The organism is Parabacteroides chongii (genome assembly GCF_029581355.1).
Lineage (GTDB): Bacteria > Bacteroidota > Bacteroidia > Bacteroidales > Tannerellaceae > Parabacteroides > Parabacteroides chongii.
The window spans coordinates 606,535-664,205 of the sequence record NZ_CP120849.1 but is presented as its reverse complement, the minus strand read 5'-3'; the positions used below and the strand labels follow the sequence as shown (position 1 = coordinate 664,205).

Here is a 57,671-nt window from a genome sequence, read left to right as displayed (position 1 = left end):
AACCCGTCTGACGGACCTGATCCGTATTATCCGGAAATGTTCATCGCCAATGCCGAAGATTATGTGAAACGTATCCGCAGCCATGCGTCTATCGGTATCTATTGCGGACGTAACGAAGGCTTCCCGCCCGAGCAGCTCGATAAGGCTTTACGCCGGATCGTCAAGGAAGAACACGGGGATATCCATTATATTTCCAGCTCTGCCGATGAGGTGGTGAGTGGTCACGGCCCGTACCGTATGCTTCCGGCGAAGGAGTATTTCACGCTGAAGACCGGCAACGACAAGTTCCATAGCGAACGCGGTATGCCGAACGTACTGACCTATGAAAGTATGCTCCGTACCTTCTCTCCGGAAGGTATCTGGCCGCAGGACAACCAGTGGGGTATGCACGACTATACCCGCGAAGGTGCACAGGGTGCCACTTCTTTCAACGAGATCATCGCGAAAGGATACGGCGAACCGCAGAGTGCCAAAGAATTTTCCGAACTCGCCCAGTGGGTGAACTACGACGGTCACCGCAGCTTGTTCGAATCCAGAAGTCAGAACCGTAAAGGTCTGTTGATGTGGATGAGCCACTCTTGCTGGCCTTCCATGGTATGGCAAACATACGATTATTATTTCGAACCGACAGCTGCCTACTTCGCCATCAAGAAGGCTTCCGAACCGCTGCATATCCAGTGGAATCCGGCTACCGACGAAGTGGAAGTGGTCAATTACAGTGCCGGTGCGCATAAAGGTCTGACGGCAAAAGTACAGGTGTTGAATATGGATGCTTCCGTAGCCTGGGAAAAAGAAGTGACGATCGACAGCAACGAAGATACGACTAACAAATGTATTCAGCTGGAATTTCCGTCCAACCTATCGAAGGTTCACTTTATCAAGATGGCTTTGACGGAGAATGGCAAGGTCGTTTCGGATAACTTCTATCACAGAAGCCTGGAAGAGAACAATTATCAGGAGTTGCGTACGCTTCCGGCGGTGGCTCTGAAGTCGGATGTATCCACCGGCAAAGAAGCTGACGGCACATGGAACGGTACGGTAGTCATTGAGAATACAACTTCTACTCCGGCTTTGATGATCCGTGTCAATGTCGTTGGAGAGAAAGACGGCGAGCAGTTCTTGCCGATGTTCTATTCCGATAATTACTTTGCCCTGCTTCCGGGAGAAAAGAAGGAAGTGAGCTTCCGTTGGAAAGACGAAGATACTCGCGGCAATGCGCCGAAGGTGGTTGTTTCGGGATATAATGTAAATTAGTTGACAGTTGACAGTTGACAGATGACAGTTATTCCGGCTTTCAGCCGATTTATTAACCAAGTGCGAAGCCAAACTGTCACTTGTCAACTGTCAACTGTCAACTGAAATTTTATCTGCCGTATAGGTGTTTTGCCGAAGGAACGAATATGACATTCAGTTCGGGATCGGGCATATCCGGATCTAACGGGAACATCGGGCGAATGATATTCTTATACGGAAGTTTCTGGAAATCCTGGTCCACTCCTCCGCGCGTCAGAGCCATCACCCAGTCCGCTTTCATATTGTACCATTGGTTGACCAGGTATCCCTGTTTTACCATGACGATATCCATTTCACGGGGATCTATTCCGGTGCCCTCCAGGTTAGGCGTAGGGGAAGAGGTTCCCACAACTACATAAATGCTTCCTGTCTTGATAATGGCAATATTGTTGCGTCTTCTGTAAGGAGCATTGTCGGTTGCCTGCGTCTCATCCTGTGCAGGACTGACATATACGACCGTACCCGATAGTTTTACAGGCGGTTCGTAGGAGTTGTCCGTCATAGCGCCTACATATCCTTCGGCCTGACCTCCGATACCGGCTTTCCGTGCGGCTTCGACCATCTCGTCTCCCGGAATGGAACAATAAAGCAGGCTTTTTCCGTTGGGCGACTGAAGTTCCGGACGTTTCAACACCCGTGCCAATGTCCATGTAACCTCACCTGATCCGCCACCGCCGGGATTGTCTCCCATGTCGCTGATAAAGAAAGGTTTCTTGTCACTGACTATAGCCACGTCCAGACATTTTTCGAGCGAATATCCGGGAGCTTCCAGCGTAAACTGGCGGCGTACATCCCAGAATTTCTGTGCCAGTTTCTTAGCTCCGGCTTCCACCTGTGCCTTGTTGTCGCCGTATACCATCACTACACCTTGATTGCGGCGGTCGTCTCCCCATACATAACCGATCCAGATACCGGCATCGATCACACCCGGCATGGCTTCCACTTCGGGTACCAGGGCATAGAGCGATTTGGCAGGTTCGGCACGCGTGCTCGACCATTCTCCGGAAACTAATACGGGAACAGCTACCCAGGCTTTATATGCCGGACGTCCTTTGCCGGAAGCCAGGCGGTCGAGCAGATTGACTACGCCACGGCGATGCGATTCGCGGGAATCGTCATGGGGAGCCTTGCGGTAGGTCGTGATCAGGTCCGAGTTGAGGGCTACCAGCCAGGAAGCATTGCCGTGGAGGTCCATCGTTGTCGTAACAAGGACATCGTTTCCGATAAGGCTGCGTACTTTTTCCATAAACTCGCCTTCCGGGTCGGCAACACCTTCCACGCTACAGGCTCCGTGATTGTAAAACCAGAAAGCATCGTAAGGCATGTTTGCCTTTATGATTTCGAGTGCTTCGTTGACAAAGGCTTCGTATGATTCACGTGTAACGGGACCTCTGCCACCGCCCCTGCCCATCAGGGAGGGAAGCCATGTCGCGGCTTGTCCCATAGCGGAATCCGGGCTCAGATAATCCGGCAAGGTAAGCGGTCTCCCGACCAGCGGTTGCCTGTTTGGCATAAATACACTGTTCTCGATTTGTATACCGGCAATGCCGATACGTGGTTTTTTTTGCTGTGCAGCGGCATCGTTGGCAAATGACACTACGAACAGGCAAAGACTCAGGAAAAGGAAAACTTTCTTCATGGTGCGTTTATATTTAAATAGTATGACAAAATGCAAGATATGTGTTTTTACTGAAAACTGGCTTAAACTTAGTGGAAATATATGAGAAACCACTCAATGTCGGGGGTAAATTATTACCTTGAAGGTTCGAATGCGAATATAACTCCTTTGATAATCGGATTACAAATAATACCTTTGTAACCAAGAAGCAAAAAGATAAAAAATATGGCTGATCAAAAAGTAGTGATTAGTAAGGATCTGAAAGCCGACTTGCAGGAGTTCCTTACTTCATTGAATTACGATAAATTGTTTGTTCTTACCGATACGAATACACAGGAAAAGTGTTATCCGCTGGTGCAGGATGTACCGGCATTAAAGGATGCTCCGGTGATAACGGTCGATGCAGGTGATACGCATAAAGGACTGGAAGCCTTGTCTGCTATCTGGATGCGTCTTTCCAATGAAGGAGCTTCCCGCAATTCTCTGCTGGTAAACCTGGGAGGAGGAATGATCACGGATATGGGCGGTTTTGCCGGGGCAACATTCAAGCGCGGGCTGAAGACGGTTAATATCCCGACAACGCTGATGGCTTCAGTGGATGCTGCCGTAGGTGGAAAAACGGGTATTAACTTCAATGGCCTGAAGAACGAGATCGGTTCTTTCTATCCGCCCGAATGTGTGTTTATCGACTGTGAGTTCCTGCGTACGCTGGACCGTAACAACCTCTTGTCCGGTTATGCGGAGATGATCAAACATGCACTGATCAGTTCGATGGATACCTATGCGACGGTGATGCTGTTCGATCTCGACCAGAAGATGGATTATGCTTTCCTGAATAAGATGGTGGCGCAGTCTGTTGCCGTGAAGGAACGTATCGTGGCAGAAGACCCGAAAGAACATGGTATCCGTAAGGCTTTGAACTTCGGTCATACCATCGGGCATGCTTACGAAAGTCTTTCTTTTAAAAAGAACCGTCCGTTGTTGCACGGACATGCGGTAGCTGCCGGTATCATCAGTGAATTGTATCTTTCTCATAAGCTCTGCGGTTTTCCGTCAAGCAATCTGAGCCAGGTCATTCAATATATCAAGGAGTATTACCCTCCTTTCGTCTTCGACTGTAAAGACTACGAGACTTTGTACGAGCTGATGACTCATGACAAGAAGAACGAGGGGGGTATCATCAATTTTACCCTGCTTTCGAAAATCGGTGAAGTTCAGATAAATCAGCAGGTGACAAAGGAAAAAATACTGGAGTCATTAGATTTTTACCGCGAAAGTTTTGGCGTATAAAGGAAAAATCTTACCTTTGCAGCCGTAAAACAAAACGGGGTGTAGCTCAGCCCGGTTAGAGTACGCGTCTGGGGGGCGTGTGGTCGGAAGTTCGAATCTTCTCACCCCGACATTGCTGAGCAAAAGGAGTTAAACGATAAGTTTAGCTCCTTTTTTTGTGCCCGTTCCTTGAAAATACTTATCTTTGGAAAAATACGAGAGAGTTATGAAAAAAGTTTATCTGTTATCCGCATTCTTGTTGGCATGTTGTCTTTCCTGTTCAAAAGATGATGGTTTGGACCCGGAGCCTCCTGTTGTTGTTCCCGAACCGGAGCCCGATCCTGAACCGATTGTCTGGAAAAATTATATATCTTACCTGGATATAGTGAAAGATAGTGTTTGGGCGGATGGGAAAGGTGAAACTTTTCTGGTGAAGAACTCTTCTTTTTCGGCTTATGTAATAAAAGATTCTTACCGGCTGAAGGACGGTATCTATCCGGGGTTGGTGGTCGATGTCAATCCGGACAGAATTCCTACATTGAAACCTGTTCCGGATGTGGAATATAATCCGATAACTTTTGGCAGCTGGCCTTTTGTTGGTGCTGTTACTACAGAGCATCCTGCCGAGTCGATGTGTACTGAAATGAAAGAAAAAGTGTTGGCAAGTAGCGGCCAGATAAATTCGTTTAGTAGCTCTTCAGGGCGCGATTATCATTCAGCAAAGGAATTATATATGCTGTTTGCCGCTGAAGGAATCAGGATGGATAGTATCATGAACGGTCGGAAATATTCAACCCTGGAGATGAAAGAAAAGCACGGGGTACTTTATAACTTTAAATATACGGCATTTACTATCGATATGGATTTGCCTCAGAATGGGCAACTGCTGAAAAAAGATCCGGAGGATTATACGTCCCTGAAATACGTCAACTCGATAAGTTATGGGGTTATAGGATGTATGACGATCGAGTCGGATAGTACATGTAGTTCCATCAAAGCGCTGGTAAACAAGGTGAAGGATGGGGAAGAACTGACGGAAGCCGAAAAGACACTTGTCAGGAACTTACATGTGCGTACGGCTCTCTTTAATGCGGGAGGTGGTAACGGTACTTTCTCGGATGAAATAGGTCCTGTTTTGCAGGCAACCCAGGGGATGATCAGGGAATTTTTTCATCCCGGAGACCTTAGACCGCATATCGGAATGCTCGATATCCATTTTGCAAATTATAATGATCATGGTGTGGATGATGTTATATTGCGTATAGACGCTCCTGTCTCTTCAAAAGAGTAAGGTTTCGGTATAAGTAATTGGAATGGTTTTATTTACCATAGCGGCAGTCGGTCCAGGATCTGTATTTTCATCTCTGCCTCTGAACTGGCACCGACAAAGCCCAGTCCGCCAACCACATTCTGTGGGACGATGACCGGTTCCATGAACGTATCGTTGTAGTTTTCTGAATCCAGGCAGTTCATAGCACGCATATAGCGGTAGTCCGCTTTGGTAATACTGAGGATATGGACGATGGCATCTGTTTGGATACGGACGGCTTCATATTGGTGGTTGAAGTCGAAGAAGCGAGCGTAGACATTCAAGGTATAGGAACCATTCTCGAAACGGCTGTCGGTGAATATGTTGCGTACATTTTGTACGGTCATGTCCAGGATGCCGAACTCTTCGTCGTCGGCAGTAGTCATGTGGCCATCGGTCAGTACGATGTCTTCTTGGTTGATGATATCTGTTTGCCTTCTGTCGAAAGGGGGGAATGTGTCTCTGATACCGGTCTTTATATCTGCTGTATAGGACTTTTCTTCGATTGCCAGCTGGTAATAGTTCTTTTCGCCGGGCAGGTCATCGAACGTGATCCTGTATCGCATACATTCTGTCATATAATATCCTACTTTTATTTGCGTGCGCAACGTGTCTATCCGGATGATCTTTTCGATAGGTCGGGGGATTTCCACTTCTGCCCATGCGTTATACTGGCCGTCTTCGGCTGTTGCCTCCAGGCGTACGCGGTCGCCGGGATGGAAAACGGTTTGTAGGCGGCATACTTTCATACTGTCTCCATTTGAACTCCATAGCGTTATTTTGGATTCAGCCACTTCCTTTTTTTCGTTGTTGACATAGACCGTGACGGAGCCATTGCTTACCAACGTCATATTCTCACTGTCGATTATATATAGCTGCACTTCGTTTTCCTCTTTCTCTGCTTCCAGGATGGCATTCATCAGTAATTGTGGTTTCTGGTACTTGTCGTTGAACGGTATTTCGTTCTCGCAAGCGGAGAAGAGCGTGATGCCGAGTATGAATACGATGAATAAATGCTTTTTCATATCCGATGTCTTTTAAAATTTGAATGTATAGGTTACTGCCGGGATACAAGGCAACAGGGTTTGCTTGATCAGTTTTGTGTTGCGGGTCCATTTGGTCTGCATGATGCCATGTTCGTCCATGTAGTCCTGTCCGATAAGTTCTTCTTCTTTATAGACCAGGTTGGGGGTCATGGCATTGTAAGCGTTATAGACCGACAGGCTCCAGGTTTGTGTGCCCCGGCGTAGTTTCTTGTGGAAATTGATACTTAGGTTTAGCCGGTGGCTGACCGGTAAACGGAAATTGTTTCGATGGGCGATATAGTCTATCATGTTTGCCTGCCAGATTGAGGAGAGTATGCCGGTTCGCTGGTCGGCAATGGTAGCGGTCCCGCCGGTGTTGAATATCCAGGTAGCCCCGACATCGATCCGGTCGTTGAACTGGTGGTTCAGGCAGAGATTGATGTTGTGGTGACGGTCGTATTTATAAGGGAAACGTTCGCCGTTGTTGATGCTGCCGTCTTTGAACCGGCGGTCGCTTTTGGCGATGGTATAGGCCAGCCAGCCGGTCGTTTTCCCCATGGTTTTCTGTGCCATTATTTCTAATCCGAAAGAGCGTCCGCGACCCATTTCGACCTTCTCTTGCCAGCCTCCTGAGGTGCCGAAAAAAGAGGCACCGTCCTGATACTCCAATACGTTGTGCATATCCTTATAATATCCTTCGAGTGAGAACTCCCAGCCTTTTACTCCGGTATAATAGCTTCCTGCCGCATATTGATAAGAGCGCATCGGGCGGATCTGTTTGGTTACAGGTACCCACAAATCGGTCGGTAATGAAATAGGCGAGGAGCTCAGTAAATGTACGTACTGCTCCATTTGGGTGAACGAGCCTTTTATCGCCCAATCATCGGTGAGACGGTAACGGGCTGACAGGCGGGGTTGGGCGGAGAGATACCCTTTTCCTTGCGTATAGAACAGGGAGAGATGCACGCCTGCATTGAAACTTAATTTATTGCCGATATTGAAATTGTCTTCTGCATATAACGAGCATTCGTGACCGTGAAGATAACTGTTTGAAGAATCGTTGTAGACAGTATCCTGTGCTGTCGATCCGTTTTCGGCTTCCTTGACACGGGAAGTCGTGACCTCCGGACGGAATGTATGATAGAGGTAAGCTCCGCCGAATTTGATATGGTGGTTCGGTGCCGGCGTATAATCGTAGTCTGTCTGGAAACTGACATCATGTATGCCGGAGCGATAATCGGAGTTATATACATAGGATTCGTTATGGTCGGGTTTCGTTTCTTCGTGTTCATTCTTGCCGGTGACTTCTCTTTTGTAACTGTCTGCCATCGACATCTGGTAATGGTTGTAAGCTACGGTCGTATTGCTGAACAGTTTGTTGTTGAATACATAGTTCCAGCGTCCGGCAGCGATCGTATTGCCCCAGTTGAAATTGATATCGCTGTTGTAGAAATACATGCGCGGACCGCCGTCATATCCGTCGTATTCCTTGTCCTGCTTGTAATCGTAGTGGTCTTTTCCTTTGTAGAAACTCAGGAATAAACGGCTGCGATCAGAGAACTTGTGGTTCACTTTGGCATTGATGTCGTAAAAGTAATAATTGTATTTCTTATCGTCCGGCAGGAACGGGCGGGCTATCAGGTCCAGATACGTGCGCCGTCCTGTCAGGCAGAAAGATGTTTTATCTTTCTGTATCGGTCCTTCCATATGCAGTTTGCTGGTCAGCAGGCCGACACTGACTGTTCCGTGATAGTTCTGCATATCGCCGTCGTTGGTGCGGATGTCAACGATGGATGATAGCCGTCCCCCGTAACGTGCCGGGAAAGATCCTTTGAAGAGAGTGACTTTCTTCATGGCTTCCGGTGTGAAGATAGAGAATACACCCAGCAGATGGTCGGCATTATAAATAGGAATGCCATCCAGCAGGATCAGATTTTGGTCGGGACCGCCACCGCGCACATATAAGCCGCTGAATCCTTCTATGCCAGCCTGTACTCCGGGCATTAACTGGATGGTTTTCAATAGATCGGCCTCTCCCAGGATTGCCGGGGTATTGCGTATCTGCTTCATCGGTATGTCTATTGCTCCCATGCCAGTGGAATGGATACCGGCTTCCCTTTTTTCTGACAGGACGACTACCTCCTCCAGTTGATTGTTCGTCTGTAAGCGGATATTCAGTAATGTATCTTTCTCCAGTCGGAACCGGCATGTCTGCTGTTCGTATCCGAGATAAGAGAAAGAGAGTTCCGTTGCCCCTGCCGGTAGTGTGATGCTGTAAAATCCGAAAGGATTGGTGGAGGTTCCTGTCCCCTGGTGTCGTTCGAATATGTTGGTACCGATCAGTGTCTCGGAAGAAATGCCGTCCGTAACGTAACCGCTGATCGTGTATTTTAGATTGGCAGGTGTTTCCCGTTCCTGTAGCAGAATATGTTTTCCTGTCACTTTGAAAGTGACTGCTTCGTTTTCGAATGCTTTCCGGAGGATCTCGCTGACGCTTTTCCGGGACATGTTCAATGTGACAGGCTTTTTAAGATGTATATTCTCCCCATAGATAATGGAAAAGCCGGTAGAGGCTTCCAACTGCTTTACGAATGTATTTAAAGAAGCATTCTGAATGCTAAAGTTAAGCCGTTCTTCTTTGGTTTGCGCATGGAGAGAGCTACTTCCCAGCGTTATCCACAGCAAAAGTAGAAGGCTGATGCGGGAGAAAAAGCTATTCGTGAAATGGTTCATAACTTAGTTAAGTTTACTACTGATAATGATCGTATCGTTTGTCTTTGTGTAATTAAAATGGGCAGCCCCTTTTAATAGGCTAAGTATTTCTTCCAGGCTCTCGCCATTAGTGAAGTTCGCCCGTATGCGGAAACTTCTGAGAGCCGGGTCGGTGATCTCTATTTTCAGATTGAATGCGTGCGACAGCTGTCGGGTAATTTCTTGCAAAGGCAGATAGTCGAATTGGAAATGGCCGTTGCGCCAGGTGATTTCGTTGTCACTTTCCTGGTTTACTTCATGAGCTAAACATTGTTTTGCCCGGTCGTAAACGGCACTTTCATTGGGAGAAAGGATAAGTTGCTTGTTTTCGCCCGGAATACTGACTTCAACGGAACCTTCGAGCAAGGTCGTTTTTATCTCCGGATCGCTGGGATAGGCTTCTATATTAAACCGGGTGCCCAGTACCTCTACGTCGATGGCTTCTGCTTTGACGATAAACGGATGTCTTTTATCTTTCTCCACATCGAAATACGCCTCACCGGTCAGTTGTACTTCCCTCTTATCCCCCCTGAAACGGGTAGGAAAGCGAAGTGTGGAATAACGGTTCAGCGTGACCACGGACTGGTCGGGGAGTGTGATCTCCTGTATTTCCGCTAATGTTGAAATCGTTTGCATGGTTGTGGACTGTATATGGTCGTATGTGTACCAGCCTGCTATACCTATAAGCAGGGAGGCTGCCACACTTCCGGCTATCCGGAGAAACTTTCTCCTGCCCGTTACCGGGAAAAGGCGTTTTTCCAGTATTCTCCAACTGTTTCGGGCTGAGAAACGTCCTCTCGGCGATCGGGTGGAAGCAACCAGTTGATCCAGTACTTTGTCAATATCTTTGTTTGCAGATGTCATTCTTTCTTTATTTGATGATCGGTTTCACAAATAAAGACAGGGGAAGGTCGCAAAACTCACTATGCTTGTTTGGTGAAAAGAAGTTAATGTTCTGAATTGTCTTCGTCAGTATTCAAATAACGCGATAGCATATCCCGCAGTCGGGTAACCGCCTTTTGTAATTGTGCATCTACGGTATTGGTGCTGATCTTCAATTCCCCGGCTACCTGGGCGTAGCTCTGTTTTTCTTCCCGTATCCGGATAAATATTTCCCGGCATTTTTCCGGCAAACGGTCCAAAGCCTTGACGTAATGAGCGAAAAGTTCTTCAGAAATAAGGGTTTCCTCCGGTGAATATTCCTGGTCGGGTGGGGTTTCGGATATTTCTTCTGTTATGTTTCTGCGGCGTTGTTCTTTTTCCAGATAGTTCAGGGAGGCATTTTTTACTGTGACAAAGAAGTAATCTTCGAGGTTGGCAATGGTGTGCAGGGATTCCCGTCTTTCCCAAATTTTCATGAACACGTCAAGTACGACTTCCTGGGCCCACTCTTCTGTTTTCAAATAATAGTAAGCGATACGGAAAAAGCGGTCAAAGCACAAATCGTAGAACTTTCTCAGGGCTGTCTGAGAATCTTCTTCCTGCATTTGTCGTAAATATTTTCTGATCTCTTGCTCTGTCATGCAATTTTTACTCTGCTCCGTGGTTGCAAAGATACTTTTTAATCAATAAGTATACCCGACTGTGATAAAAAAAGGACTTATTTTGAAATAAGTCCTTTTCTATTTATTATTTATTCATCTTTTCCAATAAAAGAGAGGCACATTTGAAATGTACGATTGTTCGTGGTGTAAGCTGGATTACATCGCCGTTTCTGGGATTTCTTGCCGGACGGCTTGTTTGCAGACGCGGTTTGAATGATCCGAATCCGGGGATGAAAACACGATCACCGGCTTTTGTCTTTTCTGCGACCATTTCGGTAAAAGCATCAAGTATAGTTGTTATATCCTTTTTGCTTATAGCTGTTTTTTCTGCTAATTCATTAATTAATTGACTTCTGTTCATAGCTTTATTTTATTAGTTATTAGATGTTTGTTCTATTTGTTTTGTTTCGATCATGCTCTTTCTGTACTCTAAGGGAGACATGCCCGTATGTTTGCGGAAAAATCTTCCCAAAGACGATTGGTTGGCAAAATTGGTCTTTATTACAATTTGCTGGATGTTTAGCGTCGAATCCCTCAATAATGCTTTAATTTCCAGGATGATATACTCTAATATCCAGTCTTTGGCGGACTTGCCGCTGACTGTCTTAATCACGGTTGTCAGATATTTAGGAGTGATGCACAACTCTTTGGCGTAGAATGCAACTTCCCGGTTTTCTTTGTAATGCTTCATGATCAGATAAAAGAATTTATCTGCAACTTCTTTTTTATGAGCATCCATGGTCGGAATATGCGGAAGTGAATTTATCTTATATGAATTATATAAATCCAAAAAGAGAATCCGGAGTATATGAATGACTGATTCTCTCGGGTACAAATTGGATGGCGATAAAGCTTTCGTATATACCATTTTATAGTAATTCCCAAAGTTGTAACAATCACTATCTGTTAATGGATAATGAAAGTGGCTTCGCATATAAAAGAAGAAGTGAGGCGAAAATCTGTGGATACCGCTCAGTACGTCATTGAATAAGGACTGGGAGATCGAAAATGCACTTACGGTGAAATCATCGCTTATTGCATTAACAGATAAAAGTTGTCCGGGAAGAAAAATGGCCAGTTCATTTTTTCTCAGAACATGTTCATAATTGTGCACTTTGAATGTTGCATTTCCTTCGGAGCACAATATGACTATTCCGCATTCTGTGTACGATGGATACGGAGTTATAGGAACTTGTTTGACATTCTCATAGATTATTAAATCATTTTTTATAGAATAACTGGTGTCATTATTTCCTACATATAGTTTGTTTTCATTTAAAGACATCACCCTATTTTATTTCGTGTATAAAAATAAAACATCGTTCCTTATGATATTTGGATTGTGGAATTTTGGTATGACAATGAAGAAATATGGCACGTATATTGACATTTTTTTATTGATAGTGCCTTGTTGAACAATATAAACCAGTATATATAGGTTTTTGTTCATGTATGATATCCTAAAAAATGTTGTTGTAAGATATGCCTTTTCCAACTCTTTATTCAATGCGGCGGAGTAGGAAGAAAACCGGGTCTTTTGACGAATTTGAAGATTCTATGAAATTAAAGGCTTGAAATTGTATGAAAATAAGAAGATGTTTGTATATTTAAAGCTGTAAAGAAACAGCAGGTACAACTTACTTGTTCGTTCAGTAGTTATTAATAAAAAGCAAGTATAACTTTAAAGTCAAACATCATGGGAAAAAATCTGATTCACAGCAATGAGCTGCATCTTATCGACAAGAAAGAAATTCACAATGCAGCCAAAAAAATGGTAGAGTCTTTAAACTTGGCAGCCGGATCGACTGGTGGTTTTGATATCTATAAAGTAGTTGAAACCTATTTTACCGATTTGGACAAAAGACACGAAATTAATCAGCTGATAGGTATCGGTGAAGACTGTGCTTATTATGGTGCACAAGAACAGGCAGCTGAATGCGAAAAGGCAGAAGCTGCCAATGGGTAAGCGAATGTTTATTTAAAAATAGAAGGAGATACTTTTTAGAAAAGCATCTCCTTTTTTTATGTTGTGTTATAGAGCGTTTACCATGTCAGCGCCGGCAGGAAACTGGAAAGAACCGCTTTGAGTTCTTTGATGTTGATCGGTTTGGTCACGAATCCGTTACTTCCGGCCTGACGTGCCGATTCCATATCATTTTCAAAGGCATAGGCCGATTGCATAATCACGGGGATATCCTGATCGAACTTTCTGATCTCCTTCAGGGCATCTATACCGTTCATTTCCGGCATTTTGATATCCATAAGGATCAGGTCTGCATGTTCTTTCTTATATATCTCCAACAATTCTTTTCCGGTCTTTGCATGAAGAACATTACAATGTTTCTTCAGTATAGTTTTTAGTAATAAGAAATTGCTTTCTTCATCCTCTGCGATGAGAATTGTTATGCCTTTGTCTGTTGTATTTTCTTCCATAATATTTATATTGGAGTAATATCAACAAAGTTCTGTAATTAATTTAAATTACGCAAGCAATAGGTGCTAAATATTATATGAAAATCAACAAATACATGCGTTGGGGACAAAGATGGGCCGTATCGGGTTGGTTATAAAGAAAAAGGAGCTGTTTTTGAAAACAGCTCCTTTTATATTTGTTATCAGTAAGACCTGATTATTTGCCTGAAAGTTTTTCTTTCAAAGCAGCCAGTTCTTCAATGTCACCCAGTGTAGTTTTTTCAACCGGACCAGTTACCATTGCAGAAGACTCTTCGTTCTTGTTGTTGCGTCTTGCAGCCGGCTTTTTGTCACCTGCAGGAGCATCTTTCTTTGCACCCTTCTGTTCATCTTCGAAGATACGGCTATGAGAAAGGATGATACGTTTTGCTTCTTTGTTGAATTCGATTACCTTGAACTGCAGTTTTTCGTCAACAGCAGCCTGAGAACCGTCTTCTTTTACCAGGTGTTTCGGAGTTGCGAAACCTTCTACACCGTAAGGCAGAGAAACTACAGCGCCCTTATCCAGTACTTCAATGATTGTTCCTTCGTGGATTGAACCTACTGTAAAGATCGTTTCAAATACATCCCAAGGATTTTCTTCCAGCTGTTTGTGGCCTAAGCTCAAACGACGGTTTTCCTTGTCGATTTCCAGAACCTGAACTTCGATTTCTGCACCGATCTGAGTGAATTCGCTCGGGTGTTTGATCTTCTTAGTCCAAGAAAGGTCAGAGATGTGGATCAGTCCGTCTACGCCTTCTTCGATTTCTACGAATACACCGAAGTTAGTGAAGTTACGTACTTTTGCTGTGTGGCGTGAACCAACCGGGAAACGAGATTCGATATCTTCCCATGGGTCAGCTTTCAGCTGTTTGATACCCAAAGACATCTTACGTTCGTCACGATCCAAAGTCAGGATAACTGCTTCGATTTCGTCACCAACCTTCATGAAGTCCTGAGCAGAACGCAGGTGCTGAGTCCAGCTCATTTCTGATACGTGGATCAAACCTTCTACGCCCGGAGCGATTTCGATGAATGCACCGTAGTCAGCCATAACAACTACTTTACCTTTTACCTTGTCACCAACCTTCAAGTTAGGATCCAAAGCATCCCAAGGATGCGGAGTCAGTTGTTTCAAGCCCAAAGCGATACGTTTCTTTTCATCGTCGAAGTCAAGGATAACAACGTTGATCTTCTGATCAAGCTGAACGATTTCTTCCGGATGAGAAACACGGCCCCAAGAAAGGTCTGTGATGTGGATCAAACCGTCTACGCCACCCAGGTCGATGAATACACCGTAAGAAGTGATGTTCTTAACAGTTCCTTCCAGTACCTGTCCTTTTTCCAGTTTAGAGATAATGTCTTTCTTCTGTGCTTCAAGCTCTGCTTCGATAAGAGCCTTGTGAGATACAACAACGTTTTTGAATTCCTGGTTGATCTTCACGATCTTGAATTCCATTGTCTTTCCTACGAATACATCATAATCGCGGATCGGTTTAACGTCGATCTGAGAACCCGGTAAGAATGCTTCGATACCGAATACGTCAACGATCATACCGCCCTTCGTACGACATTTGATGTAACCTTTGATAATTTCGTCTTTTTCAAGAGCTTCGTTAACACGATCCCAAGAACGTGTAGCGCGAGCTTTCTTGTGAGACAGGATCAGCTGTCCTTTTTTGTCTTCCTGGTTTTCGATGTATACTTCTACTTCGTCACCAATTTTCAGATCCGGATTGTAACGGAATTCCGCCATTGATACAACACCGTCTGATTTGAAACCGATGTTCACTACAACTTCACGTTTGTTCATTGCAGTAACGGTTCCCATAACGACTTCCTTATCCTTTACAGTGTTCAGGGTTTCGTCATACGTTTTTACAAGGTCGTCCTTGCTTACGTCACCGTAAGTTTCCCCTTTTTCATAGGAGTCCCAGTTGAAATCTTCAACCGGCTGAATGTTCTTTAAATTTTCCATTCTCTAATTGTTAATACTTAAGTTTGTTTTAATTAGTAAGTTAGACATTATGTTGTCATATCTCAAAAATCGGGGCAAAGGTAACGCTTTTTTTCTGATAGACAATAGTTTTACTCCTGAAAATACGTTTCCCTTATCTGTTATTTCTCTTTACGGAATGCCTTCCTGAATTTATAATCGAGGAACAGGAGTAACAATGCCAATATACCGATATAGAAATAGAAACCAAAGGCGGAGATATCAATTTTCGGCCAGTTCATCTGCATCCCGGTCGTTTCCGGTAACCCTATATAATAAAGAATAGAAATGACAGCCATCCCCAGCATCCCCAGCGAAGCAGCAATGACTGCCGCCAGCCCGAATCGTTCGTTACGTTTCCTGGCTTTAACCGTTTCGCCGGCTATCTGTTGCATAATTTTCAGACGGAAGGAAGCCGGCAGTTCTTCTTCCGGCATTTGCCTGAACAGTTTCTCCAGTATATCCGGGTTCTTTTTATGATTGTCCATCTTTATTTTTCCTCCATTCCTTTGATTAATAAAAATAACTTTTTCCGTATGCGGTGCAGTTTCACTTTGATGTTGGATGCACTGAAACCGGTAATGACGGTTAATTCTTCCACCGTCTTTTCTTTCATATAAAAAAGTAGTATCAATGCTCTTTCGTCCGGTGGGAGCAGGGTCAGGGCTGCTTCCAGCCGGTCGAGTTGTTCGGTCGGGGATACGCTCCCCAGCAGTTCGCTGACAGCCTCTTCCGATACGTTGCTGATCTGTGGCTCTTCGATGGCAACGAATTCCTGCTTCTTCCTGCGGAGTTCCGATATAGCCGTATTGTAAGCTATACGGTAGATCCAGGTGGAGAAGCTGCAATCGGCTTTAAACGACGGCAAGTTACGAAATACTTTCATAAATACATCCTGCGCCAGTTCTTCCGCATCCTCCTTATTACGTACCATTTTAAGGATTAACGAATGAACCGGACGGCTGTATTTATCCAGAAGGCAGGCAAAGCAACCTGTATCTCCCGCAACTATTCTTTCTATGTAATATGCGTCGCTATACAACTCCATCCTACCTAATGGACGCAAGTTCGGCAATTTGGTTACAACTTACAACAATAAAAATATTAAAATCACCATTCATTATTCATTTTTGTGATTTATCTTTCTGATAATAAGAAGATTCATGGTATGGGTCCCAAAGAAAATTAAGGAAATGGATAGTCTTTCACTGATTGCCGGTTATGGACCTTTAAAATGGGAAACATTCATTCGATAAAGGATTGAAATATTGTTTGTTATCCTATCGAATGAATGTTATAAATGATTTTTCTGCTTAAACTTTTATTTTTTCTCTTTGACGATCAGTAACCAGCCTTTTTTGCTGCTGACCGGAATACTTTCATTGATACCGAACGTATGTTCTTGCTGGAAGTCTGCTATTTCAGGAGCATATAGTATGGCTTTTGACGGATCGATACCCAATGTTATCCAGTTGTAATCCAGCTTGATGGTCTGATCTTTCGTATCAAAATTACCAATAGCCAATAATGTTTCCTGAGGTTTTACATATACCGTGACTTTAACGTCCGGATGGTTAGAGCGTACCGGGCAATCATTGTCCCAATAGCCGAGCATATTTGCTTCGGTGATACCGAAGGATTTCCATAAAGCCCATACCGGTGCCGGTGAGAACTGACCGTATGAATGACGGGCTGTTGTGCCGTAAACCATACCGAGATACCGGTTGCCTCCATCTTGTAACATTTCGCTCATTTGTCCGAAAGGAATACCGGAGAAAGTTACGAACCATTCGTCGGGGCGCATCTGGTTGTATTTGAAGCTCTCGCCAAACCAAAGACGATCCACATACGGGAAGAAGTCTGTGTACTGGTTGGCTGGTCCGATTGAATAACCGGTATTTGAGTGGAGGTCTATCAATGCATTAGGACGATATTGTGCCATGATCTTTTTCATTCGTTTCATTACAGTACGGTCGAAGGACACATCATCCATATAGATTCCGTCTATCTGATAGTTTTCGAACATCCAGCGCAATCCTTCCAGATAATAATTTATCCAGCGGGAGAAACCATTTAATACGAGGGCAGCATCCGAGTGTTGTCCGGGCAGTTCCGTATACCAGGCAGCCTTGTAGTCGTCGATCAGATGTTCGCAATGCCAGGGGAGGCCGTAACCGACTCCTGCAACGAATATTTCGTGGTTCAGGCTTTTTAATGCATATATTTCGGTAGCATAATTAGTCAGTTCCCGGATCGTGTAGTAAAGTTTCACTTTCCGATTTGCTTTATGCTGCTCATTAATATATTCTATAAGGGAGTCGCGGACAATGAACGGATAGTTAATTACCGGGTTCAGGTTCTGCGAGTGGTGGATGTTGGCAACGTTGGCTCCTTCGGTGGCAGCCTGTGCGAAACCGTTCGGGTTGGCATGATAATACCTTTCGGAGAAATGTTTGGACGGGTTGGCGGGCTTGACCGGAGTGACCAGTAATGCGAACTCAAAGTCTTTTGGAACCGAGCCGAGCGTATCTTTTCCAGTCTGTGCGATGACTGTTGTTCCGTTGACGAGAATATGCCCGTTCCCGTTGTTTGACCATACCGGGGTAGGTGCCGGTTTATAGTCGTTGATCAGCGGACCGTGGTAAGTGCCGCCTCGGAATTCTACATGTAGTCCGGACTTTGGACCTCCCATCCAATAACTATCCCACGGACCTTTCCAGTCCCATGTATAATGTTCCGGGCGTTTTCCGCCACTATAACCGGTTCCCATGAAATATTCCGAAGAAACGGAGGCATAATCGGTTATCAGTTTGATGTTATTTACGATCATTTCGTGTGCGGCAGAGACTTTCAGGTGGTAACGGATGTATCCGTCGTATTCCATATAAGCCTTACAATCGAAGCTGATATCGTTCTGAGTGGAGGATGCAGTCCATGAAACCAAGCCATCTACTTCTTTTTTTATGCGGATGTTTTCACTGTTAAAGGTAACGGGACCTTGTGATGTCTCGACGATGAAACTGAATGGTTTTCTTATGATCGGTCGGTTATTTATTTCGATTGCTTCCGGCAGTCCGTTCCCGTCTATTGTCAGATATTTATCAGTAGCGGTGATTCGGTTGTCGGTTACCTGCATTGCAGTGTAAGGTGTTACCGGCAGATTGTCGGTTCCGATCGTGGAGTTCAGCCATCTGAGGCGTGAATGACGCCAGAGTTCTCCATCTCCTTTGTCAGTCAGGAAATCATTAGTTACTTGAAGGTTTATCCGGATTGTCTGGGGGGCTGCATTATCGGAGGTCAGGGTTACTGTACCCTGATAATTCCCCGGACTGGCATTTTCCGGTATTTGTAGTCCGCACCATAGTGCTTGTATATGACCGGCGGGAATATTTACCGTGAATCGGATCGGATTACCGTCCCAGTTGATGCCTTCCTGGTTGAAACAGGTTGCTTCCGATGCCCGGATGATATGGCTGCCGGAAGCGAAATCACTGAAGGAAAGCCGGATATTGTTCAGCTCTTTTTGTGCTGCCCAAACACCAATTTGCCAGGTATAGTATTCGTTTTTGGTTGCCATACCGGAGAATTCGGAAGAAGAACCTTTTTCTATCCATCGTACCGGAAGCCTTTTGGACAGGCGGATCGGAAATGCTCTGTCTTCCGGAAAGATAAGGAAGCCGTCCTGAGCTTGTTTTGCTAAGACTTGTTCCTCTTCGCTGGTAGCGATGAGTCCCATCGGGGTGAAAAAATCGAATTCCGAACGGCTTTCGAATTGTTTGACTTTAACCTGCGGGAGGGTTGATTGGTTTTTATTGACATTTGCTTTCCAGTCGGTATCGGCAATCTCTTCCGGTGACAAATAATCGTTCCAGGGTTTACCATAACGGGCATCGTCAGATCCTTTCCTGAATTTATAAGGCAGATAATAGATATAGTATTCGCCTGCTTCCCGAGGTTGAAAAGCTATTTTCCCTGTTTCCGGAGTGAGTTCCAGTACGGTAACGTTCCGGATGTTTTCTCCTGTCCGGGCATTGGTGACAATAATCCGTTTGGTTTCCGGCCGCATATCCGGTCGCCGCCAGGGGAGGGTTGCAATGACAGCGTCGGCTTGTATGTCACTGACCAAAACGACGGCGCGATGGTTTCCGGATCCATCCACGTCCCAGGGTGTTTGTGTGATGACAAAAGGAATACCGTCTGGCGAAAATTCCTGGTACTGGCTTTTCCCATCCGGGAAGGATGCCCGATTCGAGCATCCTCCCAGTGTGGTGATCAATGTGATCAATAAAAGAGTTTTTTTCATAGGATTTATTATTAAGTGCATAGATCTACCAGAGATGATAGGTATTAATATCTTTCAGAAAATCGATGTTGAAGAGTTCTTTCTTTGCTACTTTTACATCTGATTTCTTCATATGTTCGATCAGTATATCCCGGGTGGTGTACGCTTTATCTATTTTGTTGTCTTTGATGACGACATTCCGGCAACCATCCAGCAGGAAAGCGGATTGTTGCCAAGCGTAGGGCTTGTAAGTATATGTCTTTATGATTTCATTGCCGGTGAATGAAAGATTTCTTACGGAACGAGCACGTACGAGCGGTGCGTCGAAGACCTTAAAGACATTATCCCGGATGTAAATGTTCTTATGATACGGTTCGGCTTGGGCATCTTGCGGTTTATGGGAAGGTGTGATGGTAATAACCGCTTCCCCCCATTCGCCACGGCTTCCGTGAGCATTTCCGGAAGTGAGGCAGTCTTCGAATACATTGTTTCGTATCTGCATATTGTTGTTTGCTCCCGATTCGTACCAATAATCCATGTCACCTTCAATAAGAATAGCTGTTCCTGCACTGCGGAAGTAGTTGTTCTCTATAATGACTTCTTTCGGTGTCGTTACGAGAATCCCTCTTGCCCGGTGTCGTTTTAGTATTTTGCAGTTCCTTAACTCCAGACCTGCTGCCCAGGTTTTATTCTCCGTGAAGTCACCAACCTGGATACCTTTTGGAATAGGTTGGGTAAACGAAATCTGAAAGCCGGTGACTTTACCGTCTTCTTTGATCGGGGTGATGGATTCTACGATACGGACTTCTTCCCGTTGGGCTGTTTCGTGTTTAATAAACCACATCTCATCGTTCGGGGTGGTATATCGTCCGTCTGTTTTTACTTCGATTGTCTTTTCATCTGGAATGTTCATGATAATGACACTACGGCCATGCACGTTGATAAAGTCGTCTCCCTGCCCGGTATGTGCACAATTCTCCACTTTAATAACTCCCTTACAGTTGACGAAGTGTGAAGCGTCAGCAATAATGCTGAATACACGACCTTTGGCATCGTTTACCATCATGGAGGCATTATCCATTGTAATATTTTCCGTCCGTTCTCCCAATACGCCGTGGCTCAGACAATGATAAATCTGAAGGTCTTTCAAGACAATGTCCCGGCTGTTCCGAATATGGAATCCGACGATGGCGTAACGGGCATGAAACAGGGAAACGAAGGTACCACTTTCGGGTTTCATAGGTGTTTTCCCGTGAAAGCGTACGATTCCTCCCCCCAGTTCTTCGGCTTCCTGTTCGAATATATTACCAAGCGGGCTATCCCAACTATTGTAGACGATCTCTTTGTTTGTTTTGTCGTATAGATTATTGTATACGTTCAGAACCGGAAGCTTCCAGCCTTCGCCGAGGAAAAGAATTTTTTTGTTTTCGATCACATAAGGATAGCTTTTTCGGTCTATTTTTACATCTAGATATGTATCTGTCGACTTAGTAATTTCCGCTTGGGATATCAGTGGCCTGTCCCAGTCGACCGAGAAGTTTTTGAATAGGATATTGGAACAGGAGTCGACATGGGCTATTTCCATCCAGCCGTGGAATATGAACTCTGAACCATTCCCGTCTATTGTCAGGTCATTCATCTTTTGCAGGTCGAATCCGATACTGTCAGTCTTGTCTGCATAGCGGGTAGGCCAGAAATCATAGCGTCCTTCGGGAAAGCTGATGACTATGTCTGATTTATCTTTACAGTATTCCAACGCCTGTTTTACGGCAGGCATTACATCGGTCTGTGAGTTTGGTATCGCACCGAAACGAGTGATTGGTATTACTTCCTGTGCTGATGCCGGGATGGTGGCCAAACTGATCAGGAGGAACCATAAGAATTTGAGTTTCATGATCGTAAGTTTAATGAATTTAGCAAAGAAGTTGCCTTAAAGGTAGTTATGTTTCTACAGAATAAGGCAACTTCCGGTGTGATATTAGAATTTTATCAGAAAGAAACCGATATTGTCCAGGTCTGTTTGGTAGTACGGTTTCCGGCTATGAGCGTGTAGCTTACCGGACTGGAAAAATCTGTGTAGGTTCCCATGATCGGCTCGATCACAACACCTTCTGAAACGGCGGCGCGAGGAACGAGCCTGTTTAGGCTTGTTCCCGGAGTTGCCTTGACGGTGATGGTACCGGTTTCGCTGTCTATTTTACTTTCTATGACTACGTTTTCCCCTTTTTCATTCAATAAACTGAAAGCGGTGATATCAGTCTTGTTACTGTCGCTGGAAGGATATGCATACAAATCTGTTTTGTCGCATGATGTGCCCACGACAATAAGGAATAGCATGATTATATACTTGAAGATTTTCATAATTCTAAGATTTAAATTACCAACCTGTATTCTGTGTCATATTCTTGTTATTCCGTAATTCGACTGCGGGGATCGGCCACAGGTAATATTGCGGATAAGTAAGATATTTTGTCTGCATCAGGATCGATTCCTGTCCGAATGTTTCACGGCGATATCCGTAAAATTCAGCACCATACGGCATTGTCCGCTCATATTCATGCCAGCGTTTGTAATCCCATACCAGTACATGTTCGGCCATCAGCTCGATTTTCCGCTCATGCTTGATGATCTCCAGCATCTCGTTTTTATCGGAGCAGGCGATGGCAGGCATGTCGACTCTTTCTCTGACCATATTGACATATTTGACGGCTTCAGCCGTTTTGCCGGTTTCATTCAGTGCTTCGGCATATAGCAGGAGCATGTCGGAATAGCGTACGAGCGGGTAGTTGTTGTCGCTGTTTCCGTAATAGTAAACCGGGTTGAAATTTGTCGGGTCTACCAGCTTTTTAAAGAAATAACAGTCGTTTTCCCAGTCGGGAGCAAAGCTACGGTTGGCAGCTGCCCAATATTCACCGGGCTTTTGTAAAACCCCGTTATCGTCTTTATAGATATTGGCATTGAAGAAAGTCGCATTGAGGCGCGGATCTCTGTCCTTAAATTCCTGTTGAGGGTCATAGTCCGGACATTTACCTTCCAGCGGACTTCTCTGCATTTTGGTATTCCTGTATTCGTTCATCTCCTTGAAACTGATACCATGTGCCTGGAAGCCATGTTTACATTCATACATATCGATGTAATTCTGTTGTGCCTGCTGACCTTTCCAGCCAGGTCCGGCAAATGAGGTACTGATATTGTTGGGATGTTTGTCTTTCATGAACTGGTAAGAGAAAATGACTTCCTTGTTATCCGTTCCTTCATTGGCTGCCCAAAATATCTGGGTAAAGTTCTCTACCGGGTCCGCATCTTTCTTGAAAAGTTCGTATTTACCGCTTTTAACAATTTCCTTTAAAGCATCGGCGGCAACCTGATAATAGTCTTGCTTTCCATAAAATCCGGCGTAATGCATGGCGGCTCTGGCTTTATAGGCGTAGGCAACATATTTATCAATACGTCCGTGGGCTCCGTCCGACTGTTCTTCCGGTAATTCGCTGATAGCCTTGTCCAGTTCATTGATGATAAACTCCATGATCTGGTCGGTTGCATCCCGTGCCGGCCATTCGTCGGCAGAAAGTGTTTGGGTGATCAGCGGGACATCGCCGAAACCTTGTACGAGACGAAGATACAGGAATGCACGTATGACGCGTGCCTGACCACAATAATCGTTGTATGTCTTCTCTGCCAGCTGGTCTTTTACTTTTTCTACATTCTCAAAGAAGAAGTTGCAGTTACGGATGAATTTGTATTTCTTTTTCCAAAAATCGGCCACCCAACCATTGTCAGCTGTCAGTGTTCCGGTATTGAATGCATTAAAGCCGAACTCCCAGGGAGCTTTCAAGTACATCAGATCCGTACATAAATCCATGTAGGGAGCACCTCCGGGTTTAAATTCCCCGCTTCCGTCAAGCTCATAAAAGCATTCGTATAAACCATTTACGGCATATTCGGCATCACTTCCTTTTTGCCAGTAAGATGATTCAGACAAAGTAGTAAGAGGCCCTTTGTTCAGAAAATCGTCGCAGGAAGCCAGCAATATAACGAAGAAGAATAAAAATAATCTTTTCATGACTTGTACCAATTAGAAATTAACATTAAGTCCTATCGAATAAACTCTCAGAGTCGGATAGATATCCGGTTTCATATCTCCTTCCGGATCGTATCCGTCTAGAAAATCGGGAGCAATGGTAAACAGGTTGGTACCTGATACATACAGGCGCAATGTCTTTACCCGTATTTTAGAGGTGAAAGATTGCGGGAAGTTATATCCGATCTGTAAGTTTTTCAACTTTATATAAGATGCACTCTTTACCCAAAAGCTTGACATCGGATCGGTGTTGTGGCTGTATTCTTTCCGTAAACGAGGGTACAGGGCATCTGCATTCCGATTCTCTTCCGTCCAGCGATCCAGCTGGTTGGCATCAGGCGACCAGAAATTGTGGAAAGAGGTTCGGGTATTGCCGGATATCTGTTTATCCACATTAAAGGCTCCCTGGAAGAATACTTGCAGGTCGAATCCTTTATAGCCGAGTCCAAGATTCAAACCGAAACTGTTCTTTGTATTCCAGTTGCCTAGTTTTACGTTATCCAGGTAATCCAGTCGACCGTCTCCGTTCTGATCTTTATACATCAGGTCTCCAAGGGCTATCTGCGGAGCTACGTTTTCCAGTTTTTTGTATTCGTCCAGTGTTTTTTCGTCGTTGATGATACCGAGACACTCGTATCCGTAATAGTTACCGAGTTCCTCGCCTGGACGATATTCCGTACTGAATGCGGTTGCACGGTCTTTCAGGTCGATCACCCAGCTGTTCCAGCCTGTCAGTGAGAAGCGGGCGCTGTAGGTGAGGTCTTTCGTGAAATTACCGTTTGTTCCGACTGATAAATCAAATCCGTGACTGCCTATCTTGCCGGCGTTGACCGTTAGGTTAGCATCCGGTGCACCGATCGTTGTGGAAATAGGGACTGTTAGTAATACATCGTCTGTATTTTTCTTCCATAAGTCGATTTCAAACGTATATTTACCGTTTAGGAAGCTACCGTCCAAGCCTAGATTGTAGGAAGTGGTCGTTTCCCAGGTCAAATCTTTGTTGGCAAATTTTGCTGGTCGGGTTCCAAATACCAGTTTATCGTCGAAATTGTAATAAGCTCCGGATTCAACGCCAGGGAACCATAGGTACAGTCCTACTTTCTCTGCGTTACCTAACTGTCCCCATGAAAGACGGACTTTCAGATTGTCGATAAAGTCGTATTTACTCAGGAAACTTTCCTTACTGATATTCCATCCTAGAGAGAAAGAAGGGAATAATCCCCATTGTTTGCCTGGTGCGAAACGGGAAGAACCGTCGTAACGCAGGTTCGCTTCGAACAGATATTTGTTCATAAAAGTATAATTGGCACGACCGAAGAAAGAGACGAACGACCATTGGTCGGCTTCACCTTCATTGGTTTGGGTAGAAGCGTCGCCGGCATTCAGTTCCCATAGAGAATCATTGATAAAATTCTTTCTATAGCCTTTTATAAAGTCGCTGCGCAAGTTCTCCTGTGAGTAACCTCCCAGTATTTTGAAGAAATGGTCATGAATCGTCTTTTCATACGTTGCTGTTAATTGCAGATCGTATTTCATTTCTTTATCCCAGTTCTCCTGTAAAGAGGCTGGTCCTGACTGGGCTATCTCCTGTTTTAACGGGTCCCAAGAGGTCCAGCTACGGCTGTAGCTCTGGCTGTCCGACCATGAATAGCGGTAACTTCCCATCGCTTTGAGCGTCAGACCGCTTATGGGCTGGTATTGCAGGCTGGCCATTGTGTTCAATGTGTTCCAGTAGGTTTCTACCGGACCATATTCATTGATACTTTTTACCGGGTTACCGGTATCCCAAAGGTAACGTCCGTCTGCAAAGATCATGCTTCCCCAATTTCCGTCGGAATATTTTTCCTGTGCTGTGCTGGATGCAGCCAATACATTTGAAAATGTTCCCGACAGACCTCCGTTATCTTTATGGGTACGGATATAGTTCGACATGAACTGGAATTGTATTTTCTTGGTAATGTCGCTGGTGATGTTGGCACGCAGGTTCATACGGTCGTAATTGTCTATTTTACGGACCATCCCTTTTTGATCGACATATTCGCCGGAGACATAATAACGACCTAGTTTTCCGTTACCACTAACACTTAGATGGTTGGTAAAGATCGGGGCAACTTTCAGTAAAGTACGGTCTTTCCAGTTTGTATTCCCGTGGAAGTCGTCTGTCTGTCCATTCTTGAACATTTCCAGGTCTGTGTCACTATAGACATTACTTTTACCGTCATTCCGGTGTACTTCATTGACCAGGGTGGCGTATTCGTAAGCACTCAGTGTCTTTGGAAATTGTGCCAGTGTTTGGAGACCGACGTAACTGTCGAACTGGATCATCGGCTTGTCATCATCGATACGTCCTTGTTTGGTGGTTACCAGAATAACACCGTTGGCAGCTCTGGCTCCATAGATGGCAGAAGCAGCTGCATCCTTCAACACGGAGATTGACTCGATATCGAAAGTCGACAGATGCGACAGGGTTCCTGATGGGCTGCCGTCTATAAGAATTAGAGGTTCGGTTCCTCCATCGATTGTTCCCAATCCGCGGATCAACAGAGAGGCTGCCTTATCCGGTTCACCGGAACTTTCATTGATGGTCAAACCCGCAACTCGTCCTTGTAGTGCTGAATAGATACTTGGGCGCGGAATATTTTGCAATTCCTTGGTATTGACATTGGTCACAGCGGCAGTCATACTGGATTTTCGTTGGGTTCCATAACCTACAACGATAACTTCATCAAGCTTACCCATGCTTTCCTGCAGTTGAATAGAGACTGATGTTTGGTTGCCGATGGGGACTTCCTGCGATGTATATCCGATATAGGAGATTAGAAGTGTTGCGTTAGCTGGTAGGGAAAGAGAGAATTTACCGTCCAGGTCTGTTATTGTCCCGTTAGTAGTACCTTTTTCTACGACATTTGCTCCGATAATCGGATCACCGTTCGGATCGCTGACGGTTCCTGTTATTTTCTTTTGGGATTGCTGCAGAATTGAGGGTTGCGTTCCTTTACTCTGTTTCGACAAGATGATGTAGTTGTTTTCAAATTCATATTTTACATCTGTATTTTTAAAAACATTACTTAAAAGCTCTGTGACTTTATTGGTCCCGGCTTTTATATTTGCGACTCTCTCTGTTTCGATTTCCCGGTTGCTGTATACAACCAGGTACTCAGTCTGTTCTTCTATCGCTTTCAGAAATTGTCCGACGGTGATATTCCCTGATGCAATCTTTATTGTAACATTTTGTGCATTAGAGTTTATGGACATAAGCTGAAATGTACAGACAAATAATAGAAATAAGGAAATTTTCATGATTTTAGACCATTTGTTATGGTTTATTCTAAATAACAATAGTGCTAACAAAGGATTTCTTTTCATATCTTTGCTCTGTTAAGTGAATACTAAAATTAAAACTCGTGTTTGCTTTTCGTAACCGGCGGGTGCTGCTACACTTGCCGGTTTTTCATTTGTCATTTCTTCATAGGCATTCTTTTTAATTGTTTATACTATTTACTTGTCACCTGGAAATTATAATTGTATTCTTTTCCGGTTCTTTCTTTATTTTGAATTTATGTATTTTTTGGATGATTCGTAGAATCTCATCGACTCCGTCCAGCTGACGGAATTTACCGGTATATTCCCTGGCTTCCAAAGAAGTGTCGCTGACTATGATGTTTATGTCGTAATACAGTTCCAATCTTTTTGCTATGTCTCCGAAAGGTTCGTTTTCAAAATTGTATATTCCATCTTTCCAGAGAAAGTCTGACGGGTTCTTTATTTTTTGAACCCGCATGACACCATTTTGGTAATAGACCTGTTCATTTGGATTTAATCTGATATTTTGTGTTTCTTTTTCCGGTTCATAAACAAGAATGGAGCCTTCTATTAAACTAGCACACACATAATTTGTTTTCGGATAACAGTAGACATTGAATTTAGTCCCTACAGCCTTGATGTCTATCCCTTTTGTAGATACTATGAATGGCTTGTCCCTATCTTTGGCGATATCAAAGAATGCTTCTCCTATAAGAGTGACTCTTCTTTCTTTCCCTTTGAATTCAGCCGGGTACAGAAGGGTTGATCCGGCATTTAACCAGACATCTGTCCCGTCATTCAATGTGACACAAGCCCTTTGTCCTGAAGGTACATATAATTTATTGGGATTGACGGAGGATAGCGATTCATTGTAGTAGTAGGAACCGAACCAGCTTCCAGTAAGCATACATATAATTACGGCGGCGTAGCTGGCATACCGTAAAATTGTTTTTCGTATTATATGTTTTTTCTTATAATGTCGGAATTTCTTGTAGAAGCTGATGCCTGCTTTTTCGTCATCTTTTTGGGGTGTGATACTGAACAATGCGTGTAAGTTCTGCAGTTGGATAAAATCTTTTTTTAGTGATTCATTCTCTTTTACCGCACGCAAAAGCTCTAACCGTTCATACGAAGTCAGTTCTCCCTGGAAATATTTCTTTATTTGTTCGTTCATTTTCTGCTGATATATAAGAAAACGGGCGAGCTAAATATTTCCGCTAAAAGAAAATTTGATTTTTTGTTATTTCCTGATTACAACTTTATAAACTGCAAAGAAAAAGTAGTAAGGGAAAGTAGTCTTTCAACTCTTCCCGTAACTTTTTATAAGCGATGCCGATTTGAGTTTCAACAGTGTTGACAGAAATGTTTAATTCCAGGGCAACCTCTTTCTGCTTTTTCCCTTCAATCTTGCTTTTGATAAAGATTTCCCGACATCTTTCCGGCAGTGAAAGAATGGCATTATTCAGAATGGTTTCGATATCTTTTTCATTAAACATATTATGGTCAAATATTTCCAATGAGTCGAACTTCATCTGCATGGTCAGCCGATATTCTTCTTTGAGCTGGTCTGAAGTTTCTCTTACGACTATTTTATGGCGCAGATAATCGATACACTTGTTTTTTATTGCAGTGAAAAGAAATGCCAGAATATTTATGTGATAGGAAAGGACCTCTCTGTGTTCCCAAGCCTCCATAAAAACATCATGGACAATGTTTTCCGCATCTTCTTCCGATTGAATATATTCCAGGGCAAATCGTTTCATTTTTGGGGAATAGGTGATGTATAGCTGCTCAAAGTTCAATTGATTTTCCATTTTTATCGTATTATCTGCTTTTCCGTATGCAAATTTAAATAAAAATGCTGGAACAACCGAGAGAGATGGGAGAAATGACGCTAAAAGACTTTGTACCAATGTCGTTACGGTGTCAGATGAGGTCAAACCGAAAAAGCGGAAAATGCAAGGAAAAGCAGAATATAGCAGGAGAACGGTTTGCAAATCATTACCCAAGAAGATGTAAGATTTAATACATGTAGGACGCTATTGCACCGTTTGTCACTGTTTTGCGTAGCAAGGTTTAACTCGTTGATATTTAACTTTGCAAACAAAAACGAGTATGGCAAGAAGTACATTCAAAGTGCTGTTCTATGCGAACGGCAGCAAGGAGAAAAACGGTATTGTCCCCATCATGGGACGAGTGACAATCAACGGTTCTGTGGCACAGTTCAGTTGCAAGCAGACCATCCCGAAAGCACTTTGGGATGCGAAAGGCAACCGAGCCAAAGGCAAGAGCATTGAAGCGAGGGACATCAACCACGCTTTGGACAACATCAAGGCGCAAATCATCAAGCACTACCAACGCATATCTGACCGAGAGGCGTATGTTACGGCAGAAATGGTGCGCAATGCCTATCAAGGAATCGGCAGCGAGTATGAGACATTGCTCGGAGCGTTTGATAAGGACAACGCCACGTTTCAAAAACGTGTGGGAACAGACCGTGTAAAAGGAACTTACATGGCAAGGGTTCGTGCAAGAAACCATGTGGCGGCATTCATCAAGGCGAATTACAAACGAAGCGACCTGTCTATGCTTGAACTGACACCCGACTTCATCAAGGAGTTTGCCGTATTCCTTTCCACTGACAGAGGATTGCAGAACGGTAGCATCTGGACTAACTGCATGTGGCTGAAAGGTGTGGTCATGCGTGCGCACTTCAACGGACTGATACCGAGAAATCCGTTTGCGCAGTTCCATATCAGTCCGAACATAAAGGAACGTGAGTATCTGACGGAAGAAGAACTGAAAACATTGATGACACACGAATTTGCGGATGCCAAACTTTCCTACATCCGTGACATCTTTGTCTTTGCCAGCTTTACCGCACTGTCATTCGTGGATGTCAAGGGACTGACCACCGATGATATAGTGGAGGTGAACGGAGAGAAGTGGATATTATCCAAACGGCACAAGACCAAAGTCCTGTTCAAGTGAAACTGCTTGACATCCCTTTGCAGATTATCAAGCGTTACGAGGAGTTCCAAACGGACAAGTCCGTTTTCCCGAATCTGAACTATTGGTCTATATGCAAGCCATTGAAAAAGATGATAAAAGAGTGCGGAATCACAAAGGACATCTCATTCCATTGTGCGAGGCATGGGTTCGCAACCCTTGCTCTAAGCAAAGGTATGCCGATTGAAAGCGTCAGCCGTGTGTTAGGACATACGAACATCGTTACAACCCAACTCTATGCGAAAATAACCACGCAGAAGATAGACCACGACCTTACAATGTTCGGTGACAAACTGAACCAATCTTTTGGGAACACAACAATGGCATAGGGCTATGGAAAGAAGTACCATCACAATAGACGAGTTCGGCAATGTTATTTTGCCAAATGACACAACCGATGTATGGATGAACGAATCCGAGTTGTTGGATTTGTTCGGTGTCACCGCCCCGACCGTTCGGGCAGGGATAAAGGCTCTTTGCAAAAGTGGCGCATTGAGGGAGTACGAGATAAAGCGTACCATACGCCTATCCGACAAGTGCAGCATGGAGTTTTACAACCTTGAAACGATAATTGCCCTCGCTTTCCACTTCGGCACATTCGGAGCAAAGCGGGTGCGCAATGCCATCATGAAAAGGCTGTACTTGCGAAAAAAGAAACAAACCATCTTCTTTTCGTTGGGCAATGCCGAAATAGTCAAGCCCAAATACCTCTCGTAGATTGGGATGAGAGACTGACGTAATGCAGTCATTAAATCTGTACGTCAGCACAACAATACGACAGATACTCTGATTTTTTCTCCCGAAAAGCGAAATCCGACCATTCGCATTTCGGGAGTTTTTGTCTTTCAATCCGACTCCATTGACAAACCTTTGAAAGTTTTTGTTCCGAGGGGCTTTTTCTATATTCTGCTGTATTTTGCGTAACAACCTATTCATTAAATGATTATACTTTTGTGGCTGGTATTTTTCAAACTTAAAACCATTTGATTATGTCAGCTAACAAACAACAAGACAACCACAAGCCGCCATCAGATGGCAGCGTGGCAAAAGAAGAGTTCATCCGAGTGGGAACATCGCTCTACAAGATTGTGGAGCAGCCGAGACTGAACGGAGGGTATGTAAAGAAACGCATCGCGTGGAACAACGAGACCCTGCGCCAAGACTATGGCAAGGACTACATCGGCAGCGTTCCCAAGTATGACGGTTTCTGCACCGTACCCGAACACATCGGCTACCGCCCTGTGGTCGGTAAGTTCCTTAACCTCTATGAACCGATAGACCACCGACCAAAGGAGGGTGATTTCTCGCACATCCAATCATTGATACGGCACATCTTCGGAGAGCAATACGAGTTGGGGATGGACTATCTGCAACTGCTCTACCTGCAACCCATCCAAAAGTTGCCCATCCTGCTGTTGGTATCTGAAGAACGCAACACAGGCAAGAGTACGTTCTCAACTTTCTGAAAGCCCTTTTTCAGAACAATGTCACGTTCAACACCAACGAGGATTTCCGCAGCCAGTTCAATTCCGATTGGGCAGGAAAGCTCCTCATCGTGGTGGATGAGGTGCTGCTCAACCGCAGGGAGGACAGCGAGAGGTTGAAGAACCTCAGTACAACCCTATCCTATAAGGTGGAAGCTAAAGGCAAAGACCGTGACGAGATAGCGTTCTTTGCCAAGTTCGTGCTATGCTCCAACAACGAGTATCTGCCCGTAATCATAGATGCAGGAGAAACACGCTATTGGGTACGCAAGATTGAACGCTTGCAGTCCGATGATACCGACTTTCTGCAAAAACTGAAAGCGGAGATACCCGCTTTTCTTCATTTCCTGCAACACAGACAGCTATCCTCCGAAAAGGAAAGCCGTATGTGGTTTGCCCCATCCTTGCTGCATACAGAAGCCTTACAGAAGATAATCCGCAGCAACCGCAACCGATTGGAGATAGAGATGCAAGAACTTATCCTTGACATCATGGATAGTGTTGGTACGGATACTTTCTCTTTCTGCTACAACGACCTTCTTCTTTTGCTGGTACACTCACAGGTAAAGGTGGAGAAGCACCAAGTCCGTAAGGTATTGCAGGAGTGCTGGAAATTAACTCCTGCACCGAATACGCTTACTTACAACACCTATCAAGTGGACTATACCCGAGAGTGCCGCTATTCTCCCATACGGAGGATAGGACGGTTTTATACCGTAACAAGAGAACAGTTGACAACACTCTGATTATTTTGATAAAATGATGAATAAGGATATAACTACACTGATATATAAAGGTTTGTACTCTCATCAAACATTCATCAAAAACATCTTACTGATGAAAAAAGGAAACAGGTCAGGCAGACCATACGCTATATGGCAAATGATGATTTTCTCTTTTGGTAAGTGCTTTGATGAAACTATGATGAGGATGTATAATATTGTTATCCAATAGTTTGTCATACACATTCATCAATTCATCGGTTTTACAATCATCATCAAACCATAGGAAAATTATGAACATACAGGAAGTAAAGAACATACGCATTGCAGACTATCTGCAAAGTTTGGGCTATACGCCCGTCAAACAACAAGGCAACAGCCTTTGGTACAAATCACCGTTGAGAGAAGAAAAGGATGCCTCTTTCAAGGTAAACACCGAGCTTAACAAGTGGTACGATTTCGGACTTGGCAAGGGCGGCAACATCATCGCATTGGCAGAGGAACTATACGCAACCGACTATGTGCCTTACTTGCTCAATAAGATAGCGGAGCGAGTACCGCACATCCGTCCCGTATCTTTCTCTTTTCGCCAGCAGTCATCCGAACCGAGTTTCCACCAGTTAGAGGTGGGAGAACTTACCCATCCTGCATTGCTCCGTTACTTGCAGGAAAGGGGCATAAACACCGACTTGGCAAGATTGGAATGTAAGGAACTGCACTTCATCCATAACGGCAAGCCCTATTTCGCCATCGGCTTCCCGAATGTGGCTGGAGGGTTTGAAGTGCGCAACCGTTTCTTCAAGGGCTGCATCGCACCGAAGGACATCAGCCATATATGCCAGCAGGGAGAACCGAGAGAAAAATGCCTAGTGTTCGAGGGTATGATGGACTACCTGTCATTTCTTACGTTGCGGATGAGGAACTGCCCGATCATACCCAACCTTGATGGGCAGGATTACATCATCCTTAATTCGATTGCCAATGTTTCCAAAGCCATAGACGTGCTGCATAGGTACGAGCGCATCCATTGCCTGTTTGACAATGACGAGGCAGGAAGAAATGCCTACTTGGACTTGGCGAGAGAGTTCAGTGGTCGCATCTGCGACTTCTCCGACAACTACAACGGACACAAAGACCTGAACGCTTACCTGTGCGACAAGCCCATGTCCCAATCGGAAAAACCGATAACGGAGAAGAAGCAAGTCCAATCCGCAAGGCGGATGATACAGCCACCGAAAAAGAAAGGGTTGAAGATGTAAGGGGATGCTTGCAGCGGTACGGATATTTACCGATGGAAAATACCGTAGCTTATTAGGGAATTTTCCGAGCCGCATTGCAAGCAACGCTGAAAATTCCCCAATAAGCCAAAGAGGTTGCACCTCTCTGGACTCTCCAAGACCAACGGCAACAGCCGTACATAAGCAATAATCAAACGATGTTTCACAAGCAGAATAAGAAAGGAATTATATATGGGATTCGTAGTATTACACATGGAAAAGGCGCACGGTTCCGACAGCGGAACGACCGCCCACATCGAGCGTTTCATCATACCGAAGAACGCAGACCCCACACGCACACACCTTAACCGAAAACTCGTCACATACCCCGATGGAATAAAAGACCGCACGGCAGCCATTCAAAAGAGATTGGAGGAAGCAGGACTGACACGCAAAATCAGGAACAACCAAGTTCGGGCTATCCGTATCAATGTGTCGGGAACGCACGAGGATATGAAGGTATCGAAAAGGAGGGCAGACTTGACGAATGGTGTGCCGACAATATGAAATACTTTGCCGACCTGTTCGGCAAGGAGAATATCGTGGCTGCACACCTGCACAGGGACGAGGAAACGCCACACATACATATTACCCTCGTTCCGATTGTCAAGGGAGAGCGCAAGCGCAAGAAACGTGAGGAACAGGTAAAGAAGCGGTATCGAAAGAAACCAACCAATGCCGTCCGCCTGTGTGCCGATGATATCATGACACGCTTGAAGCTGAAATCCTACCAGGACAGTTATGCCATAGCGATGGCAAAGTACGGTCTGCAACGTGGCATAGACGGCTCACAGGCTCGTCACAAGTCCACACAGCAGTATTATCGGGACATACAGAAACTTGCTGACAGCTTGAAATCGGAAGTGGTGGATTTGCAGGAGCAGAAAACCGAAGCGGAGCAGGAACTCAGACGAGCCAAGAAAGAGGTGCAGACCGAGAAACTGAAAGGCGCAGCCACCACAGCAGCGACCCACATTGCAGAAAGTGTCGGTTCTCTTTTCGGAAGCAACAAAGTTAAGATTTTGGAACGCAGAAACGAGGATTTGCAAGACCGCATCCTCGAACTTGAAGAAGAAGCTCGACACAGGGAACAGCAACAGGCAAAGCACATACAGGAGATAACGGATGCTTACGAACAGCGGCACCGCAAGCTGTCCGAATTCGTGGATTATGTCAAGCACTATTTCCCGTATGTGGAGAAGCTGATGCCAACCATCAAATTTCTGCGTGATACGCTGAACTTTGGCGATGCCCTCATCAGAAAGTTATGCACGTTCAAGGATGTTTCCATCAAAGGGGAACTCTATTCTTGTGAGTTTAACCAGCATTTCAAGGCAGACAAAACGATATGCTCACTGAAAGAGGACAAGGAGGGGAATTTCAACCTCCACATAGACGGAGTTTCACATGTCAGTTGGTTCAGACGGAAGAAAGAGGAGTTTATTGAGAAGCTGAGACCACAAGCAAGGAGACAAAATCGGGGTATTAATTTGTAAATCAAAATAAAGTCCGTGATAGTTGAATGACATATCACGGATTTTTATACTTTTGTATTCGGATTGGGGCAACCCTTTTCAAAGACATACGAGAAAAAAGAAGAAGCGTTATGCTTATCTTGTACTTGAAAACGTAGGAAATTTTCAATCTGAATACAAGGATAGCATAGTGGTTCTCACGCTATAGCGTGGGCTGCTATTGTTACATCTGTATTCAAGGTTTCCTACGACCTTCAAGTAAGAGTGTGGCATACGGTTCACGCTTATTTTAACAATTTAAACGTATCTAATTATGAGAGTATTAAAGAGAACAAGTGTATGTTTAAAGTGCATACTTGTCTTAACATTACTATTGTCTGTGCCAACCTACACAAATGCTCAACTAAAAAAAGTTGCTAAAATCGAGAAAGTGAAATCTTTTACAAATGGTTCTGTGGCGCTAAATAAAACAATTATAGATGAAGTAGAAGTGTATTCTGTAACTTTACCTAATAATTCAAAATATCATCAACCAATCGTTTTTTTTCTTGGCAGTAAAGATGAGATGATTAAAAATTTGAAAGACCTATCAGAAGCCTTAGAGACAGGAACAAAGGGTGAGGTCTTTGATTTTACGGTATGTGGAAAAAAATACCAACTTTCTTTTAGTCGTTCATTAGGACAAAAGTGCTTCAAAATCTGGGAGCCTATAAATGTATCAAGCGATTATGGTCGTTTTTTCAAAGCAACGATGGATGACATATTAGAATATATAGAAAACAAAAATTGATTAGCAGTCTAAAAGTATGAGCGATACAAAGCTTTTGTCATTATCAGAAATATTCAACAATAAAATTTTTCGTATTCCTGATTTTCAACGTGGCTATTCTTGGGAAGAACGCCAGTTAGATGACTTTTGGGAAGATATCCAAAACCTTAGCCCCAATAAAATACATTATATTGGATTATTGACAGTAGAACCAATAAATGCAAATGAGGTATCCAATATCGAAAAATGGAAAGATGATTTATGGCTTCTCAAAAAGGGGCTGTCCGCATATTATGTAATAGATGGACAGCAGAGATTGACTACTTTAATTATCTTATTGCATGAAATTTTATGTACGTTTAATGACAATGAAGGCATTAATTACGGACAAAAGAGTGAATGGATAGACCGTTTTTTGTATCGTTCTTACAACCAGCTATATAAGTCTTTTGTATTTGGATATGAAAAGGATAATCCAAGCGATGAGTATTTCAAGACAAAGATTTTAGAACAAGAATCCTCTGCTGCAGACAAGTATCCCGAAACATTGTATACAGCAAATCTTATGTTTGCAAAAGAATATTTCAAAAATAGACTTAAGTCATTGAGTAAAGAGGATAAAGAAGCTATCTTTGATAAGGTAATAAACAGGTTGAAATTCAATTATTATGAAATAGATGACTCATTAGATGTATATGTAACATTTGAGACAATGAACAATAGAGGAAAAGATTTGTCTCATTTGGAACTACTAAAAAACCGTCTAATATATTTGTCCACTTTATTACATGAAGATGATGAAACAAAAGGACGATTAAGAACAGATATTAATGAAACATGGAAAACCATATATGAATATTTAGGTAAAAACAAAGATAATCCATTAGATGATGATGACTTCTTGTTTAATCATTGGATAATGTATTTCACATACGATAGAAGTCAATCTGATGTGTATGCCGAGTTTTTACTTAAGAAAAAATTCACCGCAAAAAATGTATTAAGTGGGAATATCTCAATTAAAGATATAAAAAATTATATCGACAGCCTATCTAAGTGTGTAAAACAATGGTTCTACATATTTAACATCCAATATTCTAACCATTCAGATAGAATAAAAGAGCACATTCAGAAGTTAGAACGAGTTGGCTGGGGTGCTTTCCCTCCAATGATAATGGCTGTATTTACCAAAGAAACCAATGAGGATTTAATTTGGAATTTTTTAGATGCTTGTGAAAGATTCAATTTCTTGGTTTTTGCTGTATCACACCGTTCTTCAAATACGCAAAATAGCAATCTTTACAGAAAGACAAGAGAGTATTATATGGGACAGTTGGATATAGAAACAATTACGGCAGATATTGACTTTTTGACGGATGGGGAAGACGATGAAAACTATTATGGATGGTTTGATTTGGAAAGATTCAAAAATCATATAAAAGAACTATTCTCAAAAAATGATAGAGAAGGCTTTTATTCATGGAGCGGACTTAGGTATTTTCTCTATGAATATGAATTGTACCTACAAGACAATGCTAATATGAAAGTCTCTTGGGAGGACTTTAACAAGAGAAAGAAAGAGGATACAATTGAACACATATACCCACAATCACCTAATGATATTTATTGGAAAAATCGTTTTGGGCATCTTAAACCTTCAGAAAAACGTCAGTATTTGAATTCTTTGGGAAATCTATTACTATTAAATCGTTCTAAAAATTCAAAGTTGCAGAATTACGATTTTGACAAAAAGAAATGTCTGCTAAACAAAGACGGAAAAGAAATAGGATACTATAATGGCTCGTATAGTGAAATTGAAGTTTCTAAACATAAAGAATGGACTCCAGATGAAATAAAGAAGCGTGGTTTGTTGATGCTGCAATTTATGGAGGAACGGTGGAAATTTAGTTTTGATAATTGGAATATATCAAAAGAGGATATTCTATTTCCTTAACTGACAATTATTGATAATTATTGGGGTGGACATTTGCTGTTTCCACCCCAATATCATATATTTGCACCACGAGCTATTGCTTTGAAGCAAAATGAGGAAGAACGCAGCAAATGTCACAGTTGCCAAGTCATTACCTCAAAATTGGGTAATTCTCTCAAAGTCCTTTGTATAAGGAACTAACAAAGGTATTCCAAAGTTACGAAAATATCTTTATGAATATGTATTTCTTTTTTCTTCTCAGACTGTAACCTTTTTTTCTTTACTGCGTCAAACTAGTAAACGAAATTAATTAACAACTAAAAAATTACAGTTATGATGAATTTTATAATGATTCCGCTTATTATCGGAATAATTTGTGCCGGTATTTATGGTTTGTTTGAATTGTTTGTACGGAAGAAAGAACGTTTGGCTATTATTGAGAAGATAGGAGATAAGCTGGAACCTTCTGCCTTTGATGCTAAAATAGGTTTGCCCCGTTTGAGTACTAATTTATCTTTTAGCTCGTTAAAAGCTGGCTGCCTGTTGGTTGGAATCGGCTTGGGTATATTGTTCGGATTCTTCTTGTCGATATCTACGGTGGCATGTGATAATTATGAAATGCGAAGTGCTGTGTATGGAGCATCGGTTCTGCTATTTGGCGGTCTCGGACTAATTGTTGCTTTTATTTTAGAAATGAAACTTTCGAAGGACAAAGATAAATAATTTAGGGAGTTGCAATCAATTGTTTACTTTTGATAAATTATTCATCCTTGATCTGAGTGATTATGAAGAAATAGTAGAGAATAACATTTATCTGCTATTCTCTACTATTTCTTATTTGATAATCATAGTCTCTTTTATAAGTAAATCTCCCCGAAAAACTCCGGACGATGGAAATCCGGTGCCGGAACATCGATCGGACTCCAACTTACGAAATGCGGAAATTCTGTATCGTCTGCGCATTTATAGAAGTTACCCAGTATTTTTTCCGGCAGGTTATTCGGATCGAGCCCCATCAGCTGGAATGGGATGGCAACTACCAGTTCCCAGGAGTATACCCCTTTCTTCTCGGCAAACGGTTTGTGCTCCAATGTGGAATATCTGCGGATGGATGCATACTCGTCGGAGTTCAGCGATCTTTTGATATCGCGTGATTGGCGGCGTGCTGCATCACAGGTGCCGATACAATTGAATTCAAAATTCATATAGTTGTGATCTTCTATGGTTTTCATAAAAAACTCTACACAACTATCGGTATAAACAGGTGATCCGTCTGTGCTGTGTACAGCTTTCAGGGAATTGCCTTTTACAAAATAACGAATATATAAATTCGTGTCTGTTCGAGCAATATCAAAGGCTACAATTGGTTTGTAAGGATATTCTTCCCAATTGATCACATCGATATACTCTCGCTGGGCCTTACTCTCCAGCAGATATCCTGCGGATGATAAATCCAGTACATCCAGCGTCACTAAATACGGTACTTTAAGCTTCTTCATGTTAATTATAGATTTGGAGCAACGGCAAATGGAAATATGAGGTGAGGAGCACGGATAATACTCCTACAATAGCCAAAACAATGATGACTGTCCCTACAATCCGATTCAATAACCATATTCCTCGTACATTAAACCATTTTTTCAATTTGGCAACTATATATGTGATTCCGAACCACCATAAGACGGCACCTACACCAATGCATGCAATCCCCCCCAATAACATCCAAACGGAATGATCTGGTAGCACAAATCCAAAGCGTGCAAACAAGCCTATATATAGAAGCACGATTAAAACGTTGCTAAAGGTAAGAAGAAAAGCTGTAATAAAATCCTGTGTGAACGATAACTTTTTTTCACGTTGCTTTTTTAAGTTTTTTACAGGATTGGATTGGTATATATAGTAACCGAAAAGTCCTAAGACAATACTGCCCATTAGCTGGAGAGGAGCCTGGTTGGCTTCTACGAAATTAACGACAACTCCCATGCCCAAACAGGTAAGAGTTGCGTATATGACATCTGATAGGGCTGCTCCCAGACCGGTAACGAATCCGTGCCAGCGTCCTTTATTCAATGTTCTTTGTATACACAGCATTCCGATCGGACCCATAGGGGCTGATACGAGTATGCCTATCACAATTCCTTTACTAATAAGTCCCAGCATTATCTTTTATTTTCTGCCCAATTGACTGCAAAGATAGTGTCTATTCGTTGATAAAAAAAGGTAAAAACATAAAAATGGTCTGGAACAAAAGTCCCAGACCATTGATTTATAATTTGACCGGGTTATCCGGATTATTTAGGTTTGACAGTATTGTTACGTACTCCTTTCAGAATTCCCTGCAGTTGATAAACGATTTCCGGACGTTTTTCTGCCAGATTATCCTGTTCGCCGACCTGAGTCATGTCGTATAGCTGAGGGGCTTTCGAGTAGCCAGTCTCGATCTTTGGTCCCCAGGGTACCATTTTCGGTCCGTCGCTGGTTTCAATATACTTCCAGTCTTTCGTACGGACTGATAAAGTATGGTCGGATGCCTGTTCGATAACCCATGGGCGATCGGCATTGTCCGTTCCCAGCAAGGTTCCCAAATAATTGTAACTGTCAGGAGCTGCGCCTTTAGGAAGTACAGAACCTGTCAATGCGGCGAGTGAAGCGAACCAGTCTACCTGTGACATTAAAGCATCTGATACTTCCCCTTTTTTTACTTCTTTCGGCCAGCTGACGATTGCGGGAATACGTGTTCCGGCTTCGAATGCGCTGTATTTTCCTCCGCGTAACGGACCACCTGGTTTGTGGTCACCCAACAGTTCTTCCGCCTGGTCTGCATAACCGTCATCTACAACCGGACCATTGTCGCTGGAGAGGATAATCAATGTATTTTCCCTTAACCCTAATCTTTCCAGTTCGTCCAGTATTTGTCCGACACTCCAGTCGAACTGTACGATGGCGTCGCCTCTGAGTCCCATTGGATTTTTTCCTCTGAAACGTTCATGAGGGAAACGAGGTACGTGTACGTCATTTGTGGCGAAGTACATGAAGAATGGTTTGTCCTTATTCGCCTTGATAAAGTCGAGGGCGTGGGTTGTGATGGAGTCTGCCAGGTTTTCATCTTTCCATAATGCCTTGCCTCCGCCTTTCATATAACCGATACGTCCGATACCGTTGACGATTGCCATATCGTGGCCATGACTGTGTTTCAGATTATAAAGCAGTTCCGGATGGTCTTTGCCCAACGGCTCGCCTTCAAAAGGTTTCTGATAGCTGACTTCGATAGGTGCAGACGGGTCGTAGTTGGCTACTTTTCCGTTTTCTATGAATACACAAGGAACACGGTCGGCTGTAGCAGCCATGATATAGGAATAATCGAATCCAAGATCAGCCAATGCGGCAGGCAGAGGGGCATTCCAGTCCTGTTCGCCTGTTTTATCGCCCAGTCCCAAATGCCATTTGCCTAAGGCAGCAGTTGTATAGCCTGCGCTTTTGAACATATCGGCAATGGTATACCGTTCCGGACGGATGATTATTCCGGCATTTCCGGCAGCAATGTCTGTTCCCGGCCTGCGCCATGCATATTCTCCGGTAAGCAGCGAGTAACGCGAAGGCGTGCTGGTAGCCGCTGTTGCGTGAGTGTTCGTAAAGCGGATGCCACTGTTTGCCAGTTTGTTGACATTGGGTGTTTGTACGCGGGTCGCGCCGTAACATTCCAGGTCACCATAACCCAGGTCGTCAGCGTAGATGAAAATGACATTCGGAGTTTTTGTCTCTTTTGCCTTTTGAGCATGGGAGATAGTCGGGGAGACAAGGAATGCTCCCAGTCCGAGACCGATTAGTACGTTTGATTTCATGATATTTTAGGTATGATAAATTATTATTTCAGGGTTTAAAGGTCTGCTTTTTTTGTGAATAAAACAGACCTTTTCTTTATAAAAATCGAAAAATACATTTTAACTGATAAAAATAGTTATTCAAACCAGTTCAATTCAGGTATTGATATCGTATCTGATGTTGTTTTTAGGATCTCGATCTTGACAAATTTTGCTTTATGGGATTTGAATGATACAACTTGTTCAACAGGATTGTTGACAATATTGCCAAAACGACCTTTTGTGACCGGGTTTTCCCATTTTTCACCATCTAGACTAAAAGAAATGGCATATTCTTCTATATGTCCAGCATTTAGGGTTTTATCTGGAATATATGAAAAAGTTTTCAGTTTATACTCTTTATTTAACTGTATGATAAATCCAGCAGGAATTTTTTCGATAGTTCCTTCAAAAATACTACTGGGATTGTTGTCTATAATAGAAGTTATTGGGCCGTTATTTTCTTTTACTCCATAAGAAGAAATTGTCCAACCATCATTTTTCAGTGGTTGTGGATTGATGTTGGTCGTATTTTCCTTGGGAATAGGTGGAAGGTAGTACATAGAAATATTCCCTAATGAAACAGATATTCTACTATTGAGAATGCGAATACGAAAACGGTCAGTATAAATAGGCTCTGACAAACGAATCATTTTACGGAATCCAATAGTTGTGCTATGAGCTATTTTTATCCATTTATTATCTATCCAAGCTTCAATTTCAAAGGCTTCAACTCTTTGTCCATAGTCTCGGATGTTTTCTTGTAGTTTGATGATATTAAGTAGTTTAGCTTGTTTTAATTTTATTTCAACTTCAGCATTAGTTATTCCTTTTGGAGTTTGCCAGGATGTAAAAGGATCATCATCTGTTAAAACACCTGTTTTTGAATTCTTTTCCCATCCAGACACAGCGATAGCTTCAGCATTTTTAGCAAAATCTATTTCTTTCATTTTGGTAATGATTTTACCAAATTCGATTAATCTGTTTGCATCTTTTTCTGGGATTTGTCCAGTTTTATCCGGTGACAAATTAGGTAGAAGATTTGAGTTTTGTCCAATGGTAGAGAAATAGCTATTTACGAGGTATTCCAAAGATTTTGTTGTGTTATCATCATTCGAATTGTAAAACCATCCTTTTCTAAGAGGAAGTCCACCTCTTGATGGATACCATACAAGTCTTTTTTTTCCTGTTAGATCATCTATGCTTCCCAGATTTTCAGCTGTTGCATGAAGCCCTTTTACTTCTCCTCCAAACAAAAGATTTTCCTCATCTATTCCTTGTACAGACCATTCGGTTTCACGTCCTTGCCCGGCTTCATTACCTACCCATCGTATATCAGGAGCTGCTCCGGATAGTAAAATGTCTGGTTGTATTTCTCGTGCTTTTTGGAAAATACGTTCCCAATCAAAGTCCATATTTTTTCCACTCACGCTACTATTAACTCCTGCTCCATCAAACCAAAGCAAGTAAACTGGACCATAGTTCTTTAATAACTCTTCTATCTGGTTTACATAATAATCATTGTAAGCATTTGTACCATAGGTGGGTTCATGCATATCCCAGGGAGATAGATAAATACAAAACTTCATGTCGAGCTTTTTGCATGCTTCCGATACTTCTTTTACTAGATCTCCTTTTCCTTCACGCCATGGAGAGTTTGCAACAGAATGGTTAGTAAATTTACTGGGCCATGTACAAAATCCGTCATGGTGTTTGGCTACTAATATGACTCCGGTTATACCTGCATCTTTGAATGTTTTTACCCATTTTTCTGCATTTAGCTCAGAAGGGTTGAATATGGCAGGATCTTCTGTTCCGGTACCCCATTCACGTCCTGTGAATGTATTCATTCCGATATGTATAAAACCGAGCATTTCACGTTCCTGATAGTCTAATTGTCTGTACGAGGGGCGTACCTCTGTTGATAATTCGATGATTTTTTCACGTGAAGCGTTTTCGGGAACAGAAATAGCTGTACCTTCTTTGGAGGTCTGAACCGGATTAGGAGAGCAGGCACTGAATAAAACTATAATTATAATGAATAAATATCTCATAATCTTATTTATTTTATTAAAATGAAACCGGAGAAAGATAATAGTAATTACAAGTATCTTTCTCCAGTTTTTTGATTATAACTATCTTAAATTGGGATTAATGTTTTGCTCGGATTGCGGTATTGGCCATTTGTAGTCTTGCTGACGGAAATTCCATTTGTTGACATACCATCGGCCATATTTGTCTTGATTATTATCACCATCTACTTTGCTGCGTCCTGGGAAAGGTGCACCGTATATTTTACCTTGCAATACTTCATGTGCTATCCCCCAGCGGAGTAGGTCCCAATAGCGAATGCCTTCCATGGCAAATTCTACACGACGCTCGTTGCGGAGGATCGGGCGCAACTTATCCGGATTTGTTTCGGTGACAGGAGGCATATTTACTGAAGAACGACCACGAACTGCATTGATTGTTAGGTCGAGTAGTGAACGATCAATAGGCTCTCCTCCTTCCAATTTTGCTTCTAGGTAACTTAACAGAATTTCCGGATACCGAATGATTGGGAGGTTAACCCCATATCTTCGGAGGTCTCCATTATATGACTCATCGAAATATTTTCGCATCATAAATCCTGTTTGGGTTGTTTGTCCGCTTTGTGTTGCGTCTACTCCACCGCGATCCGGATGTGAGCTGTAAGTGGTTCCTTTGAATGTCGCACCGTCGTAATAGATTGTGTAGTCTAATCGTGGATCTCTATTTTTTCCTAAATTATTCTTATCATATAAGGGACTTTCATAGCTGAAATTAGATCCATCCGTAAATTGATAAGCTTCAAACAAACTCCCTAAAGGGTTAATAATGCACCATCCCAGATCTTTTACAGGATAAGCGTGCTGAGGTAAACCACAACCTGCAAGGTCTGTTAGATATTGTGCTCCAATGATAATTTCCGGACTACCTTTTTGAGCTGGATAAAAGACTTCATTATAATTGTCTTCTATCTTGTTTTCTCCCATATTTATAATTTGAAGGAATGTGTTTGCTGCTTCTTTATATTGTTTTTCTGCTAGATAGGTTCGCCCTAAAAATGCATAAGCAGCTTGTTGAGATGCACGTCCTATCTCTGATGCTTGAAGTTCTTTCCAAGCTGGTAGATATTCAGCAGCTTCTTTAAATTCTTTTTCAATGAACGAAATGATTTCTTGTTTAGAAGCTTTTTTCACATTATTGGCTTCTTCTTTCGTTAGGACAGAAGTGACCAATGGTACATCTTGGAAATACTGTGACAAATAGAAATATTGTACAGCTCTTATAAAACGGGCCTCCGATTTAAATCGGTTTACTGTTTCTTGAGAAGCTGGAATCTGATCAATTCCCTCCAGGAAACGATTACAACGAGATATTTTAGCATAAGCATTACTCCAATAATTGGAAATAAATCCATTATTTGCAGTGAAGTTACCATTAACCATTTGAAAAAAACCTGAATTGTTTCCACGACGATCGTAGGCATTATCGCTGGCGAACTCTAAAAAGAGCACACCGCTATATGACCAAAAGTCTGTTGGACTATACTCTTCTGAATTAAAAAGAGTGTTACCTCTGTATATTCCGGTCAGTGCTATTAATGCGTTTTCTTCGCTAGTCCAAAATTCATTTTCCGCGAAATTATCCAAAGGGTTGCGGTCTAAGTTACATGACGTGTTAAATAAGAAAGACGCCAATATGTATACGATATAAAAATTTCTATATTTCATTTTTTTAGAATTTAAGATTTACACCAAATGTATAGGTTGATAGAATAGGGTAGTAAACACCATTACCATTAATTTCCGGATCCCATCCTTTTCTATATTTATTCCAACTACATGGATTTTCTGCAGTGATGTAAAAACGTAGACGGGAGATTCCTGCTTTCTTTATGATGGAAGATGGTAACGTATATCCTACTTGAACATTCTTTAAGCGAATATAAGAGGCATCAAGAATCCAAAAGTCAGATGTTAATGTGTTAAATGCTTCTGAACCTGTGACTTCCTGCATTCTTGGATAAACCGGATAGCGTTGAGGATTGGCCGGATCAAAATGTCCTTCATCTTGCCATGTTTGTACATTCCCGTCTCCGCACAATGCCCATCCTGCAAATCCATTGAGCAGCCCTTTTACTCCTGCTACTCCCTGTATTTGTAGGGATATATCAAACCCTTTGTATTCTCCTCCTAAATTTAATCCGAATGTATATTTAGGAATACGTGAGCCTAAATATACACGGTCGTAATTAGGATCAACTTGGCCATCAGGGACACCGTCCGGACCACTGATGTCTTTATAGCGAATATCTCCTTTTTGTGCTTGAGGCAATAATTGTGAAACATCCGCCCAGTCTTTAACTTCTTCATCACTGATGAAAACCCCATCGGTCAGATAGCCGTAGTACATTTCCATTGGGTATCCGATAAATAAATCACTACCATTTCCCACCATGCCGTTTAACTGCTCAACGTTTCCTACACCAAGACTTTTTACTTTGTTGTTAATGATACTGAAATTTGCGTTCACGTTATAAGAGACTTCTCCAATCTTGTTTTGATGCCCAACTTCGAATTCCCAACCGGTGTTTCTTAATTTACCCGTATTCATTACGGATACTTGTTGTCCCAATACACTGGATACACTTCCACTCGGTTTGTATAGAATGTCGTAAGTATTCCGGTAAAAATAACCTGCATTAATGTTGAGCAGCCCATTCCATAAATTACTTTCAAAACCAGCATCATAAGTTTGGGTTTCTTCCCATTTTATAGTGGGGTCAGTTGCTGTAACAACGGCAGCTCCTAATGCAAAATTATCTCCGAAGGGATAGTTTCTGCCTAATTCAAAAACTGTTTGCCATGGATAGTTTCCAATATTTTGGTTACCCAATTTTCCCCAAGAAGCTTTTAGTTTTAAGTTTGAAATCCATTCTAGACTTTCATTTTCCTTGAAAAAGTTTTCTTCAGAAATTCTCCAGCCAGCTGCTATAGAAGGGAAGAAACCATATTTCTGATTAGTAGGGAAACGAGAAGAGCCATCGTACCTAAGAGTCGATTCCAACAAATAACGTTCTGCAAAATTGTACCTGATACGTCCGAAGAGAGATTGAATAGCCCAGTCGTATCCTCCTCCTCCTGATTGTTGATTATCAGGTGAACCAGCATTTAAATAAGGTAAGTCGTTTCCTGGAAACTTGTCTCTATATCCATTTAGTGTACGATAAGACTGATCTTCCCAAGAATAACCAATTAAAGCTCCAATGGAATGATTGTTGATTTTTTTATTATATTCAGCAGTTGCTTGAAATGTTTTATAAATAGTTTTCAACATTTCATGCTTTAAAGAAGAGGTTCCAATATTTCTACCTTCTAGGATATAAGAAGCTCTATAAGTCCGTTGTTCTTGATTTTGATAATTAAAACCTCCTATGGCAGAGATTTTTAGATCGCTAATAGGACTATAATCTAGGCGAATATTTGCATTTACTTTGAAATCAGGTTCTTCGAAAAAGGATTGCGTATGTAAAGGTGTTGCGGGTGTTCCTTCTGATTTATTCCCTAAACCTAATTCTCCGTTTGAAAGAACTGTGGCCCATAACCCTGGATAACGGATTGCTGAACCTACCATATCCAGCATATTACCTGAACTACTTGTAGTCGGTTCTTTCCGTGTTGCATAAACTCCTGATAAGCGTGTTGTTATTGTCAAATTAGATGTAATATCCGTGACGAGATTTAATCGTGTATTGAAACGTTCATAACTATTTTTTTCAATGATGCCATCTTCATGTAAGTAGCCTAATGAAAGGAGATACCGATTACTGGAAGTACCTCCGTTTAGTGTTAAATCATGACCTGTTTGTATTCCTTTTCTTGAAAAAACTTCATCCAAGTAATTATGATTACCGTATTTATCTGGATTACTGCCATTTTTCATCATTTGAATTTCATCTTGGGTATAAAAATCTGTACCTCTTGCTTCATTCATTAATTCTGCATATCTCCATGTGTCTACAAATTCAGGAAGTTCTGTTGGTTGGTTGAATCCTACATAGCCATTATAGCTAATACTGATTTTACCTTCTTTACCTGTTTTTGTAGTTACAAGAATTACTCCGTTTGCAGCACGAGCACCATAAATTGCGGCTGTAGAGGCATCCTTTAATACAGAAATGCTTTCAACATCTTCAGCGTTGACATCATTGAGTGTTCCTGGTATACCATCGATTAGAACTAATGCATCTGCTTTACTGGAATCATCTCCACCAAAAGAAGCTACACCACGAACGCGTATTTCAGCCCCATTGTTTCCTGGTCGACCAGAACGTTGGATGACAGTAACACCGGCCATTTGCCCTGCCAATGCATTTGATAGCATTGATGTTGGTCGATTAGTTACTTTTTCACCGCCTATTTGTGCAATGGAACCGATTACGTTTACCTTTTTTTCTGTACCATATCCAACAATGACTACTTCTTCCAATGCTTGTGAGTCTTCTAGTAATTGGATATTATAGTTTGTATTGCTATCGATCGTGACTTCTTTGGTTAGATAACCGATGTATGATATTTGTAGCTTGCTACCTTGCGTGGCTTCTAATGAAAAATTACCGTCTAAATCTGAGATAACTCCATTTGTTGTTCCTTTAACTACAACATTTGCTCCAATTACTGGCAGCCCTGTTCCATCAAGAATAACTCCGGATATTTTTTTAGGTGCATTTTTCGTTGAGCTTTGTAAGGAATTTCCTGTATTTTGGGGAATAATAATAATATGTTTCCCTTCTATACGATAAGAAAAATCAGTGTCTTTTAAAAGACTTGTTATAACTGTCGACAAAGCTTCTCCCGTGAAGTTTTGATTAACAGGTCTATTAACATCTAATTTTGTTTGGTTGTAAGCAATACTAAAACCGGTCTGTTTCTCAATTTCTTCGAATACTTTCAGAAGAGTTTTGTTGTTACCGGTGATAGTAACTTGTTGACTCTGTCCCCAACAAATAGTACTTGTAAATAAGGCTAATAATACTGAAACGAATGTTTTACGGAAAATTAAGAGCATGTGTTTACTCTTGTGATAGTTTATTTTCATATTTTTGCATATTAAATCAATGATTACTATATTAATTTTAAGACTATTAGATGATGATTGTTGATTTCAGGGGTCCGGAAAAGGTGTCGCAATTTTTTTCGGTCCCTTTTTTCTTCATTAGGCTCCTTTCTTTTTATGTGAATAAACTGTGATAATATTATCTTCGATCTCATATTTTAAGTGACCGACTGTAAGTGTCAATATTTTCATGATGTTATCAATGTTTTCATATTGTTGAAATTTGATTGTGTACAGATCAGATGTGAATAAACGTGGATTTATTACAAATTGAACTGCATATTCACGTTGTATTGTTGCTAGTATTTCCTTGAGTGGCTGATTGATAAAATTGAGTTCTCCTTTTGTCCAACCGGAATAACTGGAAGCATTAATTGATCTTTTCTCAAACACACCTGTCTTGTGGTTGTATTCCAATTGTTCGTCGGGTGATAAAATGAATGAGTTTTCATCTTCTATGATCTTTTCAACTTTCACAGCTCCGTTTTCCAGCGTAGTGATAGTTTTGTCGCTTTCGGAATAAGCTTGCACATTGAATTTTGTTCCAAGCGCCTCGACTTGTAGGTAGTTTGTATTAACAATAAAAGGATGCTTCTTATCTTTTTGTACATTAAAATTAGCCTCTCCAATCAGGAAGAGAGTTCGCGTTTCTCCTTTGAACTCTTTGGGATAGATAAGAATACTTCCAGAATTGATGTTTACTATTGAACCGTCAGGTAATATTAATTCTTGTTTTTTTCCTTCGGGAACGAAACATTGTACCATCTCAGGGGAATGTATATTATGTTGAATGTATAAAAATGAGCCGACAATAGATAATAATGGAATAATCAGGATAGCGGCAACTCTCAATAGCTTATATAGCAGACTATACTGTTTCTGTGGAGACTTCTTTAATCCTATTTTTTCTTGTGTCGCTTTCAGTGAGCGGTAAGTTTCTGCCGTACCTTCCGTCGGATATTCTTCCCAAATAGAAAAAAGTACTTCTTCCTTTTCTTTCTTTTTGGAAGGAGCGATCAACCAGTGCCATACCTTATTCCGGAGTTCCGGATCGAAAGTGTGATTGACCAGATTATGTAATATTTTATATGTTTTCGACATGTGTATATGCTTTCCGTTTATTATAGGATACGTGAAGCGGGAAACACACACAGTCAAAAAGAAACTTTTTTCAAAATAATTTTAGATGATATTTCCCCAATAAGTGATTATAAAGAAACCGATAAGTTTGCGGATGTCGGCCAGTGCCAGTGTTAGGTGATTTTCGACAGTCCGTTTACTGATCGCGAGCCGTTCTGCTATTTCTTCGTTGGATAATCCTTCCATACGGCTCATTTGGTAAATCCGTTTTCGTTGAGACGGCATTTTTTCAACAGCAATAGAAATGAGGTATTCCAGCTCCTTTGCATATATTTCTTCTTCAATGCTGTCATTATTAGTAGGGAATAATAAGGAACGCTCGGTCTGCTGTTCCTGATAGTCTTTAAATAACAGACTACGTTCGATATGGCGGAAAACGGTATTTTTTGCTATGCGGAACAGATAAGCGTTCAGGTTATCGATACAGGTTAACCGCTCCCTGTTTTGCCACATGGATACAAAGATATCCTGCGAAATATCCTCAGCCTCTTCTCCGTTTTGCAGGATTCCGCTGATGAATCCTTTTATTCGTGGAAAATAATGCAGGAACAATGCTTCGAATGCTTGTTCATCGCCCTTGCTGACAGCTTCTATGTATCCTTTTTCGGTGGCAGAATCCATTATGATGTTTGTGATTTCTTTCTTGTGACAAATATACGATAAATATTGGTAAGGCAACTTTATATTTTTTTTAGGAATTTGTTTTGTGATTGAATAATAAGGTGTACTTTCGTGGATAACTATAATATTATGGATAAAGACTTCAATTACGATTTACTGCCGCATGATTTTGCACATTGTCTGAATAACACGTGTAAACTGGCCAATGAGTGTCTTCGTTGTAGAGCAACACAGTATATACCGGCGGAACGCAGAACGGTTACTATCATTAATCCGGCGCAAACTAATCCTGCAAGTGAAGAATGTCCCTTCTTCAAGCTCGACCAGGTACAGCAATTTGCTTTGGGTATGACCAATTTGTTGGCGCATATACCCCATAACGATGCGGTTGTTATCAAACAGCAGATGCTGGCTTATTTCGGACGGACACATTTTTACCGCCTTTGGCGTAAAGAACGTTTTTTCACTCTCGAACAACAGGAATATGTTCGCCAACTATTCCTTAAACGAGGTCTTCAGGAGGCTCCGGTGTTTGATGAATATGTCGGACAGTACGAGTGGTAAAAACTAGATGCTTAAAAGTGTTTCACCCTAATGGAACAACTGTTTCTTCGTAATGAAACAAGTGTTTCACTAGGGTGAAACAAAAAAGGCAGTGTAGTTTAACGATTTTAGTTGACTACTTTCTGTCCAATCTATAAAAAGGGTTGACTCGGTTTATAGTTAGTAATAAAAGGGTTGTCCCTTTGGCTGTAATAGTATTTTCCTTTCTTGAATAATGAGCATGAATGATGAATCTTAAATAGAGAAAAGATACGGATGTAACATACGACAGAGTTCTCTAAGAACTGTGTCGTATGTATATTTACCATTATACTGTTTCTCTGTCACTTATAATGACTGCTCAATAACAACAAACCTGTTTTTGACTAAATTTTCATTTAGTTTGCACAATCTTTTATTATGCGTAAGTTAACATATATTGTATCGACAAGTAGGGATTAAATGCTGTATTTGTATTTAAATTGTTAAAATATTGGCTTTTTACTGCTTTTTTGACGTAAAATAACGATATATAATAAAATATTAATACTTTTGTCGAAAGTGTTTAGTAATAGAGTTCTTAGAGAACTATGTCTAAAGATTTAAGAAACGCCAAATTCTAAGGAACTTTTACTAAGCTTTGTATTAGAAAGAGTGTAGATTAATTTAATTTTTGTGTGTTTATGGTGAAAAAATCAAAAATGGCAAAAGTTCTGCTGCTTTCCGTTTTGTTTGGAACGACGGGATTAGCCAGTACAGCAGTAAATCCATTTATTTCTGCTTCGACGATAGCACAGCAGAATGGAAAACTAACAGGAGTTGTGAAAGACGACATGGGACCCGTTGTTGGTGCTTCCATCGTTGTTAAAGGTACTACAAATGGTACAATCACAGATATGGATGGTAAATTCTCTCTCGATGGTGTGTCTAAAGGTACTGTGTTGGAGGTCTCTTTCGTAGGTATGGCTACGCAGACAATCACTTGGGATGGTCATAGTGCGTTGAACATACAGTTGAAGAGTGATACTCAAGATCTGGATGAGGTTGTTGTTGTTGCTTATGGTACAGCAAAAAAGTCTTCATTTACAGGTTCCGCATCAGTTGTCAAGGCCGAGCAGTTGGAAAAGATTTCCGGTTCCGGCTTTGTTGAGTCGTTGCAGGGTATGAGTGCTGGTGTAAATGTGTCTAATAATGCAGGAACCCCAGGTGCCGATCCGCGAATCCAAATCAGAGGTATCGGTTCTATGTCCGGTAAGACAGTGCCTTTGTATGTTGTTGACGGTATGCCCTATGATGGCGCGTTGAATTCGATTAACCCTTCAGATATTGAATCTATGACCGTGCTGAAGGATGCTGCCGCTTCTTCCCTTTACGGTTCACGTGCTGCAAACGGTGTAGTAGTTATCACTACGAAGAAGGGGAAACAGGGAAAGCCGACAATCAGTTTCCGTGGATCCTGGGGTACTTCCGACCTGGCTGTGCCGCATCCAACCAAGGCTGATCCTTATCAGCAGATGACTACTGTCTGGAGATCTATTTATAACGACCAATATTATAAATATGGTAAGAGCATGCAGGAAGCAGGAGATTTTGCTTCTCAGACTATGCTTTCGCGCCACGTCGTACCCCGTACAAATTCAAAAGGAGAGACTGTTTATGTCACACCGTTTAAATGGATAGGTGATGTTTCCAAATACGTGTTGCATGATGGCCAGGGTAATTGCTGGGCCAATCCTGATTTGGAGATGGTTTGGGACGAAAAGGACTACGATTGGTATGATGCTGTTTTCGATAAGAAACTTCGCCAGGAATATGGCTTGGATTTAAGCGGGTCAAGTCAGAATGGCAAAACGCAGTATTTTACTTCTCTTGGTTTCCTGGATGACAAGGGATATGCGAATAATGACTTTTATAAACGTTATTCATTCCGTGCGAATGTAACTTCAGAAGTCAACAGCTGGCTGTCGATGGGAGGAAACGTAGCCTACTCGTATGCCCGTAAGAATACGAGGGGATACGGACGTGCTTTGGTATTCTCCAATACGATGAACTCTCCTTGGTTGCGTAATGCAGACAACACAGCTTGGTGTGTTTCAGAGAAAACAGGTGAACGCATGTATGACTATGCTAATAATAACGCATATTTCTTTGGAGAGAATCCGGTAGGTCGAGGTGATTACTGGAATAATTCGAATGATGAAAGTTTTAACAGCAGCGAGTTCTCAACGGTGTCTGCTAAATATTTTGCAGAAGTAAAACTTCCATTTGACTTGAAGTTTCGTACAGGTGTTAATTTGGATGATAACACAATGAATGAATATGGATATGATTCTGCTATTCATGGTGACGGCGGACAGCTTGCCCCTTATGGCGTGACAGTCAAGACAAACGGTGGTTCGGCTACGCGTAAAACAACAAAGACAACTTCCATAACATGGAATAACCTGTTGACTTGGGATAAGACATTCGGCGATCACAATCTTAATGCGATGCTTGGTCATGAGTATTACCACTTCAATCAGCAGTATACGGAAGCTTACGGTGAAGGCATCATGCAATTGGGACAATATGAATTGGCTTCAACCACAATGAATTGGAGCAATACTTCAAACCGCATACGTTATGCGTTGCTGTCATTCTTCGGTAAACTTGATTATAACTATGCGAATCGTTATTATCTGTCTGCTTCTTACCGTCGCGACGGATCTTCCCGATTCAGCAAGGATAGTCGTTGGGGTGACTTCTTCTCTGTTGGTGGTTCCTGGCGTATCTCCAAAGAAGCGTTTATGGAAGGAACGAATGACTGGTTGGATAACTTAGCGTTGCGAGCAAGTTACGGTACTACCGGTAATGATAAATTGTATAGTAGTGGCAATGAGATTTGGTATGCTTATCAGGCTTATTTTACAAGCGACAACCTGTATGGTATGCCTGGCTACAAGCCATCGACGATTGCTACTCCTAATTTGAAGTGGGAAAGAAACAAGCAATTCAATGTTGCCGTCGACTTCAGTTTCTTGAGTCGTTTGAGCGGTACCGTTGAGTTCTACACTCGTAATTCTGCCGACTTGCTTTATTATAAAGAATTGCCTCTTTCTGCTCAGGTAGGTGATGCAAATGGTATCAATACTAATTTGGGCAATGTTAGGAATCAAGGCGTTGAAATTACCTTGAACGCTACTGCAATAAAGAATCGTGACTTCGAATGGACAATCGATTTCAACTTCTCAACTTTGAGCAATAAGGTTACTTATTTGCCAAGCGGTCCTTACAATTATTCATCCCGTGCGGGTTATCGTATGGAAGAGGGTAAATCATTGTATGAATTTTATATGCCGAAAAATGCAGGTGTCAATCCGGAGAATGGTAATATGCGTTATTGGATCAGAGATGGCAAGGACGGCTGGAAAACAACCGAGAATTTCTCAGATGTGACTACTGACGATTATCAATGGTTGGGCTCTTCCATTCCTAAAGCGTTCGGATCTATCACCAATAACTTTAAATGGAAGGACTTCGATGCATCCATGATGTGGTATGCTTCTTTCGGAGGAAAGATTTTCGACTATGGATGGCTGGAAGGTACAACTGTTCGTAATGGTTGCGGTCTTTTTTGGGATCAAGTCGAAGGCAAGGTTTGGGAGAAACCGGGTGACGAAGCATTGTTCCCCCGTTGGTCAGGAGATGATTATTCAAGCACACGTAAAACAACGGATTTTTATCTGTTCAAAAACAACTTCTTCCGTTTGCGTAACCTGACTGTCGGTTATACTCTTCCAAAAGCATTGACTGAAAAATTACATTTGTCTCATTGCCGTTTGTATTTGACGGGCGATAATTTATTTACATTAGGTTCTGCGGCTAAACGTCATACGGATCCTGAAACAGAAATAGATGGAGACAACTACAATGGTAACTCAGGCGGTATACAAACAGCAAGACGTGTATTCATGGGTGGTATTCAAGTTTCATTTTAATTAAAGTAAGATTTCGATATGAAAAAGATATATAAAACATTAGGGGTTCTTCCTTTAGCCTTCTTAATGTTGTCGTTAGGTAGTTGTAACGATCAACTTACGACGGATGATGCCCAGAGAGTTTCTTCAGAAACTGTACTTTCAAGTACGACAGGATTGAATATGGTGTTAAGGTCGGGGTATTATGGACTATTGTTGGGTGGTAGTTCTTATTACGACCAGGTGACAGCTAACTATACAGGTATGCCTGGTTTGGCTATGCATTATGATGTAGGCGGTTCGGACATTCTTTGTACTGGTAATTATGGCGGTGCTCCGGATGCATCTTATAAATATCTTCAGGATCGTACATTGGCTACAGGTCATGCTCACTATTTGTGGAGTAAAATGTATAAGATCATCAATGAGGTGAACCAAATACTTGATGCGCTTCCTGACGCTACAGGCAGCGAAGAGGAAAAGAGCAAGATTGAGGGACAGGCGTTGGCTATGCGTGGTATCAGCTATTTTAACTTGATTGTCAATTACCAGCAGACATATGCTATTGCTAAAGACAAGCGAGGGGTTATTTTGCGTACTTCAGCCAGTGATCCGGATGAAATGGGATTTTCCACCGTGCAAGCATGTTATGATCAGATCGTAAGTGACTTGAGCGGGGCTAAGGCTGCTTTGTCAGGTTTTAAGCGCAGTGAAAAATGGGAAATTGATGCAAATGTGGTTTCCGGTATCCTGGCACGCGTTTATCAGGTTATGGGAAATTGGCAAAATGCGCTTGCCGAAGCTTCGTCGGTTTATCAAAACTATGGTACACTTATGACGAAAGAGGAATGGTATGGCGGCTTCGACGACTTGGTGGCTAATAATTGCCAGGAGTTGGTTTGGGGCGTTAAGTTCACCAACTTGAGTAACTTGTCTACTTGTACATCATTCAATTTCTGGTATAATCAAGACCCCAGTTATGGTGAAGGTATGCAAGACGGTCCGATCTACAACTTTATAAACTTGCTGGTAGACCAGAAATATGTGGATCTGTTTGATGAAACAGATTACCGTGGAGCACGTTGTGACAAGACGGCTGGTGTAACAGATGAAGATGAAAAGGCTGTGATGTTTTGGCATCGCACAGGTAATGCCGATCCTGAAATAAATACTAAATGGGCTTACAATAAAATAAAGTCTTATGGTGATGGCGGTGGCGCAAAACAATCGCATTCATACGATATTGATTTTCCATTGATGCGCGGTTCGGAAATGTTGCTTATCATGGCTGAGGCAGAAGCCAACTTGGGTAATACGGGACAGGCTTTGACTTATCTGAATACGCTTCAGGCAGCTCGTGAAGCCAAACTGACTACTGCTGCCGACAAGCAAACATTACTAAATTCTATCTATGTGGAGCGTAGAAAAGAGTTACTGGGTGAAGGTTTGACTGGTATATACGACCTGCTTCGCTTGCAACAGCCTTTGGTTCGTTATGGTTCTTCTGCTTCTAATCCGGGAGGACACTTCGCTTCCGGTTTGGGCAATTTGGATGGTTATAATGGCTCCGATGTGGAACCGAAGGGTACATTGCCTTCAAACGATTATCGTTTTATCATACAAATTCCTCATAAGGAGTTTTCTAACAATTCCGTAATCAGTGAGGCTGATCAAAACCCGTTCAGTGGGCAATAAAGTACATGGCAAATAGCATGCTCGCTAACTAATATAAAAGGACTGTCTATGAAATATTGGGCGGTCCTTTTACTTTAAAAATATCCGGAGAACAAGTATTGACTCATTTCCTCTCTGATTTTGGATAGAGGAGTCCAACTTATTTCCTATCTTTGTGCTCTGTTAGCGAGAGGGTAACTTCTCCGCGAATTATGGGACGGAAATCCGTCGCGACACAAAGAATACTTAAATAAATCGACGATATGATTCTATTCTTTCAATCTCCAACAAAGACGGTGCTGGCTGTTGAGGCGGCACATGCTTTCTCTCCTGAAGATGTTCAAAAGCTCGTTTGGTTGTTTAGTGAAGCAACTCCCGTTCAATCGGAAACATTGGATGGCTGGTATGTTGGTCCCCGCCGGGAAATGATCACCCCGTGGAGTACTAATGCCGTGGAAATCACCCAGAATATGGGATTGAGCGGTATCTCACGTATCGAAGAATACTTCCCTGTATCTTCCGGTGAGGCAGACCACGACCCGATGCTGCAACGCATTTACAACGGACTGAACCAGGATATCTTCACGATCAGTAAACAACCGGATCCGATTGTTTATATCGAAGATATTGCAGCTTACAACCAACAGGAAGGGCTGGCACTGAGTGCTGAAGAGGTGTCTTACCTGAACGAAGTAAGCCAGAAGCTGGAACGTAAGCTGACCGACAGCGAAGTGTACGGTTTTGCACAGGTAAACTCGGAACACTGCCGTCACAAGATCTTCGGCGGTACATTCGTTATCGACGGAGAAGAGAAAGAAAGCTCTCTCTTTAACCTGATCAAGAAAACATCGGCAGAAAACCCGAACAAACTGGTTTCTGCTTATAAAGATAATGTGGCTTTCAACGAAGGTCCGGTGATCGAACAGTTTGCTCCGGCAAGCGGCGATCAGCCTGATTTCTATGAAACAAAGGAAATTAAATCGGTTATTTCCCTGAAAGCTGAAACACATAACTTCCCGACAACGGTTGAACCGTTCAACGGTGCTGCTACCGGTTCGGGTGGTGAGATCCGTGACCGTCTGGGCGGAGGTAAAGCTTCATTGCCTATCGCTGGTACAGCCGTTTACATGACTGCTTATCCGCGTA

At 42.3% G+C, this 57,671-nt stretch carries 38 protein-coding genes, 1 tRNA gene and 4 pseudogenes (2 of these 43 only partly in view); 17 read left to right on the top strand and 26 right to left on the bottom strand.

The genetic code is table 11. The features are described 5' to 3' along the window. Positions 1-1,254: the end of a glycosyl hydrolase 2 galactose-binding domain-containing protein gene (locus tag P3L47_RS02895; RefSeq protein ID WP_277782614.1), read on the top strand. Its footprint begins 2,397 nt before the window's first position; only the last 1,254 of its 3,651 coding nucleotides appear in the window; its start codon lies off the left edge, out of view; its stop codon occupies positions 1,252-1,254. A gap of 109 nt (positions 1,255-1,363) precedes the next feature. Here the strand turns inward: P3L47_RS02895 and P3L47_RS02890 are convergent, their stop codons facing one another. Further along, positions 1,364-2,932 (bottom strand): M81 family metallopeptidase, encoded by a 1,569-nt coding sequence (locus tag P3L47_RS02890; RefSeq protein ID WP_277782613.1) that lies wholly within the window; start codon positions 2,930-2,932, stop codon positions 1,364-1,366. A gap of 204 nt (positions 2,933-3,136) precedes the next feature. Here P3L47_RS02890 and aroB point away from each other — a divergent pair, with 204 nt between their 5' ends. From aroB to P3L47_RS02875, 3 genes are all read left to right on the top strand, one after another. Beyond that, positions 3,137-4,201 (top strand): 3-dehydroquinate synthase, encoded by a 1,065-nt coding sequence (aroB, locus tag P3L47_RS02885; RefSeq protein WP_277782612.1) that lies wholly within the window; start codon positions 3,137-3,139, stop codon positions 4,199-4,201. 35 nt (positions 4,202-4,236) lie between these two features. Beyond that, a tRNA-Pro gene (locus P3L47_RS02880) sits at positions 4,237-4,311 on the top strand. 95 nt (positions 4,312-4,406) lie between these two features. After that, positions 4,407-5,471: a hypothetical protein gene (locus tag P3L47_RS02875; RefSeq protein WP_277782611.1), complete on the top strand. Its 1,065-nt coding sequence runs from the start codon at positions 4,407-4,409 to the stop codon at positions 5,469-5,471. Positions 5,472-5,503: 32 nt separating this feature from the next. Here the strand turns inward: P3L47_RS02875 and P3L47_RS02870 are convergent, their stop codons facing one another. The 6 genes from P3L47_RS02870 to P3L47_RS23655 all read right to left on the bottom strand — a co-directional run bounded on the left by P3L47_RS02870 (position 5,504) and on the right by P3L47_RS23655 (position 12,094). After that, on the bottom strand, positions 5,504-6,514 hold the full coding sequence (locus tag P3L47_RS02870; RefSeq protein ID WP_277782610.1) for a DUF4249 domain-containing protein: 1,011 nt from the start codon (positions 6,512-6,514) through the stop codon (positions 5,504-5,506). 12 nt (positions 6,515-6,526) lie between these two features. Continuing rightward, positions 6,527-9,247, bottom strand: a complete 2,721-nt coding sequence (locus tag P3L47_RS02865; protein WP_277782609.1) for a TonB-dependent receptor — start codon at positions 9,245-9,247, stop codon at positions 6,527-6,529. A gap of 3 nt (positions 9,248-9,250) precedes the next feature. Next, entirely contained in the window at positions 9,251-10,129 is an 879-nt protein-coding gene (locus tag P3L47_RS02860; RefSeq protein WP_277782608.1) for a FecR family protein, read from the bottom strand. Positions 10,130-10,212: 83 nt separating this feature from the next. Further along, positions 10,213-10,788, bottom strand: a complete 576-nt coding sequence (locus tag P3L47_RS02855; RefSeq protein ID WP_277782607.1) for an RNA polymerase sigma-70 factor — start codon at positions 10,786-10,788, stop codon at positions 10,213-10,215. A 106-nt stretch (positions 10,789-10,894) separates the two neighbouring features. Further along, positions 10,895-11,170, bottom strand: a complete 276-nt coding sequence (locus P3L47_RS02850) for an HU family DNA-binding protein (protein WP_122363712.1) — start codon at positions 11,168-11,170, stop codon at positions 10,895-10,897. 12 nt (positions 11,171-11,182) lie between these two features. Next, positions 11,183-12,094: a helix-turn-helix domain-containing protein gene (locus tag P3L47_RS23655; RefSeq protein WP_122363713.1), complete on the bottom strand. Its 912-nt coding sequence runs from the start codon at positions 12,092-12,094 to the stop codon at positions 11,183-11,185. 411 nt (positions 12,095-12,505) lie between these two features. On the opposite strand from P3L47_RS23655, the gene P3L47_RS02840 reads away from it, so the two are divergent. Then, positions 12,506-12,775 carry a hypothetical protein gene (locus P3L47_RS02840; protein ID WP_122363714.1) on the top strand — a complete coding sequence of 90 codons (270 nt, stop codon included), beginning with the start codon at positions 12,506-12,508 and terminating at the stop codon, positions 12,773-12,775. 77 nt (positions 12,776-12,852) lie between these two features. Here P3L47_RS02840 and P3L47_RS02835 read toward each other — a convergent pair whose 3' ends face one another. The 11 genes from P3L47_RS02835 to P3L47_RS02785 form a co-directional block, all read right to left on the bottom strand. Continuing rightward, positions 12,853-13,242 (bottom strand): response regulator, encoded by a 390-nt coding sequence (locus tag P3L47_RS02835; RefSeq protein WP_122363715.1) that lies wholly within the window; start codon positions 13,240-13,242, stop codon positions 12,853-12,855. A gap of 196 nt (positions 13,243-13,438) precedes the next feature. Next, a complete protein-coding gene (gene rpsA, locus P3L47_RS02830) occupies positions 13,439-15,238 on the bottom strand; it encodes a 30S ribosomal protein S1 (protein ID WP_122363716.1) in 1,800 nt (599 codons plus the stop codon). A gap of 140 nt (positions 15,239-15,378) precedes the next feature. Next, positions 15,379-15,744 (bottom strand): hypothetical protein, encoded by a 366-nt coding sequence (locus P3L47_RS02825; protein ID WP_122363717.1) that lies wholly within the window; start codon positions 15,742-15,744, stop codon positions 15,379-15,381. 2 nt (positions 15,745-15,746) lie between these two features. Then, positions 15,747-16,304: an RNA polymerase sigma factor gene (locus P3L47_RS02820; protein WP_122363718.1), complete on the bottom strand. Its 558-nt coding sequence runs from the start codon at positions 16,302-16,304 to the stop codon at positions 15,747-15,749. Positions 16,305-16,577: 273 nt separating this feature from the next. Beyond that, positions 16,578-19,559 (bottom strand): glycoside hydrolase domain-containing protein, encoded by a 2,982-nt coding sequence (locus P3L47_RS02815; protein ID WP_277782606.1) that lies wholly within the window; start codon positions 19,557-19,559, stop codon positions 16,578-16,580. 25 nt (positions 19,560-19,584) lie between these two features. Further along, positions 19,585-21,432: a right-handed parallel beta-helix repeat-containing protein gene (locus P3L47_RS02810; RefSeq protein ID WP_277782605.1), complete on the bottom strand. Its 1,848-nt coding sequence runs from the start codon at positions 21,430-21,432 to the stop codon at positions 19,585-19,587. A 95-nt stretch (positions 21,433-21,527) separates the two neighbouring features. Then, entirely contained in the window at positions 21,528-21,899 is a 372-nt protein-coding gene (locus tag P3L47_RS02805) for a DUF5018-related domain-containing protein (RefSeq protein ID WP_147383023.1), read from the bottom strand. 16 nt (positions 21,900-21,915) lie between these two features. Next, entirely contained in the window at positions 21,916-23,601 is a 1,686-nt protein-coding gene (locus tag P3L47_RS02800; protein ID WP_122363722.1) for a RagB/SusD family nutrient uptake outer membrane protein, read from the bottom strand. Positions 23,602-23,613: 12 nt separating this feature from the next. Further along, positions 23,614-26,874, bottom strand: a complete 3,261-nt coding sequence (locus P3L47_RS02795; protein ID WP_277782604.1) for a TonB-dependent receptor — start codon at positions 26,872-26,874, stop codon at positions 23,614-23,616. Positions 26,875-27,124: 250 nt separating this feature from the next. After that, a complete protein-coding gene (locus tag P3L47_RS02790; RefSeq protein ID WP_122363724.1) occupies positions 27,125-28,096 on the bottom strand; it encodes a FecR family protein in 972 nt (323 codons plus the stop codon). 85 nt (positions 28,097-28,181) lie between these two features. Then, on the bottom strand, positions 28,182-28,736 hold the full coding sequence (locus tag P3L47_RS02785) for an RNA polymerase sigma-70 factor (RefSeq protein ID WP_122363725.1): 555 nt from the start codon (positions 28,734-28,736) through the stop codon (positions 28,182-28,184). 301 nt (positions 28,737-29,037) lie between these two features. Between P3L47_RS02785 and P3L47_RS02780 the strand changes: the two are divergent. From P3L47_RS02780 to P3L47_RS02745, 8 genes and pseudogenes are all read left to right on the top strand, one after another. After that, a pseudogene (locus P3L47_RS02780) lies at positions 29,038-30,260 on the top strand (site-specific integrase). Between the two features lie 4 nt (positions 30,261-30,264). Further along, positions 30,265-30,648, top strand: coding sequence for a virulence RhuM family protein (locus P3L47_RS02775; RefSeq protein WP_117462103.1), 384 nt, complete (start codon positions 30,265-30,267; stop codon positions 30,646-30,648). Between the two features lie 272 nt (positions 30,649-30,920). Further along, positions 30,921-32,161 (top strand): annotated as a pseudogene (locus P3L47_RS02770) (primase-helicase family protein). A gap of 269 nt (positions 32,162-32,430) precedes the next feature. Next, entirely contained in the window at positions 32,431-33,396 is a 966-nt protein-coding gene (locus P3L47_RS02765; protein WP_117748426.1) for a toprim domain-containing protein, read from the top strand. A gap of 210 nt (positions 33,397-33,606) precedes the next feature. Then, positions 33,607-34,910 (top strand): annotated as a pseudogene (gene mobV, locus P3L47_RS02760) (MobV family relaxase). 292 nt (positions 34,911-35,202) lie between these two features. Further along, positions 35,203-35,679 (top strand): hypothetical protein, encoded by a 477-nt coding sequence (locus P3L47_RS02755; RefSeq protein WP_117748424.1) that lies wholly within the window; start codon positions 35,203-35,205, stop codon positions 35,677-35,679. 16 nt (positions 35,680-35,695) lie between these two features. After that, a complete protein-coding gene (locus tag P3L47_RS02750) occupies positions 35,696-37,612 on the top strand; it encodes a DUF262 domain-containing protein (protein ID WP_277782603.1) in 1,917 nt (638 codons plus the stop codon). A 312-nt stretch (positions 37,613-37,924) separates the two neighbouring features. After that, positions 37,925-38,314: a DUF6249 domain-containing protein gene (locus P3L47_RS02745; RefSeq protein ID WP_122363726.1), complete on the top strand. Its 390-nt coding sequence runs from the start codon at positions 37,925-37,927 to the stop codon at positions 38,312-38,314. A gap of 134 nt (positions 38,315-38,448) precedes the next feature. Here the strand turns inward: P3L47_RS02745 and P3L47_RS02740 are convergent, their stop codons facing one another. The 8 genes and pseudogenes from P3L47_RS02740 to P3L47_RS02705 all read right to left on the bottom strand — a co-directional run bounded on the left by P3L47_RS02740 (position 38,449) and on the right by P3L47_RS02705 (position 50,352). After that, positions 38,449-39,090, bottom strand: a complete 642-nt coding sequence (locus tag P3L47_RS02740) for a carbohydrate-binding family 9-like protein (RefSeq protein WP_277782602.1) — start codon at positions 39,088-39,090, stop codon at positions 38,449-38,451. Position 39,091: 1 nt separating this feature from the next. After that, a complete protein-coding gene (locus tag P3L47_RS02735; RefSeq protein WP_277782601.1) occupies positions 39,092-39,751 on the bottom strand; it encodes a LysE family translocator in 660 nt (219 codons plus the stop codon). Between the two features lie 131 nt (positions 39,752-39,882). Beyond that, positions 39,883-41,343, bottom strand: a pseudogene (locus tag P3L47_RS02730) (sulfatase family protein); the annotation flags it as partial. A 206-nt stretch (positions 41,344-41,549) separates the two neighbouring features. Continuing rightward, entirely contained in the window at positions 41,550-43,505 is a 1,956-nt protein-coding gene (locus tag P3L47_RS02725; protein ID WP_277782599.1) for an alpha-L-fucosidase, read from the bottom strand. An 81-nt stretch (positions 43,506-43,586) separates the two neighbouring features. Continuing rightward, positions 43,587-45,206 (bottom strand): RagB/SusD family nutrient uptake outer membrane protein, encoded by a 1,620-nt coding sequence (locus tag P3L47_RS02720; protein ID WP_277782598.1) that lies wholly within the window; start codon positions 45,204-45,206, stop codon positions 43,587-43,589. Between the two features lie 4 nt (positions 45,207-45,210). After that, entirely contained in the window at positions 45,211-48,573 is a 3,363-nt protein-coding gene (locus P3L47_RS02715) for a TonB-dependent receptor (protein WP_277782597.1), read from the bottom strand. A gap of 117 nt (positions 48,574-48,690) precedes the next feature. Beyond that, positions 48,691-49,692, bottom strand: coding sequence for a FecR family protein (locus P3L47_RS02710; protein WP_277782596.1), 1,002 nt, complete (start codon positions 49,690-49,692; stop codon positions 48,691-48,693). A gap of 81 nt (positions 49,693-49,773) precedes the next feature. Then, positions 49,774-50,352 carry an RNA polymerase sigma-70 factor gene (locus tag P3L47_RS02705; protein WP_277782595.1) on the bottom strand — a complete coding sequence of 193 codons (579 nt, stop codon included), beginning with the start codon at positions 50,350-50,352 and terminating at the stop codon, positions 49,774-49,776. A gap of 129 nt (positions 50,353-50,481) precedes the next feature. On the opposite strand from P3L47_RS02705, the gene P3L47_RS02700 reads away from it, so the two are divergent. From P3L47_RS02700 to purL, 4 genes are all read left to right on the top strand, one after another. Further along, on the top strand, positions 50,482-50,916 hold the full coding sequence (locus P3L47_RS02700; protein ID WP_122363735.1) for a DUF6078 family protein: 435 nt from the start codon (positions 50,482-50,484) through the stop codon (positions 50,914-50,916). A 680-nt stretch (positions 50,917-51,596) separates the two neighbouring features. Then, positions 51,597-54,872, top strand: coding sequence for a SusC/RagA family TonB-linked outer membrane protein (locus tag P3L47_RS02695; protein WP_277782594.1), 3,276 nt, complete (start codon positions 51,597-51,599; stop codon positions 54,870-54,872). 18 nt (positions 54,873-54,890) lie between these two features. Beyond that, entirely contained in the window at positions 54,891-56,546 is a 1,656-nt protein-coding gene (locus tag P3L47_RS02690; protein ID WP_277782593.1) for a RagB/SusD family nutrient uptake outer membrane protein, read from the top strand. A 242-nt stretch (positions 56,547-56,788) separates the two neighbouring features. Next, positions 56,789-57,671, top strand: partial view of a phosphoribosylformylglycinamidine synthase gene (purL, locus tag P3L47_RS02685; protein ID WP_277782592.1) — the start only. Its footprint extends 2,807 nt past the window's final position; only the first 883 of its 3,690 coding nucleotides appear in the window; the start codon lies at positions 56,789-56,791; the stop codon falls past the right edge of the window.

Coding starts and splice junctions, on each gene's coding strand:
- P3L47_RS02890 (WP_277782613.1), bottom strand. CDS start 2,932: ATGAAGAAAGTTTTCCTTTTCCTGAGTCTTTGCCTGTTCGTAGTGTCA.
- aroB (WP_277782612.1), top strand. CDS start 3,137: ATGGCTGATCAAAAAGTAGTGATTAGTAAGGATCTGAAAGCCGACTTG.
- P3L47_RS02875 (WP_277782611.1), top strand. CDS start 4,407: ATGAAAAAAGTTTATCTGTTATCCGCATTCTTGTTGGCATGTTGTCTT.
- P3L47_RS02870 (WP_277782610.1), bottom strand. CDS start 6,514: ATGAAAAAGCATTTATTCATCGTATTCATACTCGGCATCACGCTCTTC.
- P3L47_RS02865 (WP_277782609.1), bottom strand. CDS start 9,247: ATGAACCATTTCACGAATAGCTTTTTCTCCCGCATCAGCCTTCTACTT.
- P3L47_RS02860 (WP_277782608.1), bottom strand. CDS start 10,129: ATGACATCTGCAAACAAAGATATTGACAAAGTACTGGATCAACTGGTT.
- P3L47_RS02855 (WP_277782607.1), bottom strand. CDS start 10,788: ATGACAGAGCAAGAGATCAGAAAATATTTACGACAAATGCAGGAAGAA.
- P3L47_RS02850 (WP_122363712.1), bottom strand. CDS start 11,170: ATGAACAGAAGTCAATTAATTAATGAATTAGCAGAAAAAACAGCTATA.
- P3L47_RS23655 (WP_122363713.1), bottom strand. CDS start 12,094: ATGTCTTTAAATGAAAACAAACTATATGTAGGAAATAATGACACCAGT.
- P3L47_RS02840 (WP_122363714.1), top strand. CDS start 12,506: ATGGGAAAAAATCTGATTCACAGCAATGAGCTGCATCTTATCGACAAG.
- P3L47_RS02835 (WP_122363715.1), bottom strand. CDS start 13,242: ATGGAAGAAAATACAACAGACAAAGGCATAACAATTCTCATCGCAGAG.
- rpsA (WP_122363716.1), bottom strand. CDS start 15,238: ATGGAAAATTTAAAGAACATTCAGCCGGTTGAAGATTTCAACTGGGAC.
- P3L47_RS02825 (WP_122363717.1), bottom strand. CDS start 15,744: ATGGACAATCATAAAAAGAACCCGGATATACTGGAGAAACTGTTCAGG.
- P3L47_RS02820 (WP_122363718.1), bottom strand. CDS start 16,304: ATGGAGTTGTATAGCGACGCATATTACATAGAAAGAATAGTTGCGGGA.
- P3L47_RS02815 (WP_277782606.1), bottom strand. CDS start 19,559: ATGAAAAAAACTCTTTTATTGATCACATTGATCACCACACTGGGAGGA.
- P3L47_RS02810 (WP_277782605.1), bottom strand. CDS start 21,432: ATGAAACTCAAATTCTTATGGTTCCTCCTGATCAGTTTGGCCACCATC.
- P3L47_RS02805 (WP_147383023.1), bottom strand. CDS start 21,899: ATGAAAATCTTCAAGTATATAATCATGCTATTCCTTATTGTCGTGGGC.
- P3L47_RS02800 (WP_122363722.1), bottom strand. CDS start 23,601: ATGAAAAGATTATTTTTATTCTTCTTCGTTATATTGCTGGCTTCCTGC.
- P3L47_RS02795 (WP_277782604.1), bottom strand. CDS start 26,874: ATGTCCATAAACTCTAATGCACAAAATGTTACAATAAAGATTGCATCA.
- P3L47_RS02790 (WP_122363724.1), bottom strand. CDS start 28,096: ATGAACGAACAAATAAAGAAATATTTCCAGGGAGAACTGACTTCGTAT.
- P3L47_RS02785 (WP_122363725.1), bottom strand. CDS start 28,736: ATGGAAAATCAATTGAACTTTGAGCAGCTATACATCACCTATTCCCCA.
- P3L47_RS02775 (WP_117462103.1), top strand. CDS start 30,265: ATGGAAAGAAGTACCATCACAATAGACGAGTTCGGCAATGTTATTTTG.
- P3L47_RS02765 (WP_117748426.1), top strand. CDS start 32,431: ATGAACATACAGGAAGTAAAGAACATACGCATTGCAGACTATCTGCAA.
- P3L47_RS02755 (WP_117748424.1), top strand. CDS start 35,203: ATGAGAGTATTAAAGAGAACAAGTGTATGTTTAAAGTGCATACTTGTC.
- P3L47_RS02750 (WP_277782603.1), top strand. CDS start 35,696: ATGAGCGATACAAAGCTTTTGTCATTATCAGAAATATTCAACAATAAA.
- P3L47_RS02745 (WP_122363726.1), top strand. CDS start 37,925: ATGATGAATTTTATAATGATTCCGCTTATTATCGGAATAATTTGTGCC.
- P3L47_RS02740 (WP_277782602.1), bottom strand. CDS start 39,090: ATGAAGAAGCTTAAAGTACCGTATTTAGTGACGCTGGATGTACTGGAT.
- P3L47_RS02735 (WP_277782601.1), bottom strand. CDS start 39,751: ATGCTGGGACTTATTAGTAAAGGAATTGTGATAGGCATACTCGTATCA.
- P3L47_RS02725 (WP_277782599.1), bottom strand. CDS start 43,505: ATGAGATATTTATTCATTATAATTATAGTTTTATTCAGTGCCTGCTCT.
- P3L47_RS02720 (WP_277782598.1), bottom strand. CDS start 45,206: ATGAAATATAGAAATTTTTATATCGTATACATATTGGCGTCTTTCTTA.
- P3L47_RS02715 (WP_277782597.1), bottom strand. CDS start 48,573: ATGAAAATAAACTATCACAAGAGTAAACACATGCTCTTAATTTTCCGT.
- P3L47_RS02710 (WP_277782596.1), bottom strand. CDS start 49,692: ATGTCGAAAACATATAAAATATTACATAATCTGGTCAATCACACTTTC.
- P3L47_RS02705 (WP_277782595.1), bottom strand. CDS start 50,352: ATGGATTCTGCCACCGAAAAAGGATACATAGAAGCTGTCAGCAAGGGC.
- P3L47_RS02700 (WP_122363735.1), top strand. CDS start 50,482: ATGGATAAAGACTTCAATTACGATTTACTGCCGCATGATTTTGCACAT.
- P3L47_RS02695 (WP_277782594.1), top strand. CDS start 51,597: ATGGCAAAAGTTCTGCTGCTTTCCGTTTTGTTTGGAACGACGGGATTA.
- P3L47_RS02690 (WP_277782593.1), top strand. CDS start 54,891: ATGAAAAAGATATATAAAACATTAGGGGTTCTTCCTTTAGCCTTCTTA.